This is a genomic window from Geodermatophilus ruber (assembly GCF_900114385.1).
In the GTDB taxonomy this organism is placed as follows: domain Bacteria; phylum Actinomycetota; class Actinomycetes; order Mycobacteriales; family Geodermatophilaceae; genus Geodermatophilus; species Geodermatophilus ruber.
In genome coordinates this window covers 1-57,113 of the sequence record NZ_FOSW01000010.1, presented here as the reverse complement: position 1 = coordinate 57,113, position 57,113 = coordinate 1, and the positions used below count along the sequence as shown (strand labels likewise).

Below are 57,113 nucleotides of genomic sequence, written 5' to 3'. Positions count from 1 at the left end.
AGCGCCTCGGCCGCTCGCAGGGCACGGTCGTCGTCGGCAGCGCGCAACGCCGCCAACAACTCCTTGCCTTCGGCCGCGCACTCCTTGCGCCGGTTCTCCAGATCGGTGAAGGCGCGGTGCAGTCGCTCTTGCGCGTCAGACACCTTCTGCAGCCCGAGGATGCGGAAGAGCGCGTCGTAAAGATCGGACGGGCGGCCGAGCACGGAGCCCAACTCGGAGTAGGAGAGGAAGGGTCGGTAGGCAGTCAGGGCATCAGCCCAGCCGAGCTCGCCGTACTCCCGGCGCGCCCCGTGTCGCTGGGCCCACACGCGGGAGACGTCGACGTCCTCTCCGTCCCATTCCCGGGCCACCCGGGTCGCGCCCGGCTCGCCGTCCACCTGCAGTTCCACTTCCACCGACGGCTGCGCGCCGCCGCGATGCAGGTTGCGCCAGCCCTCCCGCCACACCGACGAGCGGTCCCGCCAGCGCGCGTTAGTGCCGGTCAAGGCGATCTCGGCGGCCTCGGCGAAGCTCGACTTGCCTGATCCGTTCCGGCCAACCACGAGGGTGAGGCCGGGTCCGGGCCGCAGCGCGAGGGTCGTTTGCGGTCCAATACCGCGGAAGCCGGTGACGGTAACCGCCGTCAGGTAGGTCTTTGGGACGTCGGCCGGCTCAACCGTGCCAACCGCGGCAACATCACCGTGGACCGCCCCGTCGAGAGCCGCCCGAAACTCCTCGTCGCCCCAGAAAGCGCTGAGGACCAGGAGTTTGGCCGCCTCGGAAAGCGTGGACTGGTCTATCCGCTGGGAGAGCCGCTCGTGCAGGCCGTCGTCCCCCGTGCTCGTGGACACGCTGATCTACTCCCCTTCAGCAGTCAGCCGAGACGGCCGACGGACTCCCAGAACGCCGCTTCGCCGATCACCCGCACCCCGAGCGCGCGAGCCTTTCGCGCCTTCCCTGATTGCGACTCGGGGTCAGCGCACACGAGCACATCGGTCTTGCCCGAAACCGCATTCATCGGCTCTAGGCCGGCGGCGCGGGCGGCGTCCACGAACGCTGACCGCGGGCGGGACATCTCTCCGGTGAAAACGATCGTGTTGCCGGACGAGAGGCCCTGCGCACCGCGCGGAAGTGACACCCGCGCACCGGATCGAACCATGGTCAGGGCTGTGTCGACGTCGTCCGGTCGCATCCCCAGCAGAACGGCGACCCGGTCGAGGTCGCGACGCTCGGCTTCGGTGACCACGTCGTCGGCAAGCGCGACGGTAGCCAGGGCATCGAGGTACAACCGATGGGCGGCCTCGACGTGGCCCGGCCCGCAGCCGAGCTCCCCGGCCAGCATGATGAGTTGATCGGCTTCGCTGACGCTCACCAGGCGGTCTTCGAGGACCTGGTCGAGCACCGCGAGGTACGGCGCCATGGTCGGCGGAGCAGTCGCCAGGTCAGGCAAGGCCGAAACGAGATTAGGCAGGTAGTCGTCTCGCTCCGAACGGGCCGCCGCCGCTCGGGAGCGGGTCACGCTGCGACAGGGATCCATGGACGGTCGTCGGCTCACCGACACCTCGGCGAGCAGAGCTGCCCACTCCCGTGTGGATACGCCCCCGGACCGCACGTAGCTGCCGTCGACATCGAAGTCCACCGCCAGAGCGGCATCGGTCAGCGCCTCGTCACCGAGCAGCTCGCGCAGGCGGCAGAGGGCCATCGCGGTCACGCGGGCGTCCTCAAGTGCCGCGTGCGCGTGGTCGTGCGCGATAGACAGCGCTTCGCAGACGGACGCCAGCGAGCGCATCGAACGATCGAAGAACGCGGCGAGCCGCATGGTGCACAGCGCGGGTGATAGCTCGATCGGCAGACCAGCACGGCCGAACTCACGGGCAAGGAAGCGCAGGTCGAACAACGCATTGTGTGCGACGACCACCCGGCCGGACAGCAACGCAGCCAGGTAGGGCGCCACCTCGGTGAACGTGGGCGCACCGACGACGTCCGACGCACGGATGCCGTGGATCGAAGTGGCGCCGACGTCCCGGCCCGGGTCGACGACGGTGCAGAACTCGTGCTCCACGCCACCGGCTTCGTCCAGCAGGACAACACCGATCTCCACGACGCGGTCGACACTCGGGTACACGCCGGTGGTTTCCAGGTCGACGACGGCGACGCTCATGCCGCCGCACCCGTCGTCGCGCCTGCCGCGTCACCCGGCCAGTCGGGCGGGTAAGCCCGCGCCTCGTCTCCGCCAGGCGTCACGAGGAACGAGCGCGCAAGCCGCAGCTTCTCGACTTCGCTCCATGCGACCAACAAGTCGGACACCCAGCGCGCCAGCGTCAACGTCGTCGAGGCAACCGGGTCCCCGGCAACTGCCTCAGTAGACGTGGCAGGGATTCGGGGCCATCTCGGTCGGACGAGCTGCCGACGGGACGACGGCAGTGTGGCGAGGTGTCCAGCGAAGGCCGCATCGAGCAGATCTACCTGCTTCTGGATGGCCGCGGCGAGCGCTGCCGGATCCGCCCCCACGCCGAAGCGGTGGGCCGCCGCATCTGTAGTCACCAACAGCCGGCCGACAAAGAGCCCGTCAATGCGCTCATCATTTGCAGGCAGCACCCAGGCGCCCGCCATGGTCGACTCCAAGCCGTCGCCAACGCTGACGTGCCAGACAACCACCCGGTCCTCGACAGGCTGGTCCACCACTACAATCCCGCTCATCTGTCCCCCGCTCTCCGTACCGCTGAGCGGACCATGCCATGGCGCACCGACAAAAGGGCTCATGCGAAACCGGCGTGGCTCGATCTGCTCGCTCGCCTCTTGCGTCCCACCAGTCCCAGCTGTGGCCAGTCGCACTCCAGACACAACTGGCCCTTTTTGGCCAAATCACGACGGATCTCTGCACATCGAGCGGACGACGAGAGAGACTGGCTATCGGGGAAAGGGAGCTCTATGTTGACGCCGATCTTGCAGGGTCAAGCGCTAGCAGCTGTTCAGCACCGCGGCTCGCACATTCAAATCATCGCGAGTGCGGGATCCGGTAAGACGGAGGTTGTCTCTCAGCGAGTGGCCGCCCTACTGGCTGAGGGCGTGCCAGCGCGCAGCATCGTCGCCTTCACGTTCACCGAGCGCGCGGCGGCCTCACTGAAGGAGCGCATCAGCGCCCGCGTAGCCGAACGTCTCGGCCCGCAGGCACTTGACCAGCTCGGCGGTCTCTACGTCGGCACCATCCACGCCTACTGCTTCCGGCTCCTTCAGACACACGTCCCTCGCTACGAGACCTTCGACGTTCTAGACGAGAACCAGCTGACAGCCTTCCTCGTCCGCGAAGCCACGCGTCTTCAAATCAAGGACCTCGAGGGCACGCTCTTCAAGTCGATCCGCACGTTCCTGGAAAACCTCGACGTCGTCGAGAACGAGCTCCTGCGCCCGGACCAGCTCGATGACCCGTTTCGCAGCGTGCTCGAGCGCTACTACGCCTCGCTCGAAAAATACCGGCTGCTGACCTACGGCCAGCAGATCGCCCGCGCCGTTGCGGAGCTTGACCGACCGACAGTCCGCGACACGGTGCTCGCAGACCTACGACACCTGATCGTCGACGAGTACCAGGACGTTAACCCGGCCCAAGAGGCGCTGATCGAGCGGCTCACCGGGCCCGGCGTCAACCTGGTCGTCGTCGGTGACGACGACCAGGCCATCTACGGCTGGCGAGGATCGGACGTCGGCAACATCACCTCGTTTGCACAGCGCTACGACGACGTCGCCACCTTCTCGATCACCGCCAACCGGCGCAGCCGGCCGACGATCGTGAGCACGGCCGACGCGTTCGCTCAGTCGATCGCGGGCCGGCTGTCGAAGGTCATGACGGCCACCCGACCGGCCGGCGGTGTCGAGCTCGTCAAGTGGGTCGAGGACATGGAGGAAGACGAGGCCGCCGAGATCGCCGAGGCCATCCGCCGCCTGCACGACAACGGCCTCGCCTACCGCGACATCGCAATCCTGGTCCGCAGCCGGACGAGCTATCCCGCTCTGCTACAGGCCCTCGAAGACGCCCGGGTCCCCGTCCAGCCGGCCGGCCGCACCGGCCTCTTCGACCGGCCCGAAGCCGAAGTGCTCGGTATGACCTACTGCTGGCTGGTCGACCACGACTACCGGCCTGCAGGCTGGGGCGTCCAGTCGCAGGCAATCACCGAAGACAGCCTGGTTGCCGACTACGCGATGGCCTTTACGCTTCCGAAGCCGATCGGCGCACAGGTGCGGAGTCTTCTTCGACAGTGGAAGGGCGCGGTGCACCAGGAGACCCGACGGGTCGACCTCGTTCGCGACTTCTACGAGCTGGTCGACGTGCTCGGCTGCAAGCACTGGAACCACGACGACCCCTACGCCATCACCCGGCTCGGCACGCTTGCCCGCTTCACGACCCTGCTCGCCGACTACGAGTCTGTCCGCCGGCGGGCACGTCCGGACGACGCAGCTCCTGGCGAGCAGGTCGGCGGCCAGGACCGCGGCCTCTGGTACTACAAGAACCTCGCCATCCACATCACCAACTACGCCAACGGCGAGTACGAGGGCTTCGACGGCGAGCCGGACGTCGACACCGACGCCGTCGACCTCACCACGGTGCACAGCGCCAAGGGCCTCGAATGGCCGGTTGTCTTCGTCCCCTCGCTGACGAAGAACCGCTTCCCCTCGCGCCGCACCGGCAAGGCCCGGTCCTGGCTGATCGACCGCGGCCTCTTCGACGCCGACCGGTACGAGGGTTCGGACGCCGACGAGCGGCGACTGTTCTACGTGGCGATGACCCGGGCGCGGGACTGGCTGTCGTTGTCGCGCCACGAGCGCGTGAACGTCAAGAGCACGAGGGCGTCCCCGTACTGGGACGAGATCCCGACCAGCCACCTCACGACCGCACCGCTCAGCGTGCCCACGCTGACGTCAGCCGCAACGGAGGGCGCCGCCCTGCTGCAGGTCACCTTTAGCGAGCTGGCGGCCTACGACCTGTGCGGACTGGCCTACCGGCTGCGCACCGTGCTCGGCTTCCAGCCGACACTGGCTCCGGAACTCGGCTATGGCAAGGCCGTGCACCACGTCATGCGGACGATCGCCGAACACACGAAGGCCACGGGCCGCGCCCCCGACCCCGCGGACGTTGACCGCATCCTCGACGAGGAGCTCTTCTTGCCGGCCGCCAACAAGGTGGCGCACCGGGAGATGAAGGACGCCGCCCGACGGCTGGTGAACGGCTACATCGCCGACAACGCGTCGGACCTGCACCGCGTGTGGATGACGGAGCGTCCGTTCGAGCTGCACCTCAGCGATGCGGTGATCTCCGGGCGGGCGGACGTCATCCTCGACCAGGAGGGCGGCGTGACGACCGGCCTGGCCATCGTCGACTACAAGACGTCCACCGGGGACGCCGGCGCTCACGACCTGCAGCTTCAGGTATACGCCGACGCGGGCCGCCGCGAGGGTCTCGATGTGCGAGGGGCCTACGTGCACGATCTCAAGCGCGGCGCCCGCGACGCGGTCGACGTTGGGTCACCTGCCATCGACACGGCCGAACAGAAGGTGGCCACGGTGCTGCATGGTCTGCGCCAGCGGCAGTTCACACCCAAGCCCGGAATAGTCTGCCGAGGCTGTGATGTCAGGGTGCTCTGCAAGGCCGCTCAATGAACAGGCGACCGCCGGCAGGCGCGCTCGGCGCAGTGATGCGGTCCGCAGGCCGGGAAGCACCTTGAACCAGCTAGTCAGCGAGTCCGTGCAACTTTCACGCCGCCCATGGCGAGAGCTAAGAACCGGCTATAGGTCGCGTCATCTGCATCGATTAGCGCGCCAGATCGACGAACAGCATCTCCCGCAAGATCGACGAAGGAAAGCGCGACAGCCTTGGAGACGTCGAAGGTGTCGTCATAATCGGCCCGATGCCGCGCGTCCTGCAAGTCAACGAACGCCTGAGCGATACGCGTGACGTCAGGATGCACGACTCCGAGCGCCAATTTGAGGGCCTTGGCTCCCCTGCCTGTGCCGGTGGCTACTGCCGTCGTTAGGTCGGCGAGATCTGTATGGGTGATCCACCGAGTGACAGCCGCTTCCGTCGAACCCCAACCAGTGGAACCAAGCAGCCGGCTGGTCGCACGAAACGAAAGTTCATGAAAGACGGCATAATAGGCACTACTGATGGACCGACGGAGTCTGATCGTCTTGGGCTTTCCCGCCCCACTGTTGCGGCCTGCTAGCTCGTCGGCCAATTCAATCAGCTCAAGAGGCTGGATGGGACGAACCGCCATTTAGGCGTCACCTCCGACCGGCTTGCTGTGAGCGTCGGGGGCGGCATCCGCATCAGCGTCATCCTCCACGGCTGCAGTCGCCTCCGGCACGTACGTGAGCTGGAAGTCCACTCCTTCCCCAAGGCGCCTGGCGATAAGTTCGCGCACGCTTCGACGGAACTCGTAGAAGGCATCAGCCGGCCAGGTTTCAGAACCGGGCGGCGCCAGCTTTACCTGGACGAGTACGTAGTGCTCACCCGGCTCCTCGCGCTCCTCGAAGTCGACGCTTCGGATAGAGATATCCGACGTCCCGAGCGCCGTTACCGCCTGACCGATGTCGTCCCGCTGCTCAGCGGTCATTGATGGCATTGCGTCTCCTGCCCAGTCGTGATGTTGGGAAGCGCCTCGTCACAGCACTAGACCTCAAATACCTTCATGACCTCGTCGCCGTAGTCGTTGATGACCTTGATGGCGATCTTGCCGGTCTCCGGCTTGTCGAACGGCCGGGACTCGGTGCGGTACAGCGACTCCCAGGCATCCGGCTCGATCTCCGCCTTCAACGCTGCCTTGAGCCGCTTGTACGGGTCGTTGCCGCCGGTGAAGTAACAGTGCCGGACGAAGAACGACTCCTCGTTGTAGTTGGTGTCGATCATCCAGAGCGCGATCTGGCTGGTGTCGCCACTGCGAATCTGATTCCTCGTAGGGTCGTAGACGTCGACGCCCTTGAGATCCACCATGACCTGGCCTGCGTCGGTAGAGCGCAGCTCGATGTCCGGCTCGCCAAAGACGGTAAAGAGGTTCCCGGCGCTCGTCTTCGCGAGGTCCTCCCCCATCAGCAGGTCGACGTTCATGCGCACAAGCAGCACGCGGATGCGACCCACGGTGCGCTCGCCGGCGACAGACGCGAAGCCGTCATCGGTGCTCTCGACGGTGATCCCGTCAGCCTCAGTGACCTCGGTGGCCTGTGCGTCGAAGGCAAAGCCGAGCACGCACAGCAGATCCACGTCTCCGGCCCTGATCGCTTCACGAGCGGCGGACTTAATGAACGTGGGCGAGACAGTCCCGTACTGCGGCCCGATCGCCACCCCGACTCTGCTCGGGGCGGCTGCTTCAGCGTCGGTCGCCTCGGCCCGCTCACCGATCGCCTGGATGTAGATGCCTGCGTACGGCTCGACACCGGCGAAGTGGATCCGCTCCTTGCGCTTGCCGTTCTGGATGCCGGCCTTCGCGAGGTTGTCGAGGATCGACTGCTCGAACGTCGGCGCGGATGCATCTTCCGCCGCGCTCTGCTCGCTAATTGTCTCCCGATGCTCAACGTCATTTGGACCACCGGCGAATGCCAATGATCGGTGCGGCGAGAGGCTCTCGACGGTGAAAGGTCCGGTCACCCGAACCTTGGACTTGTCCTCATACGGCTTGTCGTAAAGGACTTCGAAGTCGGCGTGCCGCTTGATGGCCGCATCGATCTGTGAACGCGACATACCGTCACGAATGTCGGGATTGTTGGCAATCGACTTGAGCGTGATGTGCTGAACGCGTTCGAGCACGAAACCATGACGGATGTCGTTCGTGACCTCAGCGGGCGGGAGCGACTTGCCACTGGCTTGCTCCTCCTTCGCGCGCCCTTCGATGGAATCGGCAATGAAGTAGTACGGAAACTTTGCAGCCATCAGACGCTGTCGCGCCAGAGCAAGAGCCACGCGAGAGCTGTCGATGGTAATCCAGCGACGCCCCCACTGCTCGGCAACATAGGCGGTCGTGCCAGAGCCGCACGTGGGATCCAAGACCAAGTCGCCGGGGTCCGTGCACATAAGCATGCAGCGCTCGATGACCTTGCTATTCGTCTGCACCACATACAACTTCGGGTCGCCAAAACCCGACGCTACGGTGTCGTCCCAGGTGTTCGTCATTGGAAAGACCGGAAAGTCATCCAGATATCGCACGTAGCACAGCGTGTTCCCGACGACCATCAGACGGTGCGCATTGGCGAGGCTGTCCATGCCGTTCCGCGTGGTCTTCCAGTGCCCATTTCCCGGCGTAAAGCTCCGCCCTTCGAATTCGAAGGGAAAGGTAGTGGTGGCACCAATACCCGCCGAAGTCATTTGATCGGGACGCAGCACCTTGAGACCCTTGGCTGGGTTCCGGATCTCGTCCGGAGAGATTCGTCTGCGAGTGCCGTCTGGCTCCTCGACGAGTCGGTACTGCCCGCCACCGACACCATCCAGCTCTTTCCGCTTGAAGAGCTGCCGATACTTGAGCAAAGATGCATCCTTTGCGTACCACAGAATGTAGTCGGTGACGGCACCTACGACGTTGACGCTCGCGGTTGGACTGTTGGCCGAGCTCGTCTTCACGAAGCTTATCTGCGAGCAAAAGTTCTCACTGCCGAAGACCTCGTCCATCAAAAGGCGAACCAGGTGAACGTTCTCATCGCCAATTTGGACGAAGCATGAGCCACTCTCAGTGAGCAGGTCCCGCGCGACGGCCAGGCGGTCCCGAAGGTACGATAAGTACGAATGGACACCGAGTTCCCAGGTATCCCGGAATGCCTTGATTTGTTCCGCTTCTCGCGCGGCATGCTCGAGCTTACCGTCCTTTACGTCCCGCTTTCGTGTGGACGCCTGCCAGTTAGACCCGAACTTAATGCCGTACGGCGGATCGATGTAGATCATCTGCACCTGGCCGCGAAGCGCCTCACGATCGGCTAGCGAAGCCATGACCTGAAGCGAGTCGCCGAGGATCATTCGGTTGGACCAGTTCGCCTGGTGCTTATAGAAGTCGACCATGTCGAGTTCATCGAGACCGTCGAAACTCTCGAAGAGCGACAACTCGGGCTCAGACTCCCCCGACGCAGCGGTCTTGCGGAGGTTCTCGACCAGCACCCGTGGGTCAACCTTTTCCTGGATGTAGATCGGCGGCGCATCCGCAGTCAGGTCGGCGCCGGCGGCCGGGTCACCGTCCGGGTACTTGCCCTTCCAGATGAGCTGAGGGTCGAGGCTCGGGTCTCGTGCCAATGCAACGGTGCGGATAGTCTCGAGCTCCGACGTCCCGAAGTCCTCGACCGCGTCGGCGGTTGGCAAGTTGACCCGGGTGTCCCGGTGCTCAATCGCCTCGACCGGCGTCGGCATCTTGGGACCGTTCGGCTTACGCACCACGTGTGACCTCGTCATAGTCGAGCAGATCGGGATCGCCGACGATGGGATCGTCGGCGTACAGCGAGTCGATGGCCTCAGAAAGGCGGTCGCGGACGCCCAGCATGGTGGAGATCTCCACGTAACCCCAGCGTCCGAAGCCGCCGTGGTTGTTCACAGCCACGCACCATTGATCGCGTGCGGTGTCCGCCTTAGCTTTGGTCGGGCCGGGGCTCTTTTGGCCGCCGGAGACCTCGATGATGAGCGTCCGCACCACGTCGTCCTCGCGTGGCTTCAGCCTGACCAAAAAGTCGGGGACGTACGAGTGCGTCCGACCCTTGTGCACATACGGGATCACGAAGCCGAGGTGGTCGTTCTTCGCGTAGGACAGGACGTCCCGGTGAAGCTCACACTCAGCAGCCAGTAGCTGCTCCCAGGTATTACCGTCCTTGCCGTCCAAGGTGACGTGACTGACCTCGGACTTCTCCGCCGGAACGACGGCCTTACGGGTCGGGAAAGCGATCTCGGCGGTCGAGCCGATCGGGTCGAAGCGTCGGATCATCGGGCGCAGCCGCTCGCGGCGGTTACCGACCTGGACAGCGATCGCCCGGTGGATGGCTTCCGCGGCCTCGGCCTGGCCCTCGGTCGACGTCAGCAGGTGTCCGATCGCATACCCGGGGGCCACGTCGACACACTGCTCGAGCCACTGCTGCGCGATCTTGACCAACTGCGGGAACAGCCACGGCCGCGGGTCCTGCCCCAGCGCGGTGAGGTGCGTCCGCAAGAGTCGAGCCGCCAGGCGGTAGGCCACCTCTTGCCGGCGACGCCCCTGCGCCTCGTCGTCGGTGACCGTCTCGCCTTCACCGACCACGCCCTCGACGTCCGTACGCGTCGGCACCGTGCTCGGACCGATGTGAAAACGCTCGGCCGTCGCCGCGTCGAACATGAGTTGCTCGTCCGGGATCTCGACCCGGTACCCGTCGAGCTTCGGGAACTCGATCCGCAAGTGCTCACGGCCCGGGAGCGACTCCACCATGATCGCCGGCGGGCGCGGCAACGGATCCGGGCCAGGCTTGTCGTTCGGGATGAAGGCGAACGGGATGCCGTAGACGTTGGCGTACTCCGGCTCGAACTTGCCGTCCTCGCCCAGCGCATACGATCGGCGGCGGAGTCCGCGGCCGACAACCTGCTCACACAGCAGCTGGCTGCCGAATGCGCGGATGCCGAGGATGTGGGTCACCGTGTTGGCGTCCCATCCTTCGGTCAGCATAGCGACGCTGACGACGCAGCGAACGCCTTCGCCGAGCTTGCCCCTCTTCCCAACGGTGTTCATCACCTCGCGGAGGAGGTCCTCGTCGGTGAGGGAGTCGGCGTCCGCGCCCGGGTTGCGGCGGCGGAAGTCAGCCTTGAATGCCTCGATCTCGGCGGCGGCGGCCTGCTTGAAGTCGGCCTTCATCGCCTCGCCGGACTCCAGCTGCGCGGAGTCCACGAGGATGGTCCGCGGTCGGGTCAGGAAGCGGCCGTCCTCGACGTTGCTGAACCGCTCGAGCTCTCCAGGGACGAGCACACCGCCGTCCGTCTCCTTGCCGGCGATGTAGTCGTAGACCAGCTTGGAGACGACCGTGTTGGGGCAGACGACGATGAACACGGGCGGCGGCTCGCCGTGCTCTCTGAGCGTCCGTTCCCAGTGGTCGAAGGACTTGGTGTAGCTGCGGTAGAGGCTCTTGAGCGCTCCCTCGAGCTCGGCCGGGGGGACCCAGCCGTGCAACGACTCGGTGGACGACAGCTTCTTCTTCGGGAGCTGTGCGCCGATGAGGTCCCAGAGCCGCAGGTAGGTGACCAGATCGCCGGTCGCGTCGTCGTCCACTGGTGTGCGCGGGATCTTCACGATGCCCGACTCGATGGCGTCCATGAGGGAAAAGTCGCTGACCACCCACGGGAAGATGTAGCCCTCGGAGTAGCCGGAGCCCCCGAGGTAGAACGGCGTCGCAGACAGGTCGTAGATCGACTTGATGCCGACCTTGCGCTGGATCGCCTGAAGGCCCTTGAACCAGACGCGCGCAGTCTCGAGGTCTTCCTTGGTCTGCGACGCCGGCGCGCCCTTGACGGCGGGGATCGGCTTGTCCTGATAGCAATGGTGCGCCTCGTCGTTGAACACGACTATCTGCTCGTTGCGGCCCGCGAAATCGCGCAGGACCCGGGCCACCATGGCCTCCGGCGTCTCCTTGAAGGGATCCTCCGCCTTGCCGGCGAGGAGGATCTTCTTCGTGTTCGAGGCGACGCCCTTAATCTCCTTCGCGTCCCGCAGCAAGAAGGAGTGGTAGTTGGTGATCACGATCTGTGCCTGCTGAACCGCGGCGCGCACGTCTGACGGCAGAAGGTCACGCTCGTCGTAGTAGTTGCCGGGATGGCCGGGGTACAGCACCTGGAGCCGGTCCCGGATGGTGATGCCGGGCGCCACGATCAGGAACCGCTTGGCGAAACGCGCGTCACGTGGGCTGAGCACCTTGTTGGCTGTCTGCCAGGCGATGAGCATCGCCATGACGACGGTCTTGCCCGATCCGGTGGCCATCTTGAGCGCGACTCGCGGCAGCCCCGAGTTGTGGTCGGCGTTGGCCTCGTCGATCTGGCGGCGCCAGTCGGCATAGCCGTGCCGACCGGCGACCTCGGTGAGGAAGATCGCCGTCTCCGCGGCTTCCCGCTGGGCGAAGAGGACGCGGTTCTCCCTCGTGGGGTCGGCCCAGTGCTGGAGCAGCTTGCGGCTGGTGGGCGTCACGCGCTCGTAGTCGCGATGGCGCCAGCGTTCAACCTCGCGACGGAGGTCGTTGACGAAACTGTTGCGCTCGCGCCGCTCGCCGGTGAGATCGAAGTCGATGGCGTCTTGAATGAAGCCGGCATCGCTCACTTTGCCCTTGCGGGCCGCGGGGATGGGAATGTACGACTCGCTCGGTCGACGTCCCTCGAGGATCGTGCTGGTACGCCCGCTCGATCCCATCTCGTAGTACCGAGCCGGCGGGTCATACGGCCCATTGAGGATCGGGCTCGCTGCGAGGGTCTCCGTCACGCGCGACCACGTCCCATCATCGTTCCGGTCCTCTTCCGTGCCGCCGTCACCCTAAGCGGCGCACCGTTCAACAAGCTGTCATGACTCCGATGCGACGCCACTAACCCGCCACCCGGTGTCGCAAGAGGTGGGTGAGCACAGCGTGGTTCGCCTCCCAGCCGTCGGGGCAGTCGGCCGGCAGGTTGAGGAAGACGTTCGACTCGGTCGGGTGTGCGTCCAGAAGGTCGCCCACCCCCTCTCGACCCACGACGATGCAGCCGTGCCGGTGCCGGCTGAGCAGCACGCAGAGCCGGCCGGCCTCGAGGTGGAAAGCGGTCGCGTCCCGCCGCCCAGCCAGCGGGTGCCAGACGACTGTCACGTCGAACTCGCGCCCCTGAAGCCGGTTGGCGGTGTCGACAACGACGTCCGCGAGCTGCGCCGGACCTCCGGCTGCCAATCGCTGCTGGAACTCGCGGCGCAGTGCCGCGACCTGGTCAGTGTGTGCCGCCCCAACGGCCACACGACCGCCGACGAGCGGGATACCGCCCTGGTTCTGCTCGCACCGGGTCTGGGCATTGCGCGCGAAAAGCGCGGTGGCCGCGTCAGCGACCGCCGTCACCATCCCGGAGTCCGTCCGCGTCGTGAAGGCGGCGGACAGTTCGAGATAGGCCCAGCCCGTCCGGGCCATGGTCGTGACCGCGGCGTCGGCCGGTGAGCCGATGTCGAGACGGTCGACGTGCAGCTCGCGCTCGTCGTGGTCCGTGGCGCTGGTGAAGTCGAGCTCGTAGAACGCGGATCGGACGAGATCGACCGCGGATGCGGGCAGTCGCCACGAGACGGGCAGCTCAACGACCGGCGCATCGGGGTATGACAGCTCCAGCGTCCCAGCGGCCGTCTCCAGGGGACCGAGGGGGACGCCCTCGAAGCGGCGGGTGTCGGCGATCGTGAAGGGATCGAGCTGGCCGGGGTCGCCGACCGCCAGCGCTCGATCGAACAGGTTGGCAACGCGGAAGAGGTTGTCGCCGCGCATCTGGTAGGCCTCGTCGATGAGCGCGAGGTCGTAGTGCGGCGGCGCGGCGGCGGCTCGCGGGTTGTTGCAGTACACCCACTTGTCGGCCGGCGCGACGATCGCCTCGCAGCCCTGGAGCCCGCTGAGCTGACGGTCGACGACGAGCCCGGGCGCCGAGGCCGCGCGGGTCCGCGCCTCCGGCTCCCCGCCCTCGGAGACGAACCGCCCGGTGCGGATCCCCTCAGCGGCCAGCGCCGTCGCCAGGTCGTCTGCCTGGGCATTCGTCTGCACGACGATGGGCACGACCGGGAGGCCGTCGTCGAGCAGCGTGCGGGTGACCCGGCGCATCGTCGTCGTCTTCCCAGCACCCGGCGGGGCCTTGGCGATCACGACCCGATGCTCGGCACGACGTAGCGCGTCGGTGATCTTTCTCGTCGCCGCGGCTGAGTCGTCGATGGCGGTCTGCTTGGGCATGGGGCTCCTTCAGCTCGCCGGCGTCGCGGGGGTCGGTGTCGAGGCGTCGGTGCTGACGTCATTGATCGCGTCGACGTCGTCCTCGGTACGACGGTGGGTCCAGGTCTCGCGCAGGCTGTGCAGGGGCTTGACCGGGCCCTTCTTGAGCGACAGGGATGTCAGGCGGACGGTGCGCCCCAACTGGGTCGGCAGGTCGGGGGCGACCCCGCGCGAACGATTGACACCTGAGGTGATCTCGAGCGTCATCGTGGCGTCATCGCGGTCGAGCACGGTCATGGAGACCCCGCCGTCCCGTTCGGTCCAGCACAGGCTGTCACCGGCGACGACACGGTGGTTCTCGTGGGCCAGCCGGAGGCGGATGAGGGGGCGCAGGACCCGGTTGGACCTGCCGGGAGGGACGATCCGCCGGTCGGGTTCGGCGTAGTCCACGTCGCCGCGGACTCCCGTGCCATCGACCTCCTGTGCGACGAAGCGCAGCGGGTCGTCCGCGCACTCCTGGGCGAGCACGAGCTCGGTGTCCGCTTCCCGCTCGGCGAGCAGCCAGATGGCTTCCCGATCAGACAGCGTGTTGCGCAGGCGGACGTCGTCACCGGTGCTCCGTCTCCACCACCGCTCCCACGCTTCGACATCTCGACCGCGACGCGCGGTCGCGTGGGCCGCCGGCGGCAGCCCGCGGAGCAGGTCCAATGCGGTCCAGGTGTCCGTCCAGGCCGCCTCCAGCGCCGTCCGGACGACGGCCCGCACCTCCTCGGCGAGCGGGTCGACGACAGAAGGATCCGTGCTGCCGTTGCGCGCGGTGTTGAAGTCGCTGATCGCCGGGTCGAGATGCCGCTTGTCCCACTGCGGGCTCGACGCGGGTCCGGCTGTCGGTCCGTCCTCCGCCGCGATGGCCGCGGCGGCCGCTCCTTCGGGACCCGGGGTGACCCAGGCCAGCACGGCAGCCAGCAGCTCGTCTTCGAGCGCCGACTGTCCCGTCGTCCAGTGCTGGCAGAGCAGGTCGGTCATGGGCAGGACCAGCGCCTGCCCAGGGTGCTCGGACTGGCCACCGAACCAGGCGAGGTGGCGACCGGCCTGGACCGTGGTGGGCGGGATGAGCCCCGCCGGACCGGGGTGGCGAATGCTCCGCCCGAGCACTTCGAGGAACTGCGCCGTCGCCGTGTTGGGAACGACCAGCTGGGGACACGGCCGTTCGGTCATCGCCCCCGGGTCACCCTCGATCGGCTCGTACCCATTGAGGTACTGGAGGACGATCTCCGCGAACGGGTTAATCAGACCAAAGCGCAGATCGCGGTTGCGCGGCTCGGGGGCGCAGAAAAAGTGCGGGTCCTCGCGATCGGTACCGACGAGGACCCCCACAGGACTCGCCGGGTCGCCGGCCAGCTTGTACGTGACGATGACGAGCGGCTCGTCGCTCAGGTGACGGTGGCACATGCTGGCACGCGGCAGCGCCCGGTCCTCGGCCGCAGCCCGCACCTTGAGGTAGGCGTCGAAGACGGTCACGCGACACCTCCGGCGTCGACGTAGGCCTCGTGTGCGAGATGTAGGGCAGCGGTGACGTCCGCTGCGAAGACCGCCGGAGTCCCCGTGATCCCTCGCGGAACCGCGCCGGTCCGCGCAGCATGCACAGCGTCCGCGACGGTGTCGAAGACTCCGAGATCCGAGCGGACGTTCTGGCCGAGGCGGTCGAGCCGGTCTCCCGACAGGCACCGCTGCCGGCAGGCGCGGGCCATGGAGCAGGAGCTCAGGCAGCCCGGCGTGTAGTGGTGATCGACCTTGGCGACCTGCTCGGCGAGCTCGTCGGGGTCGTTGATATCGAAGGTTAGATCGTCAGGCAGCTCGTCGAGGATGGTGGAGAGCTTGGTGCGACGCGCGAGCCGGCGGGACAGCGCCTTGAGCTCGTTGCGGACGTCGAGCGTGTGACTAGTCGGCGTGAGCCCGTAGCCCTTGGCCGTGATGAGAAGCGTCGTCGTCGAGACGACGTCGGGATCGAAGCCGAGCTCCATCAGTGCCTGCTGAAGGCTGAGGACGTACACCGCGCTCTGTCGTGCCGCCTGCGAGACGTGTGATCGCTCGTTGGGGACTCCTGCGATCACGGCGAAGGACTTGATCTCGACGACGTAGAGGCGGCCACCGACGACGAAGGCGAGCGCGTCCTGCTCGAGATAGCAGGTACGGCCGCTGCGCCTCAGGGTCGTGACCGGGTGGCGAAGGATGTTGTAGGCCGCGTTGGGATCGGTGAGCATGTCCGCCAGCGCGTCCGTCGTCCGCTGAGCACGCCACTTGAGCGCGGCCCGCCCGCGGAGCCCCTGGGGGACGTCGGAGAGGTCCTTGTAGCGGGCCTCGGAGATGTCGAGGTGCAGCTGCTTGCGAGCCTCAGCAAGCAGGTGGCCTTCCTCGACGACGATCCGCTCGAAGAGGTTGCCGCGGCGCAGCGCCGCCGGGGACTGCTCCTCGGGCATCGAATGGCCCATGCGCGCGGCGAGCGCCGCCTTGTCGATTGCAGCGGCATCGAGGACTGCGCGCAGATGGCATCCCGGATGGTCGAGGTCCGCAGCAACATCGCGGGCGTGCCCGGCCTTGGGCGGCTGGGCCCCGCGGAGGCGATCCAAGACCGCGTCGATGTGATCGTGATCCGACACGCTGCTCATCGCGGCTCTCCCCCCTCGTAGGCCACATCCATCCGCATCGGCACACCGGTCAGCTCGAAAGCCATGGACGCGGATCGGGTGAGCTTCATCAGGCGCCCCCCGTCGTGGTCTTGTCGGTCTTCGCCGCCTTGAGCGAGGCGCCGAACAGTCGCTGGACCTCGGGCAAGTCGACGGCGCGGCGCGCAGCGGTCGCCCGATCCGCGGCATCCTGATCTGCGAGAACTGCGAGCTCGCGATCAGCGGCTTCCCGGATGCGGCCGGCGTCGAGCTCGCTGCGCCGAACGCCCGGAACGGTTGCGCTGAATCGCCACAGGAGGCGCTCGATTGCGACTGCGTTCGCCGACGGGTCGGTCTCGCCGTCCCTCACGCGATCAAGCGACTCCGCCAGGTGGATCGTGAGTCGAAGGTGCGTCGTACGAGGGGTGAGCGGCCCGATCAATCGGTCGGCCAAGTCCCAACTCGACACGGTAAGCAGGCCCCGCACGGGAGCGAAGGTGTCGTGCTGAAGCGCCGGACAGATGTAGTAACTGCGGGCCCCAGGCGCCTTGAGGTGCGCACGCCGCTCGTCATGACGGAGCGACGTCACGGCCTTGTACGGAAGTTCCTCCCCGTAGAGCGCGCCCGCGAGGCTGATGATCAGCTGCGGTGAGAGCGGCACCCCGACGGCGTTGAGGAGCGCGTGCGTCTGTTCGCGACTTGTGGGCGCCGGCAGCGCCGACCGGTAGGTGCCCCGCTCCTTGTGCACTCGCGCGACGGCCCGCTCGATGGCGCGATCACGGTCCCGCTCTGCCAGGCGAAGCTCGCGAGCGAGCTCTTCCCACGCAGCAAGGTCGCCGGCTTCCAGCGCTTCCGCAAGAGCCGCCTGCAGCTCCGCGACGCGCGCCATCGCCTCGCGGGGAACGCCGTCCGCAACCATGCCGGAGAAACTATCGCTTGTTCCAGACTTCGTCCAGACTCTTCCCGCAAGCCGGCAAGATTGGGCAACACGCCCATGCACGACCCCACGCCGACAGCTACGGGTCCACTGGCTGCACTCGGAGTGACCGGGCGAACGCTCGGCACGTCATCGCGTCCTCAGAGCCGATCGATCCAGGTGTCCTCGTCGCGGTTGTCCCACGACGACGCGTTGTCCGTCGGCGCTGAGGGTGAGCGGAGCGAAGCAAGGACCCGCAGCGCCTCCGCACGCGTCAACGCCCGCAAGGACTCGACGGGGCGCTGAACCGCGGCCTCGATCGCTCCTTGCCTCTCCGCCATGGTGGTCAAGCCACGCGCAGTCAGTGCAGCCCTGATGTCCTTCACCAACCAGTCGGCGATCGACTCGTCCCGGGGAACCGGCTGACCCGGTGGCCGCGGGGGCTCGTCACCAAACAGCGAAAGTTCGCTCGCCATGCAGGCGATGCTAAGTGCGGACGCAGCGCGAGCCTTGAAGCCCGCCGATGGCGGCAAGCCCAAAGCTAGTTAGTGCCTGCCTCAGGCCGACTCGGCCGACACCTGGCTTCAAGCTCCGCCAGGAGCTTCCGCTCGCGCGAGTTCGTCTCGCCATCCACCCCCGCTACGCGCGCGGCGGCATCGAGAAGGTCACTCAGGTCCCCCTCTTCGCTTTCGACACGTCGCAACACCTTTTCGGGGTCGAGGTCCACCAGGTGTGCGAGTTGCTCGTCCACCACCTGATGGGCCTCCGCAACCAGCTTCACCAGGTGTCGAAACAGGAGCGCCTCGTCATCAGAAACCCGACCGTCAGCGTTCATGACGAGCCAGGCAACCCAAAGCAACAGTCGCGGGTGCCGACTGCACTCACTCAAGTCCCCGGCCAGCTCGATTATGCGGGCCTCGTTCCGAAAGATGGCCCGCGCATGACGCCCGGCGATCTGAGTCGTGTAGCGGTTCACCAGTGCCGCAAGCGGAACGCCGACCAGGGGGATACCGATCTTGATGACGTTGCGCTGCAGCAGAACCTTGCCCACAACCGGAAGAGCCCTGCCTGCGGCCAATACGCCCTTGGAGTAGAAGCGCTTGATCAGCGGGCGCATCAGGACCGGAACGACCTTGACTACGCCCTCCCGGGCGACCTCTCCACCCTTGATCGTGAACGCCACCCGGATGAGCTTCCAGAGGTCGTCCGGGTCCGACGTGTCGATCGGCACTCGATAAAGGACTGCAATGTCGTAGGCTAGGCGAAGCTGCAGCCGAGTGATGTAAACGACGTCGACCATGACGGTCGCAACCGCGGCCGGAACAGTTGCCGGCGAAGTGCCACCGAGTGAACCGATCGTGGCAGCCACCGTCGCCGTGTACGCACTAGCGGAGAGACCGCCTTCGATTGCCGCGTAGCGGGCCGCCATCTTGATCCGCTGCTCGACAATGCCGTCCGCCGGCACGCCCTTGTACTTCTCCTGGAAGTACTGCCAGTCCACCTTCTCCGTGTAAGAGTTCAGGGACAGAGAGAGCAGACGCGTGAACCAGCCGCCGGACTTGATCTCATCAGGCGTCAGGCTACTGACGAACTCGCGGATCTCCGCCCGCTCGCCTTCAACCTGGACTCGGTCCTTGTCCGTGTGTTTGTCAACAAGGCTTACAGCGTTGACCAACTCTTCAGGCACAGCACTACCTCGAAATTTCAGCAGCAGTAGGGGCGAAGCAAGCCCGCTCATAAGGACGTGCAACGCAGCATGATCGGCATACTGCCTCTCCGTGCACCGCTCGGCCCCAGGGGATCAGGCGCCCCTCATCATTAAGGGGGCTCCTAACGGGTGTGGTCCAGAAAGTATGGCGCGCGTCCGCGCCCTCACCCGGCATCCGGGGTCGGCGCGCCTCCGACTACTGAGCCGAGCGGCGCATCTTCGGCCACGAGCCCACCAATGTGGCGAGCGAACCAGCCCCGACGCCGGCCACTTCTGTCTGGCAGGCATCAGACCACGGCCCCGACCGGCCCGCGCACGCGGGCAGCCTCATCCGACGACGGTTGCCGCCTCCACCAGCCGGCACAGCGCGTTCACCCACCGCAGCTGCTCCGGTGTCCGCACTCGTCGGCCAGGCGGTCGCCTCCGCCGTCACCGGCGCGCTCGTCGAAAAGCTGGGCCCGGAGACGGCGCTGATTCTTCCCGCCCTCGCCGCCGCGCTCGTCGTCGCCGCCGCCTTTGCCCACCGGGCACCGGCCCGGCAGCGCCGAGCCGGAGCGGGAGCTCGTTCCCCGCCTGAGCCGGCTCAGACGCCCAGGTGCGACAGCGCCTGTAGCAGCAGGGTGCTCTGCCCGTTCTCGAACTCGGCGAGGACAGCAGGGTCGCGCGCCTCGAGCGGCGTGAACCAGGTCAGCTCGAGCGCGTCCTGCTGGGGCTCGCAGTCCCCCTCGACCGGCACCACGTAGGCCAGCGACACGGCGTGCTGCCGCGGGTCGTGGAACGGCGTCACGCCCGGGGTCGGGAAGTACTCGGCGACAGTGAACGGCTGCGGTGCGGGCGGGATCCGCGGCAGGGCCAGCGGGCCGAGGTCCTTCTCCATGTGCCGGAGCAGGGCCGCGCGGATCCGCTCGTGGTACAGCACCCGGCCCGACACCAGCGCCCGCTTGATCTGCCCGTCCTCACCGGCCCGCAGCAACAGACCGACGGCGATGACCGTGCCCTGGTCGTCCACCCGCACGGGCACCACGTCGACGTAGAGGATCGGCAGCCGCTCGCGAGCGGCGTCCATGTCGTCGCGGGAGAGCCAGCCGGCATCGGTCGCCGTCGTCACGTCGGTCATGGAGCGTGTCTAACCGATGCCGCTGTCCCGTCGGCAGTCCGGTCCACCCACGCGGCTGACAGCATCGGGCAGGTCCACCGCGCCGCCTGGTCCGCCGGCAGGCCGAGTGGCCGCCAAGGTTCAGCAACCGGGTACCGCCGAGTCGCTGGTCGCCGACCTGAGCATGCTGAAGAGGTTCTCCCCGATCATGCGAGCGGCGCCTCCTCACCTCGACGTCCGGGACCTCTTCACCGAGCGGCGCGAGTGGTTCGTCGCGGAAGCCGACTACCTCCGCGATGCCGACGAGGTGCAACGGTGGCTGACTTGCTGGCCACTCGCGAGACGTGCTCACCGGCAGGCAGGGCCCTGTCCGTGAGGGCATTGCGAAGGGGGGCAATTGCCGCCAAAGTGACCCCCGTGGCGATGCCACCGGGGCGCCGCCGTTGACAGCGGGAGGAACGGCGGCATGCACGCACGGTCCACCAGCATCCGCGGCAACCCCGCCAACCTCGATGTCGGCATCGCCTACGTGCGCGACGAGGTGCTACCGGCGGTCCAGCAGGCAGAGGGCTGCATCGGCCTCTCGATGCTCACCGATCGCGAGAACGGCCGCTGCATCGTCGCGACGGCGTGGGCCGACGAGGAGGACATGCGCGCCAACGCCGCGGAGGACCGCACCGTCCAGCACCGCCTGCTGCACATGCTCGGCGGCGGGCACGCCGACGTCCAGGAGTGGGAGATCGCGATCCTCCACCGCGACCGCCCCGCCGGCGACGGCGCCGGCACACAGGTCACCTGGGCCCGCATCCCGCCCAACCATCTCGACGACCTGCTCGAGGCCTACCGCCACAATCTGATGCCCAAGCTCCAAGAGCTGCCCGGCTTCTGCAGCGTCAGCATGCTCGTCGACCGGCGCAACAGCCGCACGGTGAGCGTCACCAGCTTCGAGACCCGCGAGGCCCTCGAGCTGGTGCGCAAGCACGCCAGGTCCCTGCGCGAGCAGTTCGCCCGGGCCATGGGCGCCCGGATCGTGGACGTCGCCGAGATGGACCTCGCCCTCGCCCACCTGCGGGTGCCCGAGACGGTGTGAGGGAACCTCAGCCGGCGGACCGGCGCATCGACCACATTTGCGCGGGCCGCTCGAACTGCATCGCGACGTCCCAGCCCACCGCGCCGCCCACGGCCTCCTTGCGGAAGTTGCCCACCGCCACCCGCGCCAGCTCCGGATCGGCGGCCACCCGAGCGGCCAGCTCCAGCGCCCGCTTCTCGACGTCGGCGTCGTCCACCGACTCCCAGGCCAGCCCGAGCTCCCGCGCCCGGTCGCCGTTGATCTCCTCGCCGAACAGCGCCATCGCCGCCGCGGCCTCGCGGCCGATCAGCCGGGACAGGATCACGAAGTGCCCACCGCCCGGGTGCATCCCCCGCTTGAGGAACCCGCACAGCAGCCGGGCGTCGCGGGCGACGATCCGCAGGTCGGTCGCCAGCAGCATGTTCATCCCGGCGCCCACCGCCGAGCCCCGGACCGCGGCGATGGTCGGCACCTTCACCTGCCCCAGCCGGTAGAAGGAGTCGTAGATCGCCGACATCCCCTCGTAGGCGGTCGGCTCGGCCGGGTCCCGGCCGGCGTCGGTCAGCACCTTCACGTCCCCGCCCGCGCAGAAGGACTTCCCCACCGCCCGCACGACCAGCGCCCCGACCTCCGGCCGCGCGTCCACCTCGTCGAACAGCCCGATCAGCTCGCGGGCCATCGCCGGCGTCAGCGCGTTCCGCCGCGAGGGCGCGTTCAGCGTCACCACCGCGACCGCGCCGTCGACCTCGAGCAGCACCTCACCGGAGCCAGCAGCCACGAGCCCACCTCTCAGCCAGCAGGCCGGCTCCAGCGCCGGCCGACACCCGCAGGCATCTCACCACGGCCGCAGAACGCCCCGCCCGGGCGATCGGGAACGGCCCCCGGAGCCACCGGCCACCACGCTCCGCACACGTACCATGACGTCTCGCATCCACGAGGCAGGGAGAGCAACCGCCCCATGGCCGACGTCCTGTCGGAGCTCTGGTCGAACCTCCGTCGTCGGCGGACCGAGGACCCCACTCGCCCCTGGCCCCAGGACGGCCGGACGGCCCCGCTGCCCCGGGTCCCCGGCCCCCGCACCCCGACGGACGACGCCGCGGCACCCCGCCGGTACGCACCCCCGCCGGAGCCCACACCCGCCGAGCGCCGGCGGTGGCAGCGTGACCGCCCCGAGCGCCGCCCGGGGCGACGCACGAGGCCCGACCGCCCCCGCCGCAGGCTCGCGCGCAGGCTCAGCACGCTGCTCGCCGCGGTCGCCGTCGTCCAGGCCCTGGTCATCCTGTCGCTGCGCTGGATCGACCCGCCGACGACGGCGTTCATGGCCGCCAACCCCGGCGGCGCGATCCAGCAGTCGGTGCCGGTCGAGCACGTCTCCCGCAACTTCCTCGCCGCGGTCATCGCCCACGAGGACGCCCAGCTGCCCTACCGCACCGGCGCCTTCGAGTGGGGCGAGCTGTTCGACCGCGCGCAGGCCCACCTCGCCGGCGACGAGGACCCGACCGGCTCCACCATCCCCCAGCAGGTCGCCAAGAACCTCTTCCTCAACCAGGAGATGAGCGCCTGGCGCAAGGCCGTCGAGGCCGCCCTGTCCATGGAGCTGGCCCTGCTCCTCGACGACCGCCGCGTGCTCGAGCTCTACGTCAACTACGCCCAGTTCGGGCCGACCATCTACGGCGTCTGCGCGGCCAGCTGGTACTACTTCGACACCCCGCCGCAGAACCTGCCCGTCGACCAGGCCGTGCAGCTCGTCGGGCTGCTCCCCTCCCCCGGGCACGTCCAGCGCGCCCCCGGCGGCGGCCTCGACTTCGACGTCGCCGACGGCCGCGGCTGGCTCTCCCGCTCGCACGTGATCAACGCGCAGAACCGGGTGCCCCGCCACATCGAGAACCTGGGCTTCCGGCCCGTCGAGGACATGGGCATCGACGGCCTCGCCGCCGACCAGCCCGCCGCCGACGACGACTGCTCGACCCGCCCGCAGGAGATCACCGACCTGATCGCCGCCGAGGGCACCGGCTGATCGGCCCCGGGTCCCGGGGCTCCTCAGCTGCCGGTGCGCGCGACCGGGATGCCGGGCCAGCCGGGTCCCGGCCGGAAGGTCCCGCGGCGGGACGGCGCCGGAGCGGCCGCCGGGACCGGGGGCGTGACCACCCGCAGGGCCCTCCCCTCCCGACGCTCCTGGCGCGGCACCGCGCGGGGAGGCAGGGTGTCCCGGCACCACCGCTCGCAGTCGGCCATCAGGTTGCCGGTGGAGAGGGCGCGAGGCGCCCCGCTGGATGGCGTGCCGGACAACGCTGCAGGCTCCTTACATCTGGATGAATCGGTGGCGGGATCCCCGCCGCTCCGCGATCGGGGCTCTGCCGAGCACATGCGCCACCGGCCGAGGGACGACCGGGGGTGTGCCGAGAGCACGCCGTGAGACGGGGCGAGGACGCAGGAGCAACGCTAGGTCACACCCGCGCTCCAGCCCGGCAGGCGGACGACCGGCGCGCCCCCGGATCAGACCGTCGTCGACACCCGGTTGGCCGGCCGACGGCGCACCGAGCGGACCGTCCGCGCCGCGGCGGTGCGGGCCTTGAACAGCACCGGCGAGGTGTCCCAGAGGTGCCGCGCCTCCGCCGCGGGGTCCTCCGGTTCGGCGTCGGCCGGCTCCTCGGGAACAGGGGCCGGCGGCTCGGCGAGGGCCGCCACGGCCGTCCGCCGCCGGGCCAGGACCGCCTCCTTCTGCCGCTCGATCCGCTCCCGCTCGGCCATCACCAGCAGCTCCTCCCGCGCCTGGGCGACGGAGAGCCGCGAGCCCTGCTGCAGCTCCTCGATCTCCACGTCGCCGGCGTCGCGCAGAGCCGCGAGCCGGTCGTAGGCCGACGGCGGGCCGAAGTTCAGCAGCAGCTTCATCAGCACCGGCAGGATCTCGATGCTCATGAACAGCAGCGAGAGCATGAACTGCGCCGCCGCCAGGGTGGCGTTGCGGTCACCGAGCCGGTCGAGCGCCTCCAGTCGCATGAGGATGCCGCCGGCGCCCTCGTTGGTCGCGTCGAACGCGGCCTGCAGCCGGTCCTGGTCCGCGGTGAGCCGCGAGAGCTCCGCCCGGTCGCCGACCAGCGCCGCCGCCGCCTGCTCCGCGCTGCGCGCCTCCGCCGCCGACGCGGCCGCGACGGCCCCGTCCAGCGAGGACGCCGCCGAGGCGACCACCGCCGCCTGCGCGTCCGCGGCCGCCCGGGCCTGCTGGTAGGCGGTGCCGGTCCCGGCCTCGCCGGTGCCGCAGGTGCCGTCCAGCTCGCACTGCGCCTTGGCCTCGAGCTCCCGCTGGGTGGCCAGCGCCGCGTCGTAGGCCTCCTGGCGGGCGCTCGCCTCACCGTGCACGGCCACCAGGCCCGGGTCGCTCTGCCCGCCGGTGGCGACGATCGACTCCTGGGTGGCGATCCGCTCCTGCAGCTCCGGCAGGCCGGCGAACCGCGCGTCGGACTCCAGCGAGCTCCGGTACGCATCGGCGGCTTCCGCCTGCATCGACACGACCTCGGTGTCGATCTCCTTGGCGAACACCTGCAGGGTCAGCGGCGTCGCGATCACGATGCCGAGCACCAGCGCGAGCCCGACCCGCGGCACGGCCAGCACCAGGTTCCGCTTCAGCGACGCGTCGTGCGCCATCCCGACCAGCAGCATCCGGTCGAGGTTGACGATGACCAGCCCCCAGCCGAGGCCGACGAGCAGCGCGAACGGCCACCACACGCCCAGCGCCATGTGCACGGCGAACGCCGCCGACAGGACGGCGAGCCCACCGGTGCTCAGCAGGACCCCGCCCAGCGCCACGAACCGCGGGCGCGCCCCCGGCGCCGCCTCCAGCACGTCGGGACGCCCGCCGCCCAGCACCGCCAGGCCGTCGCCGATCCGCCGATGTCGAGCGGCCACCTGCACGCACCCCCGGGCGACGGGGGTCGTGGTGAGCCGCCGCCTCGCCCCGGGTTATCGGCAGCCCGGCGGGTGTGACGGAACGGTCTCGGCCGCGGAAAGCCGCAGCCCGGGGCCGTGCCGCCTCAGCGACCACACGGCACGCTCGCGCCCCACTGCCCCCTGGCCGCCGTCAGCGCCAGCTGCCGATGGCGTCGGCCAGGGCGGAGTCCATGTCGTAGAGCGGCTCGATGGTGATCTCGACGGCGTGCGCGTAGTGCTGCAGCTGGTAGGCCTGGTAGCGCGCCAGCGCCTCGGGGTCGTCGGCCTCGAAGAGGACGTAGCCGCCCCAGCTCGTGCCGTAGGTCTTGTGGTGGGTGATCCCGCGCTCCACCCCGCCCCAGTTGCCGGACTTCGCGAACGTCCGCATCGCCTCGGCCCAGGCCGCGTCGATCTCCGCCTTGGCGACGCCGTCGCGGTAGGCGAACCGGTGCAGGTACATCTGGCCCATTGCGGAACCTCCCGCTCAACCCGCGTGCGGCGGCCGGCTGGAGTTCCAGATGTCGAGGCCCCATTTCCACCCGCCGTCGGCCTGCCGCTGGTGGACGACGACGTACTTGCCGATGTCGGCGACCTGCTCGCCGACCCGCAGCTCGTAGCGGCCCTCCTCGACGGCCACGTCGTCCCACTCGTCCAGCTGCACCGTCTCCAGGAGGCCCCCGGTGACCCCCATGCCGAGCACGCCGCGCCAGAACTCCTCGATCGCCGCCACCCCGGTCACCCGGTCCGACCCCGGCGGCAGCAGCCGGGCATCGGGCGCGTAGACCGTGGCCATCAGCGCGGCGTCGCCCTTCTCGACCCCCTGCAGGAACGTGGCGTTCAGGGCGTCGACATCACTGCGGGCCATCGGGACCTCCCTCTTCCGGTCGCCCACGGTCGGCGCGCACGCAGCCGCGCGTCAACGCCCGCTGTCCCCGGGACGCGCCGGTCCCGCTCCCGGCGGACCCTGCGCAGCGGCCCCCTCACCCGCCGCCGTCACCGCCCGGCCGGAGAAGCCCGCCCCGCGGCGCACCTCGTCCGGCGTCCGGCCGAACGCCGCGCGGAAGCCGCGGCCGAACGTCGCCTGGTCGCGGAACCCCCAGCCGTGCGCCACGGCCGCCACGGTCACCGCGGTCCCGCTGCGCACCAGCTCGCGGTAGGCCCCCTCGAGGCGCAGCCGCCGCACGTACCCCGCCGGCGTCCGGCCGCGCGCCGCGAACAACGCGTACAGCGAGCGCACCGACAGGTAGGCCCCGGCGGCGATCGCCGGGGGATCCAGCCCCGGATCGCGCAGGTGCGCCGCCACGTAGCCGGTCACCCGCGCCCAGGCCGCGTCGTCCGCGCCCGGGCCCGGGGCACCGCCCAGCAGCGCCACCGCCGCGTCGGCCACCGACTGCCCCAGCCACCCGTCCAGCGCCGCCGCGGTGCCCAGCGCCGTCTCCAGCAGGACGGCCAGCAGGCCGGCCGCCGCCGGGTCCAGCAGCCCGCTGCGGGAGCCGGGGAGCCGGGACGACGGCACGAGCAGCGTCCACATGTGCAGCCGTCCGGGCGTCCGGACGTGCACCGGCTCGGCCCCGCACCGCAGCAGCGCCGAGCCCGGGCGGACGACGACCTCCACGCCGCCCCGCTCGACCACCGCGAGCCCCTCCCGCACGAACAGCACCCCGACGACGTCGCCCGGGCCCACCGCCCGGGGCGCCCGCCCGGGACCGCACCGGGAGTCGACGAGCACGAGGTCCCCCACCCGGTGGCGGGCCGGGGCACGCGGCGCCGCGTCGCCGGAGCTGCGGTGTTCGGCGGCGTCGGCCATGGGGACCTCCCGCCGCGCAGCCAACTCCGGCCCGGGCCGGCGCGGCAAGGCCTGCAGGCATCGCCGGACGTGCTGCACCGATCGTCACGACCCCCGGCCGCCGGGCCGCCACAGTCCGGCCCATGCGAGAGGGCCCCATGCGAGAAGACATCGAGTTCACGGCCGAGGACGGCGTCACCCTGCGCGGCTGGCACTACTCCCCCGACGGCGGGGACGGACCGGCGCCGCTCGTCGTCATGGCGCACGGCTTCTCCGCCACCAAGGAGATGTACCTCGACGACTTCGCCGAGCACTTCGCCGCCGGCGGCCTCGGCGTCCTCGTCTACGACAACCGCAACCTGGGTGCCAGCGACGGCACGCCCCGCGGTGAGCTCGACCCGTGGCAGCAGATCCGTGACTACCGGACGGCGATCACCTGGGCCCTGACCCAGCCCTGGACCGATCCCGCCCGCATCGGCGTCTGGGGTTCCAGCTACAGCGGCGGCCACGTGCTCGTCGTCGCCGCCCTCGACCGCCGGGTGGCGTGCGTGGTCTCCCAGGTGCCGCTGGTCAGCGGGCTGGCCAACGCCCGCCGGCTGATCCGCGCCGACGCCTTCGCCGGCCTGCGGCAGATGTTCGACGGCGACCGGGCCGCCCGGTACGCCGGCCAGGACCCGGCCATGATCCAGGTGGTCTGGGAGAAGGAGCCCGACGAGCCGTGCGCGCTGCCCACCACGGACAGCCACGACTTCTTCCTCGGTCCGATCCTCGAGCGGGCGACCACCTGGCGCAACGAGGTCACCCTGCGCTCGGTGGAGATGTTCACCGAGTACGAACCCGGCGCCTACATCGGCCAGATCGCGCCGACCCCGCTGATGGTCGTCGTCGCCGCGCAGGACCACCTCACCGTCGCCGACCTGACGCTGGAGTACTTCGAGCGCGCCCGGCACCCCAAGGAGCTGGTCGTGCTGCCCGCCGGGCACTTCGACGCCTACGTCGGCGACGGCTTCGCGCGGTCGGCGCCGGCCCAGCTGCGCTTCCTGCAGCAGCACCTCACCTGATCAGGACGGCGGCCGCCAGCCCGGGTCGCGGCCGGTGAGCCCGAGCAGCCGGTCCAGCGCCGGGGCGTCGTCGGGCACCGGCACGGGCGGGCCGAACAGGCCCGGCTGCGGCGGCCCGGCCGCCACCTGGGCCGCGAAGCCGAGGCACGCCTCCACCGACGCCGGGTCGGCCGAGTACGGCTGGCCGGTGGCGACGGCGAGATCCCAGCCGTGCACCAGCACCTCGTCGAGCGCGACCGCCGCCGCGACCGGCGCCGGCATCGTGACGCCACCGGCCTCGGCGGTCCCCTCCCACGCCGAGGGGCGCTGCCACGCGGCCACCAGCGCGTCGAGCTGGGCCGGGATCAGCCGCCGCCACTCCGGCGACAGGTGCTCGGCCGAGGCGGACGGCCCGCCCGGCACCGGCGTCTTCTCCGCCGCCAGCCGGAACGCCAGGGTCAGTCCCACCAGGTGGTCGAGCAGCGCCGCCACGGGCGTGCCGGCCATGGGCGTCGGGTTCCCCAGCTGGTCGCCGCGCACGCCGGCCACCACCCCGGCGACCTCCGCCGCCTGCGGTGCGAGATCGATCCGCGTCGTCTCCATGGAGGGCAGACGGACCACCGCCACAGAACTCAGCGGAGGTGGCGATGACGTCGGCCGGCCGTCGCTCGTCGAGCTCGCGCGGGTGGCCGGCCGACTGCGCGAACGGTACGGAGCGCGGTCCCATGGGGTTCACCGCAGTCGTGCTCTGCCCACGACAGTGGGCAGAGCACGAGTATCCACGGACGGACCTGTGCTCCCCGGCTGCTCGTGCTCTGCTTGCGCAGTGGCAGCCGAGCACGAGCATGCGTCGGGAAGAGCTCGCGGGCTGCAGCTGCACGGAGAGAGCGGGGAACCATGACGGGCCAGCGGTACGCCGTTGTCGGGGGCGGGATCATCGGGACGGCGGTGGCCCGGCGGCTGCTGCAGCGGCAGCCGGACGCCGTCGTCACGGTCCTGGAGAAGGAGCACCGGCTCGCCGCCCACCAGACCGGCCGCAACAGCGGCGTGGTGCACGCCGGGCTCTACTACCAGCCCGGCTCGCTGAAGGCGACGCTGTGCCGCCGCGGCGTGGCCCTGCTCCGGGACTTCTGCGCGGCGAAGGGCCTGCCGTACCGGGAGATCGGCAAGGTGCTGGTCGCGCTCGACGCCGCCGAGGAGCACCGGCTGGCGGCGATCGCCGAGCGGGCCCGGGCCAACGGCGTCCCCGGCGTCCGGATCATCGACCGGGCGGAGCTGCACGAGCGCGAGCCGCACGTCGCCGGCATCGCCGCGCTGCACTCGCCCACCACCGCGATCGTCGACTACGCCGCCGTCACCGAGCACCTCGCCGCGGACGCCCGCGCGGCCGGCGCCACCGTCCGCACCGGCTTCGAGGTGGCCGCCCTGCGGCGCACCGGCGGGGAGGTCGTCGTCGGCGCCACCACCGGGGAGGAGCTGGTGGTCGACCGGGTCGTGCTCTGCGCGGGGCTGCAGGTCGACCGGCTGGCGGCCCTGGCCGGGGACGCCGAGTCGCCGCGGATCGTGCCCTTCCGCGGCGAGTACTACGCGCTGCGGCCGGAGCGGCGCGCGCTGGTCAACGGCCTGGTCTACCCGGTGCCCGACCCGCGGTACCCCTTCCTCGGCGTGCACCTGACCCCGCGGGTGGACGGCGAGGTGCTGGTCGGCCCCAACGCCGTCCTGGCGCTGGCCCGGGAGGGGTACCGGTGGCGCGACGTCTCCCCCCGCGAGCTGGCCGCGATCGCCGGGTTCACCGGCTTCCGGCGGTTCGCCGCGCAGCACTGGCGGACCGGCCTGGCCGAGATGCGCGGCTCGCTGAGCACGCGCGCCTACACCGCCGCGGCCCGCCGGTACCTGCCCGAGCTGACCGCCGCGGACATGGTGCCGGCCGCCGCCGGGGTCCGCGCCCAGGCCATGGAGGCCGACGGCAGCCTGGTCGACGACTTCCGCATCTCCCGCCGCGGCGCGGTGGTGGCGGTGCGCAACGCGCCCTCCCCCGCCGCGACCTCGTCGCTGGCGATCGCCGAGCACCTCGTCGACGTCGTCCTGGCGCACACCCCGTGATCACGCGGGCAGGTAATCCGGCCGAGTGAGTTCCGCTCAAGCGGCCGGAGGGGGCGTCCGATGGAAGGGGGAAGGGGCGGCGGTCCCCGTACCCAGGGAGAACGGCATGGCTGTCCAGGCGAGTACACGGCACCGGAACACGACCGGGGTGCTGCGCCGCAACAACGTCTCGGTCGCCGGCGCGCCGGACGGTCGGCCGCTCGTCTTCGCCCACGGGTTCGGCTGCGACCAGCACGTCTGGCGCTGGGTCGCCCCGGCCTTCGCCGAGAACCACCCGACGGTGCTCTTCGACCACGTGGGTGCCGGCGGCTCGGACCTGTCGGCCTACGACCGGGCCAGGTACGACACCCTGGACGGCTACGCCGCCGACGTGGTCGAGATCTGCGATGCGCTCGATCTGCGCGACGCGGTGTTCGTCGGCCACTCGGTGGGCGCGACGATCGGCGTCCTGGCGGCGCAGCGCGCGCCCGGACGCATCGGTGCCCTCGTCCTCGTCGCCCCCTCGCCGTGCTTCCTCGACGACCCGGCCGACGGCTACACCGGCGGCTTCTCCCGGGAGGACATCGACGACCTGCTCGAGACACTGGCCGGCAACTACCTCGGCTGGTCCGCGGCGATGGCCCCGGTGTTCATGGGCAATCCCGACCGGCCCGAACTGGCCGAGGAGCTGGTGAACGCTTTCTGCCGGACCGATCCCGCCATCGCCGAGCACTTCGCCACGGTGACGTTCCTGGCCGACCACCGCCGTGACCTGGCCGGTGTCGAGGTGCCGACGCTCGTTCTCCAGTGCTCCGACGACGTGCTGGCCTCCGAGGCCGTGGGGCGGTACGTCCACCGCCAGGTGCGCGGCAGCCGGTTCGTCCAGCTGCGGGCCACGGGCCACTGCCCGCACATCGGCGCGCCCGAGGAGACGGCCGCCGCCATCCGGGCGTTCCTGGAGACGACGTGACCCCGGGGGACACCGACTTCCCCGAGGAGGACCTCGAGGACCTGTACGAGCACGCGCCGTGCGGCTACCTGTCCACGCGCCCCGACGGCACGGTGGTCAAGGTCAACGCCACCTTCCTCGACTGGACCGGCCACCGCGCCGAGGACGTGATCGGGCGGCCCTTCCAGGACCTGCTGACCCCGGGCGGGCGGATCTACCACCAGACCCACGTCGCTCCCCTGCTCCGGCTGCAGGGCTCCGTGAAGGCGATCGCGCTCGAGCTGCTGTGCCCGGGCGGACGCCGGCTGCCCGTGCTGGTCAGCTCCGACGTCCGGGCCGACGCCTCGGGCACCCCGGTCCTGGTCCGGACGGCGGTCGTCGACCACACCGAGCGCCGGTCCTACGAGCGGGAGCTGGTGCGGGCGCGGAAGGCCGCCGAGGACTCCGAGCGCCGCGTCCGCGTCCTGCACCGGGCCGCGGCGCAGTTCGCGGAAGCCACGAGCACCGCGGAGGTCGTCGCCGCGCTGGCCGGGATCCTCGCCGACGAGCCCGGGAACGCCGGCGCGGGCGTCTGGCTGGTGGACCCCGACCGGGCGGCGCTCGTGCACGCCGGTGAGGACGGCCCGCCCGCCGCGTCCGTCGCCGACGCCGCCGTCCCCGCGGCGGCACCCGTACCGCTCGCCGCGGCGGTCCGCGGGCACGATGTCGTCGCCGTCCCGACTCCGGCGGCCGCCGAGCAGGACTTCCCGGCCGTGGCGCTGCCGATGCACCGGGCCCGCGTGGAGTCGCTGCTCGCGGTACCCCTGGCCGCCGACGGTGGGGTCGTCGGGGCCTACCAGGCCACGTTCCGCCGCCGCCGCGGCTTCACCCCCGAGCAGCTGGAACTGCACCGCACGCTGGCCCGGCAGGCCGGCGCGGCGATCGAGCGGTCCCGGCTGGACGAGGAGGTCCGGCACCTGGCCCAGCACGATCCGCTGACCGGCGCGGCCAACCGGGCGCTGTTCACCTCCCGCCTCGACCAGGCGCTCGCCGACGCGCGACGCACCGGCGCGCCGGTGTCGGCCATGTTCCTCGACCTCGACGGCTTCAAGGCGGTCAACGACGGCCACGGGCACTCCGCCGGGGACGACCTGCTGGTCGAGATCGCCCAGCGCCTCCGGCGGGTGGTGCGCCCCCGCGACACCGTCGGGCGGCTGGGCGGCGACGAGTTCGCCGTCCTCTGCGCGGGAGCCGATCCCGCCGAGGCCGCGCACATCGCCCGCCGCCTCGAGGAGGCGGTCCGGGCTCCGGTCGCGGTGGCCGGCCGGTCGGTGACGGTGACGGTGACCGCGAGCGTCGGGATCGTGGTGCACGACCCGGGATCGTGTCCGCCGGCGTCGGCCGGGCAGCTGCTCCGGTACGCCGACGCGGCCATGTACCGGGCCAAGGCGCTGGGCAAGGACCGGCACGTCATGTACGACACGACGTTCGGCACCGAGCTCCCCCGGTTGACGGCGCAGGGGGTGCGGGCGACCCTGCCGGGGTGAGCGACCCCCACGACCTGCAGCGGTTCGTGCAGGCCCAGGACGGCGGCACGTACGCGTCGGCGCTGCGCGAACTGCGGGCCGGCGCCAAACGCGGCCACTGGATGTGGTTCGTCTTCCCCCAGATCACCGGCCTGGGCCGCAGCGCGACCGCGCAGCGCTACGCGATCTCCGGGCTGCCCGAGGCGCGGGCCTACCTCGACCACCCGGTGCTCGGCCCGCGGCTGGTCGAGGCGGCGCGGGCGCTGCTCGACCTGGGCGCCACCGATCCGGTGCGGGTCCTCGGCGCGACCGACGCGATGAAGCTGCGGTCGTCGATGACGCTGTTCGCCGAGGCGGCACCCGACGAGCCGGTCTTCGGCGAGGTGCTCGACCGCTGCTTCGGCGGGGAGCGCGACACGGCGACGATCACCCGCCTCTGACGAGCGTCGCGCCGCACAGTCGATCAAGCTGGGAGGCGTGAGCGACGACAGCGGATCGGGTTACGTGACCGGCGGCGAGTACAGCCGGGACTCCAACTACATCACCGACCGGATCACCGCCGACGGCTCCGGCGGCTGGCCGGTCGAGGCCGGCCGGTACCGGCTGGTCGTGGCGCGGGCCTGCCCGTGGGCCAACCGGGCGGTGATCGTGCGCCGGCTGCTCGGCCTGGAGGGTGCGATCTCCATGGGCATGTGCGGCCCCACCCACGACGAGCGCAGCTGGACCTTCGACCTCGACCCCGGCGGCCGCGACCCGGTGCTGGGCTACGAGCGGCTGCAGGAGGCCTTCCTCGCCCGCTTCCCCGGCTACGACCGCGGCATCACCGTGCCCACGATCGTCGACGTCCCGAGCAAGCAGGTCGTCACCAACGACTTCGGCCAGATGACGCTGGACCTCTCCACCGAGTGGACGGCCTTCCACCGCGAGGGCGCCCCGGACCTCTACCCGGAGAAGCTGCGCGACGAGATGGACGAGGTCATGCAGCGGGTCTACACCGAGGTCAACAACGGGGTGTACCGCTGCGGGTTCGCCGGCTCGCAGGATGCCTACGACCAGGCCTACGCCCGGCTGTTCACCGCGCTGGACTGGCTGGAGGACCGGCTGACCGGTCAGCGGTACCTCATGGGCGACACGATCACCGAGGCCGACGTCCGGCTGTTCACCACCCTGGTCCGCTTCGACGCCGTCTACCACGGCCACTTCAAGACCAACCGGCACAAGCTCACCGAGATGCCGGTGCTGTGGGCCTACACCCGCGACCTGTTCCAGACCCCGGGGTTCGGCGACACGATCGACTTCCCGCAGATCAAGGAGCACTACTACGTCGTCCACGCCGACATCAACCCGACGCAGGTCATCCCGGCCGGCCCGGACACGGCCAACTGGCTGACCCCGCACGGCCGCGAGGAGCTCGGCGGCTCCCCGTTCGGCGACGGCACCCCGCCCGGCCCGCTCGCCGAGGGCGAGGAGGTCCCGGCCGACCACGGCCCGGGCGGCATCGGCCACCGCTGAGCCGACACGCGCGGCCGCCGTCCAGCAGGCTGGGCGGATGGCCGCCGATCTCCTCAGCCTGCCGAGCGCCGGGCCCGACCCGATCCCGCTGGCGACCGCCCTCGCGGCCGTGCTGGGCTACGCGCGGGGACGGCGGCCGCTGTGGTTCCGCTCGCCGAGCCACCCGCAGGGCCGGTGGGTGCGCATCCCGGCGTTCGGCTACGAGCGCTTCGACGCCCGGCCGCCCCGGTCCGGCGCGCTCGGGGACGACGACGTCCTCGCCGCCGAGGCGCTGCACGGCAGGCTGCCCCGCGAGAGCTGGGCGGCCGTCCGGACGGCGCTGGACGACGTGGCCGGCCTCGCCGGCGCGGTCGCCGACCGCGCCGCCGGCCGGCCGTTCTGGGAACTCCCCGCCGAGGAGTTCTCGGTGCTCGGCGAGCCCGGGACCGTCGGCGCCGCCCTCCGCGCCCTCCGGTCGCTCGGCCCCGACCCGCTGCCGGCCTACCTGTCGGCGGCGCTGCACCACCGGCGACCGGCGCTCGTCCCGCTCATCGACCCGGTCACCCGTCGCCAGCTGCTGCCGCACGTCGAGGAGGGCGACAGCGGCGTCGAGGCGGTGGTGCACCGGGAGCTGCGCGCCGCCGCCGAGGGGTTCGCCGCGCTCGAGAGCGCGGCGGCCGGCCTGCTCCGGGAAACGGGCGGCGTGCCGCTGACCCGCCTGCGGCTGCACGACGTCCTGGTGTGGCTCAGCGGCAGCCTCCGGCTGGCCCACGCCGTCGAGCTGGGCGTGCGGACCCCGGAGTGGGCCGCGGCCCGGCGCTGAGCCGGGCGCGGCCGGGACCGGCGCGCCGCGCGGACACCAGGTGTCCTGGTGGATCCTCGTGCTCTGCCCCCCACCGTGGGCAGAGCACGAGGATCTGCAGACAGACGTGCCCCGGGGGACGGCGGGCAGCGGTCGGTCAGGGCTCGCCGAGCCGGTTGCGCACCCAGTCGTGGAAGCCGGCGAGGTGGTGCTCGACGGGCACCAGCACCCCGCCGGCGGCGTAGGCGCGCGACCCCATCCCCGGCTGGCAGCGCTCGCAGGCCGCGAAGTCCTGCAGGTTGACCCGGTGGAACAGCTCCACCGAACGCGACAGGTCCGCATCCGCCGCGACGACCTCCGGGGCGTAGAGCCAGTCGCACTCCACCACCGTGCGGTCGACCGCGAGCGGCGTCATGCGGTGGAGGATCACGTGGTCGGGCACCAGGTTGAGGAAGGTCGTCGGGGGCACCGTCACCGCGAAGTACCGCCGATCCCGGCCGGGGTCGACGCCGGGCAGCGCCGGGAAGCCGGCGCCGCCGTCGACGGTGAACCCCGCAGCGCCCGGCGCGAACTCGGCGCCGTGCCCGACCGCGGACTGCGTGGCCACGCCCCGGGCGAACTCCGGCAGCACGCCGGTGAGCTCGGGGTGGATCGTCGCGCAGTGGTAGCACTCCATGAAGTTCTCGACGACGAGCTTCCAGTTGGCGCGCACGTCGTACCGGATCCGCCGGCCCAGGGCCAGCCGCTCGGCGCCGTAGCCCTCGATCGCCGCCGGGTCGCCCAGCCGCTCGCCGACCGCGCCGACCACCTCGCCCTCGAAGGACGGGGGGTCCGCGGCCGCGCAGACCCATGCGTAGCCGAGCCACTCGCGCAGCGCGACGGGCACCAGCCCGTGGGCCGCCCGGTCGGCGTCGGTCATGGCCCGCAGGTTCGGCGCCCCCACCAGCGCGCCGTCCAGGCCGTAGGTCCAGGCGTGGTAGGGGCAGCGCAGCGTGCGCCGCGTCCGCCCCGCCTCCTCGGTGCACAGCAGCGCCCCGCGGTGCCGGCACACGTTGAGGAAGGCGCGCAGCCGGCCGTCCCGGCCCCGGACCACCAGCACGCTCTCCCGGCCGACCTGCACCCGCCGGAAGGCACCGGGCTCGGCGACGTCGTCACCGCGGACCGCGCAGCACCACGTCGCCTCGAGCACCCGGGCCTGCTCGCGAGCGAACAGCTCCGGGTCGGTGTACCACCGGCCGGGCAGCGTGGGCCGCAGGGTGCTGTCCGGCGCGGGCGCCGGGGTACCGGCCGGGCGGGTCAGGTCGTCGGTGGTCATGCCATGGGTGCTCATACCGTCGCCTCCAGCGCCGGCCGGCGCGGGTCGAACAGGTCGATCGGGTGCGCGGTCGCGCCCTCGGTGGCGAGGTCGGCGAGGATCTCGCCGACCACCGGCACGAACTTGAAGCCGTGCCCGGAGAAGCCGCAGGCCACGCTCACCTGCGGGGCGCCGGGATGGACCGCGATCACGAAGTGGTGGTCCGGCGTGGTCGTGTACATGCAGGTGGCCGCGGTGAGGAACCTCCCGGGCAGGGTCGGCAGCACCCCGGCCAGGTGCTCGGCGATGACCGCGACCTCCTCGGCACCGACCTGCCGGTCGAGCGTCTCCGGGGTGCACCGCGTGCCGCGCCGGAAGAAGGCGACCTTGGCGCCGCCGTCCGGCCCGTCGAGGGCCGGGAAGCCGTAGACCTGGGTGCCGTCGGCGGCCTCGTGGATGTAGACCGGGTGCCGGTCCGGCGCGTACGGCCCCACCCCGCCGGTGGGCTGGAACCAGTACATGACCTGCCGCTCCACCACGCACGGCAGTCCCAGGTCGGCCAGCAGCACCGGCGCCCAGGCCCCGGGGCAGACGACCAGCCGGCCGGCCGTGTACTCCCCCGCCACGCTGCGCACCCGCACCCCGCCGTCCGCCGTCGTCGTCCAGTCCACGACCGGCTCGAAGCACCGCAGCTCCGCGCCGCGCCGCCCGGCCAGCTCCAGGTGCGCGGCGACGGTGCGCTCCGGGCGGGCGAACCCGGCGGCGGTCTCGTGGAGGCCGATCTCGTCCGGGCCGGGGGTCAGTGTCGGGAACCGGCGGCGGATCTCCGCGGCGTCGAGCACCTCGTGCGGCAGCCCCCACTCCCGGGAGGCCCGGAGGCTGCCGGCGACCGTGACGCTGCCCGGCGGGCCGAAGAAGATCCCCCCGGTGCGGGTGAGCACGTCGATGCCGGAGTCGGCGGCCAGCTGGTCCCACAGCTCGTAGGCGCGCAGCAGCAGCGGCACGTAGGCCGGGTCCTCGAAGTAGGACTGCCGGGTGATCCGCGAACCGCCGTGGCTGGAGCCGCGGTCGTGCGCCGGCCCGAACCGCTCCAGCCCCAGCACCCGCTGCCCGCGGGCGGCCAGGTGCGCCGCCGCGGCGCTGCCCATGCCGCCCAGCCCGATCACGATCACGTCGTAGCCCGCCACGTGCGCCCCCTCAGCGCCGCACCGGGACGCCCGGCTCGCGCACCACGGTCGCGGCCACCGGTTGCCCGAACCAGTCGATCGTCACCGCCCGGCCCGGCTCGGCCAGGTCGGCGGGCAGCCAGGCGAGCGCGACGGCGCGGCCGATCGTGGGGCCGAACGCGGCCGAGGTCACGTGGCCCACCGGTCTCCCGTCCACCCGCACCGGCTCCCGGCCCATGACGATCGCGGCCGGGTCGTCGAGCGTCAGGCGGGCCAGCCGCCGCTCGTGCCGGCGGCCCGCCAGCGCCGCCCGCCCGAGGAAGCCGCCGTCCGCCCGGACGGCGGCCTGCAGGCCCGCCTCGACCGGGTCCAGCTCGGCGGTCACGTCGAGCCCCCAGGCCGGAGTGCCCGCCTCCAGCCGCAGGCTGTCGTAGGCGTGCTGCCCCGCGGCCACCAGGCCGTGCTCCTCACCGGCGGCCCGCAGCGTGTCCCACAGCCGCAGCCCGCAGGCGGCGTCGGTGTGCAGCTCCCAGCCGGGCTCCCCGACCGGAGCGGTCCGCAGCACCGTGACCGGGACCCCGCCGACGGAGCAGCGGGCGCCCCCGCGCGCGTCGGGCGCGGCCAGCGACGCCAGGACCTCGTCGGCCCGCGGGCCCCACAGCCCGATGCCGCAGGTGCCCGCCGTGGTCTCGCGCAGCTGCACCGAGCCGTCGTCCGGGAGGTGCCGCCGGAACCAGTCGACGTCGAGCGGGCCGGCGCCGACCTGGAACAGCTGCTCGCCCAGCCGGGCGAGGGTGACGATCCCGCGGACGCCGCCGTCGGCCCGCAGCAACAGCGCGTCGACGACGCCGCCGACCGGCCCGACGTCGCCGGTGGTGAGCTCCCGCAGGAAGCCGGCCGCGCCGGGGCCGGCGACCTCGATCCGGGTCTGCGGGGTCAGGTCGTACAGCCCGCCCCGCTCCCGGGTGGCCCGCGCCTCGGCCACGGCGATCGGCGACCAGTGCCGCGCCGACCAGGCGTCCCGCGGCGGCAGGTCGAGCTCCGCGGCCAGCGGTGCGTTGGCCGCGAACCACAGCGGCCGCTCCCAGCCGCGGCTCTCCCCGAACACCGCCCCCAGCTCCTGCTGGCGCGCGACGAAGGGGCTGACCCGCAGCGGCCGCGGCCCGGCGAGCGGGGCCAGCGGGTGCACGACGTCGTAGACCTGGACGAACTGCGCGATCCCGCGCTCGGCGACGTACTCCGGGGACAGCTGCACGTCGGTGAACCGGTGCAGGTCGCACTCCGAGACGTCGGTGCGCGGCTGCCCCTCCACCAGCCACTCCGCCATCGCCCGGGCCACCCCCGCCGAGTGGGTCACCCACACCGCCTCGGCGACCCAGAACCCGGGCAGCTCCCGGGACTCGCCCATCAGCGGCATCCCGTCGGGGGTGAAGGAGAAGACGCCGTTGATGCCGTCGGCGACCTCCGTCCCGGCCAGCCCGGGCAGGAGCACCAGGCTCTGCTTCCACGCCTCGGCGAAGTCCTCGGGGGTGAAGGGCAGGCAGCTGTCGGCGTGCGCCGCGGCCTCCGCGGCGCGCACCGGCATCGGCCGGTGCCCGTAGGAGCCGATGCCCAGCCGGTCGCCGTGCTCGCGGTAGTAGAGGTCCTGGTCCTGGTGTCGCAGGATCGGGGCGCTCGCCTCGGAGACCGCCCCCGCCAGCGCCGGCACCGGGCCGGTGCGCGCGTACTGGTGCGCCAGCGGCTGCAGCGGCACGGTCACCCCGGCCATCGCCCCCACGTCCGGGCCCCAGAACCCGGCCGCGCAGACGACGACGTCGGCCGGCACGAACCCCCGGTCGGTGTGCACCCCGCTCACCCGGCCGCGGTCCTGCGCGATGCCGGTGACCGTGTGCCGGGCCAGGAAGCGCGCCCCTCGCCCGCTCGCCCGGCGGGCCTGCGCCTCGCCCGCCCGGACCGGCGCGGCCAGCCCGTCGGTGGGCACGTGCAGCCCGCCGAGGACGGCGCCGGGGTCGAGCAGCGGGTGCAGCCGGGCGCACTCGGCGGGGTCGAGCAGCCGGGCGTCGATCCCCGCCGCGGTGGCGAAGCCGTGCCGGCGGGCCAGCTCGGCCAGCCGCTCGGGCGTGGTCGCGACCTCCAGCCCGCCCACCTGGCGGAAGCACGGCTGCCCGTCCAGCGCGAGCCCCCGCAGCTTGCCGACCGTGTAGGCGGCGAACCCGGCCAGCGTCCGCGACGGGTTGGTCTGGAAGACCAGGCCCGGGGCGTGCGAGCTCGACCCGCCGGCGGCGAACAGCGGCCCCTGGTCGAGGACGGTGACCTCGGTCCAGCCGCGCTGGGTGAGCTCGTCGGCGAGCGCGCAGCCGACGATCCCGGCGCCGATGACGACCACGCGACCCATGGCAACGCCCTCCGACTGGTTGCGCTGCACGCAACGACGAGCGGAATGCGCAACACGGTTCGCGGCCGGGCGGGCGGGCGTCAAGACCGCCCCGGCCGGCCCTCCGCGGGTCGTGACGGGACGTCGCCGGCTCAGCCCGGCGCGCCGCCGGCCTCCGCGGCCGCCGCGCACAGCCGGGCGGCCACCCGCGCGAAGTCCTCCGGCCGGAGCCGGTAGGACGGCCCGGAGACGCTCATCGCCGCGACCAGCCGCCCGTCGGCGGCGCGCAGCGGCGCGGCCACCGCGTTCAGCCCGGCCTCCAGCTCCCCCACGGTCGCCGCCCAGCCGCGCTCCCGGACGGCGGCCAGCTCCCGCTCGAGGACGGCGGCGTCGCCGACGGTCGCCGGGGTGAACCGCTCCAGCGGGGCGGCGAGCACCCGGCCGGCCACCTCGCCCGGGCCGAAGGCCAGCAGCACCTTGCCGCTGGCGGTCGCGTGCAGCGGGGTCCGCCGGCCGACCCAGTTGAGCACGCCGATCGAGGCGCTCCCGTTCACCTGGCTGACGTTGACCGCCTCGACGCCGTCCAGCACGGCGACGTTGACGGTCTCGTCGAGGTCGGCGGCCAGCCGCTGGGCCACCGCCCGGGTGACGTCGGTGAGGTCGAGCTGGGCGGCGCTGGCCCCGGCCAGGCGGACCAGGCCGAAGCCGAGCCGGAACAGGCCGCGCTCGCGGAGCTGCTCGACCAGCCCCCGCTGCTCCAGGGTGGCCAGCAACCGGGAGGCGGTGGACTTGTGCACGCCCAGCTCGGCGCCGAGCTCGGTGACGCCGGTGGCCCCGCGGCGGGCCAGGATCTCGAGGATGGCCAGCGCGCGGTCGACCGACTGCACCGGCTGGGCCGCCCCGTTCCCGGCCGCACCGTTGCGCATGGTGCAACGCTAGTCGGTCGCCCCTGGTCGGACGGCGTGCCCGACCGGTGCGCAGCGCGGACGCGCGGCCGCGTTCCTCGTCATTGCCACGACCGTCTGGACCGCCCGCCCGCGGCCCCACCGGAGGGGACCGCGAGCCGGCCCCGGAGCATCAACCGTGCTGCGGCGCCGGCAGATGGTCCCCCACGACACCGGCGCGGCCCCGGCCGGTACGTCCACCGGCCCGCCGCCGCGCCGCCTCGGCCAGCTTGGGACCGGCGACCATCTGCACCGCATTCCGGACGGCCAGTGCGTCACTTCCGGGAGCGATGTCCGAAAGGACCGAGAGCGCGGTTATCTCCAGGTGCCGGGCGATCAGGAAAGCCGACTCGTCGCGATCCTCACCGAGGACCGCCGCCAGCAATTCCTGGTGCTCGCGGTGCCGACCGGCCGGCGCCTCGGGACGCGAGGAGTGGTACGTGTTCAGGTACCGCTCGCTCATCTCCGTGTAGGTGGCGATCGTCCGGCAGACGCGTGCCCCGGCCCTGCAGACGAGGACCTCGTGGAAATGCTGATGCGCCCGGTTCCACGCCGGCAGGTCATGGGCTTCACCGGCGGTCAGCATGCGCGCCAGCGTTGCTCGCGCATCATCGGCTTCCTCGGGGCTCAGACGGCCGGTGGTCAGCCGCACGCCGAAGCCCTCGAGCGCGATCCGGGATCCGTAGATCTGGTCCAGCTCGTCCACGTCGAGTTCCGTGACGCGTCCGCGCTGATTGGGCTCCGCCGCGATGAGTCCCTCTTCCTGGAGCATCCGGAACGCTTCCCGCAACGGCGTCCGGCTCACCTGGAACAGGCGCGCGAGTTCCGCCTGTTTCAGTTCCGTTCCGGGAGGGAGCGTCCCCGTGGTGATCAGGTCCCTCAGGTGCCGATGAATCTGCACGCTGGTCTGGCGAGGGTCCGCAATCTCCGGACGCGGGGAATTGATCAGGAGTTCAGCAATGGACATCCCTCCCCCTTTCACACGAGTAGTCTAATGGGAATTCTCTAGCGCAGCAGCCCATGGATGCGCGCCGATCCGGGCAGCGGCGCCCTCGAGAGCCGGGGACCCCGCGACAACACCGCAGCAGACGTCCTACACGCCTGCCACCGCTGCGACCCTCGCCTGTCACATTTCCTCGACCCCCTCCCCCCGCCAGGCGGCGGAGAGCGGCGCACGCTCGGCGCCTACCTGCAGAAACTACACACAGTCCGGTCGGCCCATGGCAAGCAAAATCACCATGTCGGCACCCGGTCCGGCGACGCGGGGCAGGGCGGGCTCGTCCGGATGAACACGCGAGACGCGGCTCCCCGCCACCGGTTTCCCGTTGCGCTCTATGCCTTCCTGACCAGCGGTTTTGTGTCGAGGACGTGATCGGGACGTTTCCGTCTCGTTGCGGAGCGGCCCCGGTCTGCTACCGGGTGTTACGGTCGCACTGCGGTCCGGGCGAGTGCTTGACAACACACTCCGCTGACCCCAAAGTGTGCACACCTTGACCCGCGGGATTACCCCGCTCCACCCAGATGGCGGTGCTCTGCATGGTTCAGCCAGCCACAGCATCCAGTGGCGCACCGGTTCGCCCGGCGCCCCTTGAGGTCTCGTTCACAGACGACCCGCGGGTCGTCAAAGAGGCCGCGACGGAGGACTACTCCACCCACGTGATGCCGCGCTCCTGGCGCAGCGGCCGGCTCTCCCTGGCCATGGCCTGGGGCTCGATGGTCAGCGCGATGTTCTGGGTCTACATGGGTGCCCTGATCGCCGCGGCGGTCGGCACCGTGGACGCCATCATCGGCATCGTCCTGACCTGCCTGGTCTACGGCGGGACGAACTTCGTCCTCACGAAGTACGCGGCGCGGACCGGCCTGACCGTCGCGCTGCTCTCCCGCCGGCTCTTCGGCTACGTCGGGTCGGTCCTGGCGCCGCTGATCTTCGCGGCCACGACGATCTACTACAGCGTCTTCGAGGGCTCCATCGTGGCCCACGCCCTGGAGAACTTCTTCGGCGGCGGCGACATCCGCCTGTGGTACCTGCTGGTCGTCCTCTACAGCATCCCGCTGATCGCCGGTGGCGTCCGGACCTGGATGGACCGGCTCAACGGCGCCCTGCTGCCGTTCTACATCGTCGGGATGATCGCGCTGGTCGTCTGGGCCAGCATCGAGAACGGGGCCAGCCTCGACGTCCCCGACCCGGGTCTGTCGCTGGCCGCGCCCGGCTGGGTGTGGGCCTTCACCGTGTACATGGGCGTCTACATCCTGATGATGTACACGGTCGACTTCGCCCGCTTCAGCAAGCCCGAGGACGCCACCTTCCACGCGAGCGTCACCTTCGGCCCGCCCTTCTACCTGCTCACCTACCTGGGCAACGGCCTGATCGGCATCTTCCTGGCCGCCACGGTGCCCGGCGTGCTGGGTGACGCGGGGATCACCGAGACCGGCATCGTCTCCGGCGTCGTGGGCACGATGGGCATCTTCGGCCTGCTGCTGATCTTCGTCAGCCAGACCCGCATCAACACCGCGAACCTCTACCTCGCCTCGACCAACCTGGAGGCCTTCGCCTCCCGGGTGTTCAAGGTGCAGCTGCCGCGGTTCACCTGGGCCATCGCCTGCGGCGTGCTGGTCTACCTGATCATGCTGACCGACGTCCTGAGCTACATCCTCAGGGCGCTGAACTGGCAGGGCGTGTTCGTGGTGGCCTGGGTCGCCATCGCGCTGGTGCACATCGCCGTCACCCGCAAGGACACCGGCACGCCGGAGTTCCGCCCGGGCCGGCTCAAGGCCGCGACGCCGGCCGTCGCCGTCTGGATCGTCGCCTCGGTCATCGGCATCTACCTGGTCGAGTCGGGGAGCACCGTCGGGGCGACGTGGTCGGCTCCGATCACCTTCCTCCTCGCCGCGGTGGGCTACCTCGCCGTCTCCAGGTACGACGTCCTGCTCGAGCGCGGCAACGACCCCCGCGACGAGGTCGAGGACGCGTGGGCGGCGCGGATCAAGTGCCACGCCTGCGAGAAGTCCTACACCGCCCTCGAGATGGACCGGGATCCCAGCCACGAGGAGCACGCGGCCATCTGCTCGGGCTGCGCCTCGGCGAGCCCGAAGCTGCACCGCGCGGCCGTGGTCGAGGCGACCGCCGGCCACACCGGCTGACCGGCACCCCACGGCTGCCCCGCCACCGCACCACGCATCAACCGCACCGAGAACGACACACCCAAAGAAGGAGGGACGTCAGATGAGGCGCCTGCTCTGCGACCTGGCCGATGTGCCCGACGGGCACGTGAAGGCGATCCAGCTGGAGGGCCTGCCCGAGCTGGCGGTCGCCAACGTCGAAGGGGCGTTCCACGTCTTCGAGGCGTTGTGCAGCCACGGAGCCTCGTCCCTGGCCGAGGGCCGGCTGCTCGGCTGCGAGGTCGAGTGCGTCCTGCACAAGGGGCGCTTCGACGTGACCACCGGCAAGGCGACCCGCCGTCCGGCCAAGAAGCCGATCGCGGTCTACCCGTCGGTCGTCGAGGACGGGCAGCTGTTCCTCGAGAGCGACATCCCGGCCGAGGCCGTCAGCGCCGCCGGCAGGTGATCCCCGCGGGTGGTGCCGGGACACCGGCACCACCCGCGACTCACCCCCTCCCGACCTCACCGCAGCACCGCACGCACAGCACGAAGAGCACCCCGACACAGGAGGACGTCATGACGGATCTCGACGACCGGACCCTCGAGGCCCTCGACGCGGAGTTCGCGGCCGCGCCGGACCCGCATCGGTGGATCAAGAAGTACCCGGAGCTCGGCACCGGTCCCATCTCGACGGACCGGTTCATCTCGGAGGAGTTCTTCGAGCGGGAGCGCAAGGAGGTCTTCGCGAAGTCCTGGCTCAACGTCGGCTCGCGGCACGACTTCACCGGCCCGAACTCCTTCTTCGTCCGGGACATCAAGCTCCTGGGCGTCTCCCTGCTGGTGGTGCAGGACGAGAACGGCAAGGTCCAGGCCTTCCACAACGTCTGCTCGCACCGCGGCAACAAGCTCATCTGGGAGAAGGACGGCGCCTGCCCGAAGCTGTTCGCCTGCCGCTTCCACGGCTGGGGCTACGCCCACGACGGGGAGCTCAAGGAGGTGCCCGACGAGGAGGTCTTCCACTTCGACAAGAAGGACTGGGGTCTCGTCCCCGTCCGCACCGAGGTCTGGAACGGCTTCGTCTTCGTCAACCTCGACGACGACGGCACCGAGGACCTGCACGAGTACCTCGGCCCGCTGGGCGAGAAGCTCAAGGACTTCCCGTTCGACATCCTGAGCCTCTTCGCCCGGTTCGACGTGCCCGAGCGGGCGAACTGGAAGGTCGCCCTCGACGCCCAGAACGAGATCTACCACGTGCCGATGCTGGCCCCGCTGCACCGCTTCCTGGCCGGTGGCGCGTTCTCCAGCAACGACGAGGGCTACACCCGGATCCACGACTTCGAGCGGCTGGGCAGGCACTCGGTCTACAAGTCCGACTCCGACGACGACTTCGAGGAGACCGCCACCGGCAAGGTCAACAGCGGTGTCTCCCCGTCGTTCAGCGAGTTGAAGCTGCCGCTCGACGTGCCCTTCGCCTTCCACGTCATCTTCCCCAACATGGTCCTCGCCTTCTTCGGCAACCAGCTGTTCACCTACAACATCTGGCCCGAGGCGGTGAACCAGACGACCTGGGAGATCCGGCTGCACTACCCGGCGGCCACCAACCTGGCCGAGTGGGCGCTCAACGAGCAGGCGAAGAACCGCTTCCGCGACCTGCTCTGCGAGGACCAGGCCGGTCACGAGGCCCTGCAGGTCGGCCTCGAGTCGCGTGCCCGTGACTCCTTCGTCCTGGGTGACCAGGAGATCCAGATCCGCGCCTTCCACAAGAACCTGGACGAGCAGATGGAGCGTGCCGAGAATGCCTGAGACCACCACCCCCGAGAGCACCGTCGCCCTGCCGGCCGGCTTCGAGCACCTCAGCCGCTACGCCTCCTGGGTGCTGCCGACCGAGCGGGAGCGGATCGCCGCCCGCCTCGACAGGCCCTACCCGGAGTCGGTCGAGTTCTACAAGGGCATGCTGGCTGAGCAGGAGCGGATCATGAGCCACCTGCTCACCGTCCCGGTCGCCGAGGCCACGCCCGAGGACATGGCGCTGATGCACATGACGTTCGCCTTCCTCGAGATCGCGAACGCCGTGGAGGTCTACGGCGAATCCGAGGTCCCCGACGGGGCCGATCTCCGCCTGTTCGTGTCGACGCTCGACGGACAGCCCGCTCGTGTCTGAGCAGAAGGTCGCCTTCCTCACGGGAGGTGGATCCGGCATCGGCCGGGCCAGCGCGGTCGCGCTGGCCCGGCAGGGGCTGGCCGTCGTCATCACCGACGCGAACGCCGACGCGGCGAAGGCGACCCTCGACCTGGTGACCGCAGCCGGCGGCACGGGCGAGGCCCTCGCCGTCGACGTGACCAGCGCGGCGCAGGTGGAGGAGGCCGTCCAGCTGGCCGTGCGCTCGTTCGGCCGGCTGGACGCGGCGGTGAACAGCGCCGGTGTCCAGGGCGACCTGGCCCCCGCCGCCGAGTGCACGCTGGCCAACTGGGAGCGCACGATCGGGGTCAACCTGACCGGCACGTTCCTCGCCCTCCGTGCCGAGATCGCCGCGATGCTGCCGTTCGGGGGCGGGTCGATCGTCAACCTGTCCTCGAACTTCGGGCTGGTCGGCAAGAAGCGCATCCCGGCGTACAACGCGAGCAAGCACGGCGTGATCGGCCTGACCAAGTCCGCAGCGATGGACTACGCCGAGGCCGGCATCCGGGTGAACGCGGTGTGCCCCGGACCGACCATGACCCCGATGCTCGACGTCATCGCCAACGACGCCGGCGGCCAGGGCGACGCGATGCTCCGCGAGGTCGAGGAGAGCGTCCCCATGGGCCGGATGGGCACCGCCGAGGAGGTGGCTGCGGCCATCGCCTGGCTCTGCTCGGACGCGGCGGCCTTCGTCACCGGAATCGCCCTGCCGGTCGACGGAGGATTCGTCGTCGGTCGCTGATGAGCCCCGCTGCCGGGTGGCGCACTCGCTGTCCGCCACCCGGCAGCGGTCCCTCGACCCGTTCCCGCACACGCACTCACGTAAGGAACCACCATGCGCTCGGACACCGCTGTCCCCCCGTCCGGGACCGACGACCTGCAGCTGGTCGTCAGTGAGCTGTCCCGCTGTGCTGACGGCGTCGTCTCGCTGGTGCTCGCCGACCCGCAGGGACGCGAGCTGCCGGCCTGGGAGCCCGGCGCGCACGTCGACGTCTGCATGCCGGGCGTCACCCGCCAGTACTCGCTCTGCGGAGACCCTCGCGAACGCGGGACCTACCGGCTCGGCGTCCTCCTGGAGCCGGAGAGCCGCGGCGGCTCCAAGTTCATCCACGAGCAGCTGTGCGCGGAGCAGACCCTCACCGTGCACCCGCCGCGGAACCACTTCGCGCTCGAGGATGCCGCGGAGTACCTGTTCGTCGCCGGCGGCATCGGGATCACCCCGATCGTGGCCATGATCACCGAGGTGGAGCGACGCGGCCGGCCGTGGCGCCTCGTCTACGGCGGCCGGCAGCGCTCGTCGATGGCCTTCCTCGACGAGCTGGCCGCCTACGGCGACAAGGTGGTGGTCCGCCCCCAGGACGAGTTCGGGCTCCTGGACCTCGACGAGATCCTCGACGTCCCCGACAGCGTCCACATCTACTGCTGCGGTCCCGAGCCCCTCATCGCCGCCGTCGAGGAGCGCTGCACCCGCCGCGCCGCGGGGACGCTGCACGTCGAGCGGTTCGCGGCGCGCGAGCTGCCCGAGGCCGGCGAGCAGACAGCCTTCGAGGTGCACTGCCAGGAGTCCGACGTCACCGTGACCGTCGCCGCGGGCCAGAGCATGCTCGACGCCCTGCTCGACGCCGGCGTCGACCTCAACTTCGACTGCCGCGAGGGAACCTGCGGCAGCTGCGAGCTCGAGGTCCTCGAGGGTCGGCCCCTCCACCTCGACTCGATCCTCAGCGTCGCCGAGCGCGAGACCGCCGAGATCATCTTCCCCTGCGTCTCGCGGGCCCGGAGTGACCGCCTGGTCCTCGACGCCTGAGACGCGCGCCGCCCCGCGGCGCCCCCACGAACCTGGTCGCGGACGACGACGTCCACGACCGCCACAGACCTGTGGCACCAGGAGAAACACCCCACCGGGCCCGGTCGCAAGCCGGGTCGGACAGCGAGGAGAGAGTCATGATCCGTCACGTCTTCATGTGGCAGGTTGCCGAAGGCCACGACCCCGAGAAGGTCGTCGAGCTGCTGACCACGCTTTCCGAGAAGCTCCCCCAGCTGCGCAGCTGGGAGCTGGGTAGCCACGCCGGGGAGCCGAACGACAACGGTCGCCCGTGGGACGGCGTCCTCATCTCGGACTTCGACGACTGGCAGGGGCTGGCGGAGTACTCCGACGACCCGTACCACGCCGAGGTGGTGGCGCAGCTCCTGCCGATGGTGTCCGAGCGCGCTGTGGTCGACTTCGTCCGCGAGCAGGCGTAATGGCCCGGGCGGACATCAAGGTCGGCTCCAGCCCCTACGGTCCCGACGACCAGCTCGGGGCCATGAACAAGATGACGGCCGCGTCATCGGCGGCGGTGCTCGCCCGGGCCGACGGCTCCAAGGTCTACGACCTGAGCATCGACTACTTCGTGGGCATGCCCAGCTTCCAGGCCGCCGGCGACCCCAGCTACCAGATCTACATGTCGCACACCCCGCAGGGCACCGTCGTGGACAACCTCAACGGCGTGGGCGACGAGATCAACCGGAACGTCTGCTACTCCGGCGACGTGATCTTCATGTACACGCACACCGGTACGCACATCGACTCGCTGAACCACTTCGGGGTCGACGGGAAGATCTACAACGGGTTCACCGCGGACGAGCACCTCGGTAGCCGGCACTGGATGCGTGGTGGCGCCGAGACCATCCCGCCCCTGGTCGCCCGGGGCGTGATGCTCGACATCGCCGGCCTGAAGAACGAGGAGTGCCTCCCGCCCTCCTACGCCATCACGGTGGAGGACTGCCAGCAGGCGCTGGACAAGGCCGGGCTGACCCTGGAGGAAGGCGACGTGGCCTTCATCCGGACCGGCCGGATGGCCTACTGGCCGGACGGTTCCAAGGTCCTGGGCAACCCGCCCGGGGTCGGGCTGGACGCCGCCCGCTGGCTCACCGAGCAGGGGATCATCGCCATCGCCGCCGACCAGGAGTGCGTCGAGGTCGGTCCCTCGCAGCACGAGGACAACTGGCTGCCGGGGCACTGCCACTTCCTGGCCGAGGCCGGCGTCCCGATGATCGAGCTGGTGAACCTGGAGGAGCTCGCCCGCGACGGGGTGTACGAGTTCTGCCTGATCGCCGCCCCGATCCGGCTGCGGGGGGCCTCCGGCGCTCCGCTGCGTCCGCTGGCCATGGCGCTGCGGGACTGACCGCACCAGCCCGAACAACCGGGGCGCCGTCCTGCCCAGTCACGCGGCGGGACGGCGCCCCGGTCCCTGTTGTGAGATCAGAGGAGAACCCGTCATGAGCGAGGGCCAGACGACGGTCCGCCGGCCCCGGAGCTCCGGCTGCGGCGATTCGAGCTACCGCATCCGCGTGAAGGTCGTGCAGGTCGCCTACGGCGACGACGAGCCGGTCAGTGACCGGATCGACCGGGTGGCGGCACTGGTGTGCGGCCTGACCGACGCCGACCTGATCGTGCTCCCGGAGCTCTGGGCGCACGGGGGGTTCGCCAGCGACACGTGGGTCGATCGGGCCGAGCCGCTCGACGGCCCGGTGGCCCGCGCCATGTCCGAGGCCGCCCGGGCTGCCGGCGCGGTCCTCCACGCGGGCTCGATCATCGAACGCGCGCCGGCCGACGCCGCCCGGGCCCCGGAGGTTCGCGGGTTGTGGAACACCTCGCTGCTGTTCGGGCGGGACGGCGCGCTGCGCGCCACCTACCGCAAGGTCCACCGGTTCGGCTTCGGGGACGGTGAGCCCCGTCTCCTCGACGCTGGTGACCGGATCGTCACCACGCCGCTGACCGGCACGGATGGGTGCGAGGTCGCGACCATCGGTCTGGCCACCTGCTACGACCTGCGCTTCCCGGAGATGTTCCGGACCCTGCTCGACGCGGGCAGCGACCTTTTCGTGGTGCCCGCCGCATGGCCGGCGCCACGGGTGGAGCACTGGCAGCTGCTGGGTCGCGCCCGGGCACTGGAGAACCAGTCGTTCCTCATCCAGTGCAACACGGCCGGCACGCACAGTGGCGTCGCGATGGGCGGGTGCAGCCAGGTGGTCTCGCCGAACGGCGTCGTCCTGGCCCAGGCCGGCTCGGGACCGGAGGTCCTGGACGTGCAGCTGGACCTGCGGGAGGTGGACCACTACCGCCGGTCGTTCCCCGTCCTCGACGACCGCCGTCTGGGGACCCCCGCCCGTGAGGCGGCCCCGGCATGACCGCGCTCGAGGTTCCGGAGCTCACCGAGCCGCTGCGCAACCCGGCGCCCGGCGTCGTGACCGTCTGGTCGGACATCGGCTGCCCGTGGGCGTCGCTGGCCCTGCACACCCTGCACCGCCGGGCCGCGGAGCGCGACGACCCGTTGCTGGTCGACCACCGTGCGTTCCCCCTGGAGCTCTTCAACCGGCGCGGCACCCCGAAGCTGATCATCGATGTCGAGGTCGTGGCCATCGCCGCGCACTGCCCCGACCTGGGCTGGCGGCCCTGGACCCAGCCCGACTCGACGTACCCGGTGACCATGCTGCCGGCCATGGAGGCGGTCCAGGCGGCGAAGGACCCGGCCGTCGGCGGTCTGCGCGCCAGCGATGAGCTCGACGCCGCTCTCCGGCGGGCCTTCTACGCCGAGGGACGCTGCATCAGCGTGCACAGCGTGATCCTCGACGTGGCCGAGCAGTGCGCGCACGTCGATGCTGCGGCGCTGGCCGGCGCTCTCGCCCGAGGAGCCGGGCGGCGGGAGGTCTACGCGCAGTGGGAGGTCGCCCAGCGGCCGGACGTCCAGGGAAGTCCGCACCTGTTCGCGGCGGGCGGCTTCGCCACGCACAACCCCGGTGCGACCTACCACTGGACCGCGGCCCCGCCGGACGGCTTCCCGCGTCTCGAGGAGTACCGCACGGAGTGGGCGGAGGAGCTGCTGGACCTGCTGTCGAGGGGCGCCTGACACACCGGCGGCCCGCTCTCGCCCGCGTCCTCAGACGACCCGGGTGAGGGCGGGCCAGAGGGCGTCGCCGCCGTCGGCGAGCAGGCCGACGCCGAGGACCCGCGCCCAGGTGAGCTCGGATCCGGCCTCGTCGCGCCAGGACCAGCAGCGGCGGGTGAGGTGGTGCAGCTTGTGTTCCTGGGTGAAGCCGATCGCGCCGTGCACCTGGTGGGCCAGCCGGGCCACCGGCTCGACCGCGGCGCCGGCGCGCACCTTGGCCGCGGCGGCGGGCAGGACGACGTCCTCCCCGCGGTCGAGGGCCTGGACGGCGGCGTCGACCAGCGCGCCGGTGGCGGTGACCTCCCCGGCCATCTGCGCGAGCTGCATCTGGATGGCCTGGAACTTCGCCAGCGGCCGGCCGAACTGCTGCCGCTCCCCGGCGTACCGCACGGTCCAGGCGAGCACCTGCTCCAGCGCCGCGGCCAGCTGCACCGCCCGGGCCAGGGCGAACCGCGCCCGCACCCGCGCCGCCCGGGCCGGGGGCAGCAGCGCCCCGGTGGCGGGTGCGCCGCCGAGCACCAGCGAGCCGCGGGGCTCCCCGGCCAGGTTGCGGGCCTCGCTGCCGGCCAGCCCCGCGGCGTCGACCAGGGCCAGCACGGCGCCCTCGATCCCGGCCGGTGCGGCGGCCAGCACCGCGACGTGCCGGGCCACCCCGGCCCAGGCGACGTCGGTGGCGGTGCCGGTGAGCGTCCAGCGGCCGGGCCCGTCACCGTCGTCGACCGGCTCGGCGTGCACCGCCCCCTCCACCGCCACGGTCAGCGGCTGGTCCACCGGCGGCAGGTCCAGGCCGGCCGCGACCAGCGCGGGGCCGGCGACCAGCAGCTGCTCGGCCACCGGCACCGCCGCGGCCCCGGCGGCCAGGGTGCGGACGACGGCGACCGCGTCGGCCGGCTCCCCGCCCGAGCCCCCGGCCTGCTCGGGCAGCCCGACCCCGGTCAGCCCGGCCTCGGCCAGGGTCGACCACAGCTCCGCGTCCCACGGCCGCTCCGGGGTGAGCACGAACGGCTCGTGCGCGGACAGGATGTCCCGCACGGTCTCCACGACCAGGTCCTGATCGCTCATCGCAGCCCCAGCCCCCTCGCCACGATGCCGCGCAGGATCTCGTTCGTCCCGCCCCGCAGCGTGTAGCCCGGCGCGTGCAGCTGCGCCTCGGCCAGCGCCCGGGCCAGCGGATCCGGCGAGTCCAGCGACGGCGCCACCTCGACCACCCGGCGGATCTCCTCGATGACATCGGCCTCGAACGTCGTCCCCACGTCCTTCACCAGCGCCGCGGGGATGTCGGGCAGCTCGCCGCGGTCCAGCGCCGCGGCGATCCGCAGGCTCAGCTGCCGCAGCGCCAGCAGCCGGGCCGAGAGCCGGCCCAGGGTGGCCAGCGCCGCCGGGTCGCCGGAGTCGACAACTCGACGTCCGAACTCGGCGAGAAGGGGATATGTCGACAAGAAGCGTTCCGGCCCCGACCGCTCGAAGGCCAGCTCGGCGGTCACCTGCTGCCAGCCGTTGCCCTCCTCGCCCAGCAGCATGTCCCCGGGGACGACGACGTCGTCGAACACCACCTCGTTGAAGTGGTGCCCGCCGTCCAGGATCCGGATCGGGTTGATGCTGATCCCCGGCAGCGACAGGTCCACCAGCAGCTGGGACAGCCCGGCGTGCCGGTTGCCCGGATCCACCGGCGCGGTGCGCACGAGCACGATCCCGTAGTGCGAGTGGTGCGCGTTCGACGTCCAGACCTTCGCGCCGGTGACCACCCAGTCGCCGGCGCCGTTGCGGGTGGCGCGGGTGCGGATCGAGGCCAGGTCCGAGCCGGAGTCCGGCTCGGACATGCCGATCACGAAGAAGCACTCCCCCGCCGCGATGCGCGGCAGGATCGCCTGCCGCTGCGCCTCGGTGCCGAACTTCAGCAGGTTGGGGCCCGACTGCCGGTCGGCGATCCAGTGCGCCGCCACCGGCGCCCCCGCCGCCAGCAGCTCCTCGGTCACCGCGTACCGCTCCATCGCCGAGCGCTCGTGCCCGCCGTACCGCTTCGGCCAGGTCATCCCCAGCCAGCCCCGCTCCCCCAGCTTCCGCGAGAACGCCGGGTCGACGCCGGACAGCCACGTGTCGACGTGGGTGGTGAAGGATCCGGCGGCCTGCTCGGCGGCGAGGAACTCGCGCACCTCCGCGCGAACCTTCTCCGCGGCCTCGGACGGCGGCGCGGGAGCCGGCGCGAGTGGACTGCTCATGCGGTGCGGCTCCCCACGTCGGTGTGGCACGTCCCCGCAGCCTGCCAGAGCCGCCACCGACGGGCTCAGCGGTCCTCGGCGCCCTCCTCCTCGTCCGAACCGCCACGGGTGAGCTGGCGGAGCTCGGAGACGACGTCGCCGGCCGCGGTCGCCAGCGAGTTCACCGCCCCTGACACGAGCCGGCGGACCCCGGCGCCGTCCAGCCCGAGCAGCGAGCCGAAGCCCGCGGCGGACTCGAGGCCGGGCAGGGACGTCACCCCCGGGTGGGCCTGCCCGTGCCCCTCGGCGAGCTCCGGCGACCAGCGCATCGCATCGCCGGACATCGTGATGTCACCGGTGGCGCCGTCGATGGCGTCGGTCACCGGATTGGGAGAACACTCCATGGCCGCCTCCCGCGCCGCAGATGCCCTCCTCCGATGGTGGCCCGTGCGGGTGCGCCGCGCCAGGGCCGTCAGTAGCGGGAGGTGCCGCAGTCGGCGCAGCGCTTGCGCGGCGGCCGGGTCTCCCGCTGGCAGTTCGGGCAGGTCCAGACGGTCCGCTCGGGGCGCGGCCGGCGGGCCGTGCCGCGGCGGGTGGTCGCCGGGGTGGTGAGCGTGCTCATGGCGTCCTCCAGAACGTGCGTGAGGTCCTCCAGGTCGGTGCGTCCCCACGCTAGGAAGGGCAGATGTCACCGAGGTGACCTCCACGTTGCCGTTGCCGCCGGCGGGTGTGACCCCGGCGGCAGTCGATGAGTCCGGCCGCGGCCCGGGGTCGGAGGAGCATGGCTGCGACGTTCGTCCCCGTGCCCGGAGCCGGCGGGCACCTCGTCGCGCTCAGCCGGCCCGCCGACCGGCTGGTGGGCTACCTGCTCCCCGGCATGCCGTAGCCGCCCGACGGGAATGCCGGGGCACCATGGGCGATTGCTCCTGAGCCGACGCAGGACCCGACAGGAAGACGCGCAGTGCCGACGACGCAGCCCGAGCTCGTTCCCCACCCCGAGATCGCAGCCGAGCAGCAGTACGTCCAGGAGCTCTACGGCCGCCTGGACGCCGCCCGGAACCTGGCCGCGCAGCGGCTGAAGCAGGCCATCTCCTGGCCGGCGGTCGACCCGCAGGCGCTGCAGGAGCGCGATGCCACCGTCCGGTTCCAGACCGAACGGGTCACCGCCCTCGACGCCGCCGAGGCCGGCCTGTGCGTCGGCCGCATCGACCGCACCGAGGACGGGCCCCTCTACATCGGGCGGATCGGCCTGGCCGCCGACGACGCCGGCGGTGACCCCGCCCTCGTCGACTGGCGCGCGCCCGCCGCCCGGCCCTTCTACACCGCGACCCCGGTGCAGCCCCTCGGGGTCGACCGGCGCCGGCACATCCGCACCCGGGGACGCACCGTCGTCCGGCTCGACGACGAGGTGCTCGCCGACGGCGTCGCCGGGTCCGGCCTCACCGGTGAGGCAGCGCTGCTGGACGCGCTGGACACCGCGCGCACCGGGCGGATGACCGACATCGTCCGCACCATCCAGGCCGAGCAGGACCGCATCATCCGCGCCGACGACCGCGGCGTCCTGGTCGTGCAGGGCGGGCCGGGCACCGGCAAGACCGCCGTCGCCCTGCACCGCGCCGCCTACCTGCTCTACACCCACCGCGAGCGGCTGGCCCGCCGCGGGCTGCTGGTCGTCGGGCCCACCCCGACATTCCTCCGCTACATCGCCGACGTGCTGCCCTCCCTCGGCGAGACCGGCGTGCTGCTGGCCGGGCTCGGTCAGCTGCGTCCCGGACTGGACGCCCGCGGGACCGAGTCGGCCGAGGCGGCCGCGGTCAAGGGCGGGCTCGGGATGATCGAGGTGCTGGCGGCGGCCGTCGCCGACCGGCAGGTCGTGCCCGACCGTCCCGTGGAGGTCACCGTCGACGGCTTCGCGCTGCGGCTGCGCCCGATCGACGTGCGGCGGGCGCAGAACACCGCGCGCAAGGCCGATCGGCTGCACAACCTGGCGCGGGCGGTGTTCGCCCGCCGCATCGTCGACACGCTCACCAAGCGCTACACCGAGCGGATCGGCGCCGACGTCCGCGGCGGGGGCAACCTGCTCGACCGCGAGGACGTCGCGTCGCTGCGCAAGGAGGTCGCCGCCGAGCCCGCCGTCCGGCTGCTGATCGACGACCTGTGGCCGGTGCTGACCCCCGAGCGGCTGCTCGGCGAACTGTTCGCCGACCCCGCGCGGATCGCCGCCGCCACCCCGGACTGGTCCGACGCCGACCGCGCCCTCCTGCACCGGCCCCGCGGCGCGGCGTGGACGCCGGCCGACGTCCCGCTGCTGGAGGAGGCCGAGGAGCTGCTCGGGTTCGACGACAGCGCGCAGCGGGCGCGGGCCGAGCGCGACCGCCGCCGCCGGCTGGCCGAGGCCCAGGAGACCCTCGACGTCCTGCACGGCTCGCGCTCGGTCGACCTGGAGGACGAGCACCTCGAGGCCGAGGTGCTCAGCGCCGGTGACCTCATCGACGCCGAGCAGCTGGCCGAGCGGCAGCAGACGGTCGACTCCCGCACCACCGCGGAGCGGGCCGCCGCCGACCGCACCTGGACCTTCGGGCACGTCGTCGTCGACGAGGCGCAGGAGCTCTCCCCGATGGCGTGGCGGCTGCTGGTGCGCCGCTGCCCCACCCGGTCGATGACCGCCGTCGGGGACCTCGCCCAGACCGGCACGCTGGCCGGCGCCTCGCGCTGGGAGGAGACGCTGCGGCCGCACGTCGGCGACGCCTGGCGGCTGGAGGAGCTCACCGTCAACTACCGCACCCCGGCCGAGATCATGGCCGTGGCCGCGGACGTGCTGGCCGCCGGCGGCACCGGGGCGACGGCTCCGCGGTCGGTGCGCCCGGCCACGGAGGACCCGTGGGCGGAGCTCACCGGTCCGGGGGTGGCCGTCCGGGTCGCGGAGGTGACCGCCGGGCTCGCGCAGCACGAGGGCACCACCGCCGTCATCGTGCCGGCGAGCCGGGTCGCCGAGGTGGCCGCCGCGGTGTCCGAGCGGGTCTCCGGCGTCTCCTCGGGCCCTGCGGCCGACTCCTCGCTCGGCCCCGTGGTGATCACCCCGGCCGAGGCCAAGGGCCTGGAGTTCGACTCGGTGCTCGTGGTCGATCCCCAGCGGATGCTCGACGAGGGGGTGCGCGGGCACAACGACCTCTACGTGGCGCTGACCCGGGCCACCCAGCGGCTCGGCGTCCTCTCCCCCGGTGAGCTGCCCGAGGAACTGTCCCGTCTGGCCTGAGGCCCGTTCCCGACCGCCCCCTCCGACGGCGGCCCTGTCAAGACCCCCTCCAGATCTGTGGACAGGGCTTTGACCTGGGGATTCGCCTCGCCGGGCCCGCTCTTGCGGGCTAGGATTCGAACATATGTTCGGATCGTGGAGGGGATGTCGTGGCCGGGTTGACCGAGGCACTCGACGGGCTGGCCGCTGCCGATCTGAAGCCGCTGGTGGGCCCGGTGCTGCTGGATCGGCTGCGCGGGCTGCTCACCGCGCAGAACCGGCTGGCCGCCGAGGTGGCCCGCACGGTGCGCGAGTGCGAGCTGAACGGCGCGGCCGAGCACGACGGGCTGAAGACGATGGCCTCCTGGCTGCGCGGGCACGCCCGGCTGTCGGCGGCCGCCGCCCGGCAGCTGGTGCACAACGGCCGCGCGCTGGAGCAGCTGCCCGCGCTGGCCGCCGCCCATGCGGCCGGGCGGGTGACCGCGGAGCAGGTGGCGGTGGTGGAGCCGATCACCCGCCCGGACAACCGCGCGGCCGCCGCGGAGCGGGGGGTGGACCTGGCCGAGATCGACCGGGTGCTGGCCGGGCTCGCCACCGAGCGGCCGCATGCGGAGCTGCGGATGGCGGTGCACCGGCACCTGGCCTGGCTGGATCAGGACGGCCCCGAGCCCGACCCCACCGAGGGCCGCACGCTGCGCCTCGCCACGCACCCCGACGGGCACCTCTCCTTCCGCGGCGACCTGGACCCAGTGGGTGGGGAGAAGCTGCAGACCGCGCTGGAGGCGCTGGTGCAGGCCGG

52 protein-coding genes (1 of these 52 running past the window's edge) are annotated in these 57,113 nt (G+C 71.5%); 23 read left to right on the top strand and 29 right to left on the bottom strand.

Annotation, left to right across the window (positions count from 1 at the left end):
- The 3 genes in view from BMZ50_RS16085 to BMZ50_RS16075 are tightly spaced (at most 23 nt apart) and all read right to left on the bottom strand, a layout consistent with a single transcriptional unit that may run on beyond the window.
- Positions 1-830, bottom strand: the 5' end (the start) of a protein-coding gene (locus tag BMZ50_RS16085) for an AAA family ATPase (RefSeq protein ID WP_177212830.1). The gene continues 1,639 nt to the left of window position 1, outside the view; the window shows 830 of its 2,469 coding nt (coding positions 1-830); it begins with the start codon at positions 828-830; the stop codon falls past the left edge of the window.
- Between the two features lie 23 nt (positions 831-853).
- Complete coding sequence (locus tag BMZ50_RS16080; protein ID WP_091326512.1) at positions 854-2,140, bottom strand: 3'-5' exonuclease; 1,287 nt, start codon at positions 2,138-2,140, stop codon at positions 854-856.
- The gene (locus tag BMZ50_RS16075; protein WP_143087198.1) at positions 2,137-2,661 is read right to left on the bottom strand and encodes a hypothetical protein; all 525 of its coding nucleotides are present in this window, start codon (positions 2,659-2,661) and stop codon (positions 2,137-2,139) included. The genes BMZ50_RS16080 and BMZ50_RS16075 overlap by 4 nt, the downstream gene beginning before the upstream one ends.
- Positions 2,662-2,712: 51 nt before the next feature.
- Here BMZ50_RS16075 and BMZ50_RS16070 point away from each other — a divergent pair, with 51 nt between their 5' ends.
- Positions 2,713-5,631 carry an ATP-dependent helicase gene (locus BMZ50_RS16070; protein ID WP_342708049.1) on the top strand — a complete coding sequence of 973 codons (2,919 nt, stop codon included), beginning with the start codon at positions 2,713-2,715 and terminating at the stop codon, positions 5,629-5,631.
- Positions 5,632-5,705: 74 nt separating this feature from the next.
- On the opposite strand, the gene BMZ50_RS23770 is transcribed toward BMZ50_RS16070, so the two are convergent.
- The 11 genes from BMZ50_RS23770 to BMZ50_RS16020 all read right to left on the bottom strand — a co-directional run bounded on the left by BMZ50_RS23770 (position 5,706) and on the right by BMZ50_RS16020 (position 20,267).
- Positions 5,706-6,245, bottom strand: a complete 540-nt coding sequence (locus tag BMZ50_RS23770) for a hypothetical protein (protein WP_143087197.1) — start codon at positions 6,243-6,245, stop codon at positions 5,706-5,708.
- Entirely contained in the window at positions 6,246-6,584 is a 339-nt protein-coding gene (locus BMZ50_RS16065; RefSeq protein ID WP_091326506.1) for a hypothetical protein, read from the bottom strand.
- A gap of 56 nt (positions 6,585-6,640) precedes the next feature.
- Complete coding sequence (locus BMZ50_RS16060) at positions 6,641-9,352, bottom strand: site-specific DNA-methyltransferase (protein ID WP_218146292.1); 2,712 nt, start codon at positions 9,350-9,352, stop codon at positions 6,641-6,643.
- Between the two features lie 16 nt (positions 9,353-9,368).
- Entirely contained in the window at positions 9,369-12,419 is a 3,051-nt protein-coding gene (locus BMZ50_RS16055; protein WP_091326502.1) for a BPTD_3080 family restriction endonuclease, read from the bottom strand.
- Between the two features lie 100 nt (positions 12,420-12,519).
- Positions 12,520-13,881 carry an AAA family ATPase gene (locus BMZ50_RS16050; RefSeq protein WP_091326499.1) on the bottom strand — a complete coding sequence of 454 codons (1,362 nt, stop codon included), beginning with the start codon at positions 13,879-13,881 and terminating at the stop codon, positions 12,520-12,522.
- A gap of 9 nt (positions 13,882-13,890) precedes the next feature.
- Positions 13,891-15,381: a hypothetical protein gene (locus BMZ50_RS16045; protein ID WP_091326497.1), complete on the bottom strand. Its 1,491-nt coding sequence runs from the start codon at positions 15,379-15,381 to the stop codon at positions 13,891-13,893.
- Positions 15,378-16,529 carry a hypothetical protein gene (locus tag BMZ50_RS16040; RefSeq protein WP_091326494.1) on the bottom strand — a complete coding sequence of 384 codons (1,152 nt, stop codon included), beginning with the start codon at positions 16,527-16,529 and terminating at the stop codon, positions 15,378-15,380. Before BMZ50_RS16040 ends, BMZ50_RS16045 begins: the two co-directional genes overlap by 4 nt.
- An 88-nt stretch (positions 16,530-16,617) precedes the next feature.
- Positions 16,618-17,445 (bottom strand): hypothetical protein, encoded by an 828-nt coding sequence (locus BMZ50_RS16035; protein WP_091326492.1) that lies wholly within the window; start codon positions 17,443-17,445, stop codon positions 16,618-16,620.
- A gap of 158 nt (positions 17,446-17,603) precedes the next feature.
- A complete protein-coding gene (locus BMZ50_RS16030; RefSeq protein WP_143087196.1) occupies positions 17,604-17,918 on the bottom strand; it encodes a hypothetical protein in 315 nt (104 codons plus the stop codon).
- A 65-nt stretch (positions 17,919-17,983) separates the two neighbouring features.
- Positions 17,984-19,129 (bottom strand): tellurite resistance TerB family protein, encoded by a 1,146-nt coding sequence (locus BMZ50_RS24550; protein WP_218146291.1) that lies wholly within the window; start codon positions 19,127-19,129, stop codon positions 17,984-17,986.
- A 604-nt stretch (positions 19,130-19,733) separates the two neighbouring features.
- Positions 19,734-20,267: an NUDIX hydrolase family protein gene (locus BMZ50_RS16020; protein WP_091326488.1), complete on the bottom strand. Its 534-nt coding sequence runs from the start codon at positions 20,265-20,267 to the stop codon at positions 19,734-19,736.
- Between the two features lie 16 nt (positions 20,268-20,283).
- On the opposite strand from BMZ50_RS16020, the gene BMZ50_RS25300 reads away from it, so the two are divergent.
- Both BMZ50_RS25300 and BMZ50_RS16010 read left to right on the top strand, forming a co-directional pair.
- Positions 20,284-20,622, top strand: a complete 339-nt coding sequence (locus tag BMZ50_RS25300; protein ID WP_091326486.1) for an AarF/UbiB family protein — start codon at positions 20,284-20,286, stop codon at positions 20,620-20,622.
- Positions 20,623-20,712: 90 nt separating this feature from the next.
- Entirely contained in the window at positions 20,713-21,336 is a 624-nt protein-coding gene (locus BMZ50_RS16010; protein WP_091326484.1) for a hypothetical protein, read from the top strand.
- A 7-nt stretch (positions 21,337-21,343) separates the two neighbouring features.
- On the opposite strand, the gene BMZ50_RS16005 is transcribed toward BMZ50_RS16010, so the two are convergent.
- Positions 21,344-22,093: an enoyl-CoA hydratase/isomerase family protein gene (locus BMZ50_RS16005; protein WP_091326481.1), complete on the bottom strand. Its 750-nt coding sequence runs from the start codon at positions 22,091-22,093 to the stop codon at positions 21,344-21,346.
- 180 nt (positions 22,094-22,273) lie between these two features.
- Between BMZ50_RS16005 and BMZ50_RS16000 the strand changes: the two genes are divergently transcribed.
- Complete coding sequence (locus BMZ50_RS16000; RefSeq protein WP_245753677.1) at positions 22,274-23,332, top strand: transglycosylase domain-containing protein; 1,059 nt, start codon at positions 22,274-22,276, stop codon at positions 23,330-23,332.
- A 479-nt stretch (positions 23,333-23,811) separates the two neighbouring features.
- Here BMZ50_RS16000 and BMZ50_RS15995 read toward each other — a convergent pair whose 3' ends face one another.
- The 4 genes from BMZ50_RS15995 to BMZ50_RS15980 all read right to left on the bottom strand — a co-directional run bounded on the left by BMZ50_RS15995 (position 23,812) and on the right by BMZ50_RS15980 (position 27,049).
- Entirely contained in the window at positions 23,812-25,221 is a 1,410-nt protein-coding gene (locus BMZ50_RS15995) for a DUF4407 domain-containing protein (protein ID WP_091326479.1), read from the bottom strand.
- A gap of 172 nt (positions 25,222-25,393) precedes the next feature.
- Entirely contained in the window at positions 25,394-25,711 is a 318-nt protein-coding gene (locus BMZ50_RS15990) for a DUF3303 domain-containing protein (protein ID WP_091326476.1), read from the bottom strand.
- Positions 25,712-25,726: 15 nt separating this feature from the next.
- The gene (locus BMZ50_RS15985; protein ID WP_091326474.1) at positions 25,727-26,107 is read right to left on the bottom strand and encodes a YybH family protein; all 381 of its coding nucleotides are present in this window, start codon (positions 26,105-26,107) and stop codon (positions 25,727-25,729) included.
- Positions 26,108-26,158: 51 nt separating this feature from the next.
- Complete coding sequence (locus BMZ50_RS15980; RefSeq protein ID WP_091326472.1) at positions 26,159-27,049, bottom strand: helix-turn-helix domain-containing protein; 891 nt, start codon at positions 27,047-27,049, stop codon at positions 26,159-26,161.
- Between the two features lie 122 nt (positions 27,050-27,171).
- Here BMZ50_RS15980 and BMZ50_RS15975 point away from each other — a divergent pair, with 122 nt between their 5' ends.
- A complete protein-coding gene (locus BMZ50_RS15975) occupies positions 27,172-28,089 on the top strand; it encodes an alpha/beta hydrolase (RefSeq protein ID WP_245753676.1) in 918 nt (305 codons plus the stop codon).
- Here BMZ50_RS15975 and BMZ50_RS15970 read toward each other — a convergent pair whose 3' ends face one another.
- Positions 28,090-28,695: a TIGR03086 family metal-binding protein gene (locus BMZ50_RS15970; protein WP_245753675.1), complete on the bottom strand. Its 606-nt coding sequence runs from the start codon at positions 28,693-28,695 to the stop codon at positions 28,090-28,092.
- 270 nt (positions 28,696-28,965) lie between these two features.
- Here BMZ50_RS15970 and lhgO point away from each other — a divergent pair, with 270 nt between their 5' ends.
- From lhgO to BMZ50_RS15940, 6 genes are all read left to right on the top strand, one after another.
- Positions 28,966-30,171, top strand: a complete 1,206-nt coding sequence (gene lhgO, locus BMZ50_RS15965) for an L-2-hydroxyglutarate oxidase (RefSeq protein WP_091326463.1) — start codon at positions 28,966-28,968, stop codon at positions 30,169-30,171.
- Between the two features lie 106 nt (positions 30,172-30,277).
- Positions 30,278-31,120, top strand: a complete 843-nt coding sequence (locus BMZ50_RS15960; protein ID WP_091326461.1) for an alpha/beta fold hydrolase — start codon at positions 30,278-30,280, stop codon at positions 31,118-31,120.
- Positions 31,117-32,625, top strand: coding sequence for a sensor domain-containing protein (locus BMZ50_RS24545; protein WP_218146290.1), 1,509 nt, complete (start codon positions 31,117-31,119; stop codon positions 32,623-32,625). Before BMZ50_RS15960 ends, BMZ50_RS24545 begins: the two co-directional genes overlap by 4 nt.
- Positions 32,622-33,044, top strand: a complete 423-nt coding sequence (locus tag BMZ50_RS15950; protein ID WP_091326457.1) for a DUF1810 domain-containing protein — start codon at positions 32,622-32,624, stop codon at positions 33,042-33,044. The genes BMZ50_RS24545 and BMZ50_RS15950 overlap by 4 nt, the downstream gene beginning before the upstream one ends.
- A gap of 37 nt (positions 33,045-33,081) precedes the next feature.
- Positions 33,082-34,116 (top strand): glutathione S-transferase family protein, encoded by a 1,035-nt coding sequence (locus BMZ50_RS15945; RefSeq protein WP_091326454.1) that lies wholly within the window; start codon positions 33,082-33,084, stop codon positions 34,114-34,116.
- Between the two features lie 37 nt (positions 34,117-34,153).
- On the top strand, positions 34,154-34,918 hold the full coding sequence (locus BMZ50_RS15940; protein WP_091326452.1) for a DUF6308 family protein: 765 nt from the start codon (positions 34,154-34,156) through the stop codon (positions 34,916-34,918).
- A 136-nt stretch (positions 34,919-35,054) separates the two neighbouring features.
- Here BMZ50_RS15940 and BMZ50_RS15935 read toward each other — a convergent pair whose 3' ends face one another.
- The 5 genes from BMZ50_RS15935 to BMZ50_RS15915 all read right to left on the bottom strand — a co-directional run bounded on the left by BMZ50_RS15935 (position 35,055) and on the right by BMZ50_RS15915 (position 41,642).
- Complete coding sequence (locus tag BMZ50_RS15935; protein ID WP_245753674.1) at positions 35,055-36,227, bottom strand: aromatic ring-hydroxylating oxygenase subunit alpha; 1,173 nt, start codon at positions 36,225-36,227, stop codon at positions 35,055-35,057.
- Positions 36,224-37,378: an N-methyl-L-tryptophan oxidase gene (gene solA, locus BMZ50_RS15930; protein ID WP_091326446.1), complete on the bottom strand. Its 1,155-nt coding sequence runs from the start codon at positions 37,376-37,378 to the stop codon at positions 36,224-36,226. The genes BMZ50_RS15935 and solA overlap by 4 nt, the downstream gene beginning before the upstream one ends.
- A 10-nt stretch (positions 37,379-37,388) precedes the next feature.
- Positions 37,389-39,752, bottom strand: coding sequence for a GcvT family protein (locus tag BMZ50_RS15925; protein WP_091326443.1), 2,364 nt, complete (start codon positions 39,750-39,752; stop codon positions 37,389-37,391).
- A gap of 131 nt (positions 39,753-39,883) precedes the next feature.
- The gene (locus tag BMZ50_RS15920) at positions 39,884-40,657 is read right to left on the bottom strand and encodes an IclR family transcriptional regulator (protein WP_091326439.1); all 774 of its coding nucleotides are present in this window, start codon (positions 40,655-40,657) and stop codon (positions 39,884-39,886) included.
- A 151-nt stretch (positions 40,658-40,808) separates the two neighbouring features.
- Positions 40,809-41,642 (bottom strand): GntR family transcriptional regulator, encoded by an 834-nt coding sequence (locus tag BMZ50_RS15915; RefSeq protein ID WP_091326437.1) that lies wholly within the window; start codon positions 41,640-41,642, stop codon positions 40,809-40,811.
- A gap of 689 nt (positions 41,643-42,331) precedes the next feature.
- Between BMZ50_RS15915 and BMZ50_RS15910 the strand changes: the two genes are divergently transcribed.
- The 10 genes from BMZ50_RS15910 to BMZ50_RS15865 all read left to right on the top strand — a co-directional run bounded on the left by BMZ50_RS15910 (position 42,332) and on the right by BMZ50_RS15865 (position 50,842).
- Positions 42,332-43,816 carry a purine-cytosine permease family protein gene (locus tag BMZ50_RS15910; RefSeq protein ID WP_218146289.1) on the top strand — a complete coding sequence of 495 codons (1,485 nt, stop codon included), beginning with the start codon at positions 42,332-42,334 and terminating at the stop codon, positions 43,814-43,816.
- An 82-nt stretch (positions 43,817-43,898) separates the two neighbouring features.
- Positions 43,899-44,240, top strand: a complete 342-nt coding sequence (locus BMZ50_RS15905; protein ID WP_091326435.1) for a non-heme iron oxygenase ferredoxin subunit — start codon at positions 43,899-43,901, stop codon at positions 44,238-44,240.
- Between the two features lie 110 nt (positions 44,241-44,350).
- Positions 44,351-45,577, top strand: a complete 1,227-nt coding sequence (locus tag BMZ50_RS15900; protein WP_091326433.1) for an aromatic ring-hydroxylating oxygenase subunit alpha — start codon at positions 44,351-44,353, stop codon at positions 45,575-45,577.
- Positions 45,570-45,935, top strand: a complete 366-nt coding sequence (locus BMZ50_RS15895; protein WP_091326431.1) for a hypothetical protein — start codon at positions 45,570-45,572, stop codon at positions 45,933-45,935. Before BMZ50_RS15900 ends, BMZ50_RS15895 begins: the two co-directional genes overlap by 8 nt.
- On the top strand, positions 45,928-46,695 hold the full coding sequence (locus BMZ50_RS15890) for an SDR family NAD(P)-dependent oxidoreductase (protein ID WP_091326429.1): 768 nt from the start codon (positions 45,928-45,930) through the stop codon (positions 46,693-46,695). Before BMZ50_RS15895 ends, BMZ50_RS15890 begins: the two co-directional genes overlap by 8 nt.
- Positions 46,696-46,788: 93 nt before the next feature.
- Complete coding sequence (locus BMZ50_RS15885) at positions 46,789-47,757, top strand: PDR/VanB family oxidoreductase (RefSeq protein WP_091326427.1); 969 nt, start codon at positions 46,789-46,791, stop codon at positions 47,755-47,757.
- Positions 47,758-47,894: 137 nt separating this feature from the next.
- Positions 47,895-48,194, top strand: coding sequence for a Dabb family protein (locus tag BMZ50_RS15880; protein WP_091326424.1), 300 nt, complete (start codon positions 47,895-47,897; stop codon positions 48,192-48,194).
- A complete protein-coding gene (locus tag BMZ50_RS15875; protein ID WP_091326422.1) occupies positions 48,194-49,117 on the top strand; it encodes a cyclase family protein in 924 nt (307 codons plus the stop codon). The genes BMZ50_RS15880 and BMZ50_RS15875 overlap by 1 nt, the downstream gene beginning before the upstream one ends.
- Before the next feature lie 94 nt (positions 49,118-49,211).
- Entirely contained in the window at positions 49,212-50,123 is a 912-nt protein-coding gene (locus BMZ50_RS15870; protein WP_218146288.1) for a carbon-nitrogen family hydrolase, read from the top strand.
- Positions 50,120-50,842: a DsbA family oxidoreductase gene (locus tag BMZ50_RS15865; protein ID WP_091326419.1), complete on the top strand. Its 723-nt coding sequence runs from the start codon at positions 50,120-50,122 to the stop codon at positions 50,840-50,842. Before BMZ50_RS15870 ends, BMZ50_RS15865 begins: the two co-directional genes overlap by 4 nt.
- Positions 50,843-50,872: 30 nt before the next feature.
- Here BMZ50_RS15865 and BMZ50_RS15860 read toward each other — a convergent pair whose 3' ends face one another.
- The 4 genes from BMZ50_RS15860 to BMZ50_RS24280 form a co-directional block, all read right to left on the bottom strand.
- On the bottom strand, positions 50,873-51,943 hold the full coding sequence (locus BMZ50_RS15860) for an acyl-CoA dehydrogenase family protein (protein WP_091326417.1): 1,071 nt from the start codon (positions 51,941-51,943) through the stop codon (positions 50,873-50,875).
- Positions 51,940-53,100, bottom strand: coding sequence for an acyl-CoA dehydrogenase family protein (locus BMZ50_RS15855; RefSeq protein ID WP_091326414.1), 1,161 nt, complete (start codon positions 53,098-53,100; stop codon positions 51,940-51,942). Before BMZ50_RS15855 ends, BMZ50_RS15860 begins: the two co-directional genes overlap by 4 nt.
- A 65-nt stretch (positions 53,101-53,165) precedes the next feature.
- Entirely contained in the window at positions 53,166-53,483 is a 318-nt protein-coding gene (locus BMZ50_RS15850) for a hypothetical protein (RefSeq protein ID WP_091326412.1), read from the bottom strand.
- Positions 53,484-53,551: 68 nt separating this feature from the next.
- A complete protein-coding gene (locus BMZ50_RS24280) occupies positions 53,552-53,701 on the bottom strand; it encodes a hypothetical protein (protein WP_177212828.1) in 150 nt (49 codons plus the stop codon).
- Between the two features lie 339 nt (positions 53,702-54,040).
- Between BMZ50_RS24280 and BMZ50_RS15845 the strand changes: the two genes are divergently transcribed.
- Positions 54,041-56,335: a HelD family protein gene (locus BMZ50_RS15845; RefSeq protein ID WP_091326410.1), complete on the top strand. Its 2,295-nt coding sequence runs from the start codon at positions 54,041-54,043 to the stop codon at positions 56,333-56,335.
- Between the two features lie 149 nt (positions 56,336-56,484).
- Positions 56,485-57,113, top strand: a 629-nt coding sequence (locus BMZ50_RS15840; RefSeq protein WP_143087194.1) for a DUF222 domain-containing protein, incomplete at its 3' end; no start/stop codon positions are given.

Excerpts from the sequence above, each read along its gene's own strand:
- BMZ50_RS16080 (WP_091326512.1), bottom strand. The coding sequence starts at position 2,140 with ATGAGCGTCGCCGTCGTCGACCTGGAAACCACCGGCGTGTACCCGAGT.
- BMZ50_RS16070 (WP_342708049.1), top strand. The coding sequence starts at position 2,713 with ATGCCATGGCGCACCGACAAAAGGGCTCATGCGAAACCGGCGTGGCTC.
- BMZ50_RS23770 (WP_143087197.1), bottom strand. The coding sequence starts at position 6,245 with ATGGCGGTTCGTCCCATCCAGCCTCTTGAGCTGATTGAATTGGCCGAC.
- BMZ50_RS16065 (WP_091326506.1), bottom strand. The coding sequence starts at position 6,584 with ATGACCGCTGAGCAGCGGGACGACATCGGTCAGGCGGTAACGGCGCTC.
- BMZ50_RS16060 (WP_218146292.1), bottom strand. The coding sequence starts at position 9,352 with ATGCCGACGCCGGTCGAGGCGATTGAGCACCGGGACACCCGGGTCAAC.
- BMZ50_RS16050 (WP_091326499.1), bottom strand. The coding sequence starts at position 13,881 with ATGCCCAAGCAGACCGCCATCGACGACTCAGCCGCGGCGACGAGAAAG.
- BMZ50_RS16040 (WP_091326494.1), bottom strand. The coding sequence starts at position 16,529 with ATGAGCAGCGTGTCGGATCACGATCACATCGACGCGGTCTTGGATCGC.
- BMZ50_RS16035 (WP_091326492.1), bottom strand. The coding sequence starts at position 17,445 with ATGGTTGCGGACGGCGTTCCCCGCGAGGCGATGGCGCGCGTCGCGGAG.
- BMZ50_RS16030 (WP_143087196.1), bottom strand. The coding sequence starts at position 17,918 with ATGGCGAGCGAACTTTCGCTGTTTGGTGACGAGCCCCCGCGGCCACCG.
- BMZ50_RS16020 (WP_091326488.1), bottom strand. The coding sequence starts at position 20,267 with ATGACCGACGTGACGACGGCGACCGATGCCGGCTGGCTCTCCCGCGAC.
- BMZ50_RS25300 (WP_091326486.1), top strand. The coding sequence starts at position 20,284 with ATGCCGCTGTCCCGTCGGCAGTCCGGTCCACCCACGCGGCTGACAGCA.
- BMZ50_RS16010 (WP_091326484.1), top strand. The coding sequence starts at position 20,713 with ATGCACGCACGGTCCACCAGCATCCGCGGCAACCCCGCCAACCTCGAT.
- BMZ50_RS16000 (WP_245753677.1), top strand. The coding sequence starts at position 22,274 with ATGGCCGACGTCCTGTCGGAGCTCTGGTCGAACCTCCGTCGTCGGCGG.
- BMZ50_RS15990 (WP_091326476.1), bottom strand. The coding sequence starts at position 25,711 with ATGGGCCAGATGTACCTGCACCGGTTCGCCTACCGCGACGGCGTCGCC.
- BMZ50_RS15985 (WP_091326474.1), bottom strand. The coding sequence starts at position 26,107 with ATGGCCCGCAGTGATGTCGACGCCCTGAACGCCACGTTCCTGCAGGGG.
- BMZ50_RS15980 (WP_091326472.1), bottom strand. The coding sequence starts at position 27,049 with ATGGCCGACGCCGCCGAACACCGCAGCTCCGGCGACGCGGCGCCGCGT.
- BMZ50_RS15975 (WP_245753676.1), top strand. The coding sequence starts at position 27,172 with ATGCGAGAGGGCCCCATGCGAGAAGACATCGAGTTCACGGCCGAGGAC.
- lhgO (WP_091326463.1), top strand. The coding sequence starts at position 28,966 with ATGACGGGCCAGCGGTACGCCGTTGTCGGGGGCGGGATCATCGGGACG.
- BMZ50_RS15960 (WP_091326461.1), top strand. The coding sequence starts at position 30,278 with ATGGCTGTCCAGGCGAGTACACGGCACCGGAACACGACCGGGGTGCTG.
- BMZ50_RS15940 (WP_091326452.1), top strand. The coding sequence starts at position 34,154 with ATGGCCGCCGATCTCCTCAGCCTGCCGAGCGCCGGGCCCGACCCGATC.
- BMZ50_RS15935 (WP_245753674.1), bottom strand. The coding sequence starts at position 36,227 with ATGAGCACCCATGGCATGACCACCGACGACCTGACCCGCCCGGCCGGT.
- BMZ50_RS15925 (WP_091326443.1), bottom strand. The coding sequence starts at position 39,752 with ATGGGTCGCGTGGTCGTCATCGGCGCCGGGATCGTCGGCTGCGCGCTC.
- BMZ50_RS15920 (WP_091326439.1), bottom strand. The coding sequence starts at position 40,657 with ATGCGCAACGGTGCGGCCGGGAACGGGGCGGCCCAGCCGGTGCAGTCG.
- BMZ50_RS15915 (WP_091326437.1), bottom strand. The coding sequence starts at position 41,642 with ATGTCCATTGCTGAACTCCTGATCAATTCCCCGCGTCCGGAGATTGCG.
- BMZ50_RS15905 (WP_091326435.1), top strand. The coding sequence starts at position 43,899 with ATGAGGCGCCTGCTCTGCGACCTGGCCGATGTGCCCGACGGGCACGTG.
- BMZ50_RS15900 (WP_091326433.1), top strand. The coding sequence starts at position 44,351 with ATGACGGATCTCGACGACCGGACCCTCGAGGCCCTCGACGCGGAGTTC.
- BMZ50_RS15895 (WP_091326431.1), top strand. The coding sequence starts at position 45,570 with ATGCCTGAGACCACCACCCCCGAGAGCACCGTCGCCCTGCCGGCCGGC.
- BMZ50_RS15885 (WP_091326427.1), top strand. The coding sequence starts at position 46,789 with ATGCGCTCGGACACCGCTGTCCCCCCGTCCGGGACCGACGACCTGCAG.
- BMZ50_RS15880 (WP_091326424.1), top strand. The coding sequence starts at position 47,895 with ATGATCCGTCACGTCTTCATGTGGCAGGTTGCCGAAGGCCACGACCCC.
- BMZ50_RS15875 (WP_091326422.1), top strand. The coding sequence starts at position 48,194 with ATGGCCCGGGCGGACATCAAGGTCGGCTCCAGCCCCTACGGTCCCGAC.
- BMZ50_RS15870 (WP_218146288.1), top strand. The coding sequence starts at position 49,212 with ATGAGCGAGGGCCAGACGACGGTCCGCCGGCCCCGGAGCTCCGGCTGC.
- BMZ50_RS15865 (WP_091326419.1), top strand. The coding sequence starts at position 50,120 with ATGACCGCGCTCGAGGTTCCGGAGCTCACCGAGCCGCTGCGCAACCCG.
- BMZ50_RS15860 (WP_091326417.1), bottom strand. The coding sequence starts at position 51,943 with ATGAGCGATCAGGACCTGGTCGTGGAGACCGTGCGGGACATCCTGTCC.
- BMZ50_RS15855 (WP_091326414.1), bottom strand. The coding sequence starts at position 53,100 with ATGAGCAGTCCACTCGCGCCGGCTCCCGCGCCGCCGTCCGAGGCCGCG.
- BMZ50_RS15850 (WP_091326412.1), bottom strand. The coding sequence starts at position 53,483 with ATGGAGTGTTCTCCCAATCCGGTGACCGACGCCATCGACGGCGCCACC.
- BMZ50_RS24280 (WP_177212828.1), bottom strand. The coding sequence starts at position 53,701 with ATGAGCACGCTCACCACCCCGGCGACCACCCGCCGCGGCACGGCCCGC.